General features: G+C 71.5%; 42 protein-coding genes and 2 pseudogenes (2 of these 44 cut by a window edge). 27 read left to right on the top strand and 17 right to left on the bottom strand.

The annotated features are described in order from the left end of the window. The 3 genes from FHX81_RS04360 to FHX81_RS40295 all read left to right on the top strand — a co-directional run. A protein-coding gene (locus tag FHX81_RS04360) for an ABC transporter ATP-binding protein (protein WP_141975317.1) crosses the window boundary here: on the top strand, positions 1–396 show its final stretch. 1,479 nt of this gene lie to the left of the window's left edge; only the last 396 of its 1,875 coding nucleotides appear in the window; its start codon lies beyond the left edge, outside the window; it ends in the stop codon at positions 394–396. Further along, positions 393–2,174, top strand: coding sequence for an ABC transporter ATP-binding protein (locus FHX81_RS04355; RefSeq protein ID WP_141975316.1), 1,782 nt, complete (start codon positions 393–395; stop codon positions 2,172–2,174). The genes FHX81_RS04360 and FHX81_RS04355 overlap by 4 nt, the downstream gene beginning before the upstream one ends. Positions 2,175–2,359: 185 nt before the next feature. Then, positions 2,360–2,521, top strand: coding sequence for a hypothetical protein (locus tag FHX81_RS40295; protein WP_170231924.1), 162 nt, complete (start codon positions 2,360–2,362; stop codon positions 2,519–2,521). Positions 2,522–2,929: 408 nt separating this feature from the next. Here FHX81_RS40295 and FHX81_RS04350 read toward each other — a convergent pair whose 3' ends face one another. Then, positions 2,930–3,784, bottom strand: coding sequence for a toll/interleukin-1 receptor domain-containing protein (locus tag FHX81_RS04350; RefSeq protein ID WP_141975315.1), 855 nt, complete (start codon positions 3,782–3,784; stop codon positions 2,930–2,932). Positions 3,785–4,116: 332 nt separating this feature from the next. On the opposite strand from FHX81_RS04350, the gene FHX81_RS04345 reads away from it, so the two are divergent. The 6 genes from FHX81_RS04345 to FHX81_RS40290 are packed head-to-tail and all read left to right on the top strand — an operon-like array spanning position 4,117 to position 12,271. Continuing rightward, entirely contained in the window at positions 4,117–5,367 is a 1,251-nt protein-coding gene (locus FHX81_RS04345) for an MFS transporter (RefSeq protein WP_141975314.1), read from the top strand. Continuing rightward, positions 5,364–9,062 (top strand): nitrate reductase subunit alpha, encoded by a 3,699-nt coding sequence (locus FHX81_RS04340; protein ID WP_246107623.1) that lies wholly within the window; start codon positions 5,364–5,366, stop codon positions 9,060–9,062. Before FHX81_RS04345 ends, FHX81_RS04340 begins: the two co-directional genes overlap by 4 nt. Beyond that, positions 9,062–10,756 (top strand): nitrate reductase subunit beta, encoded by a 1,695-nt coding sequence (gene narH, locus FHX81_RS04335; RefSeq protein ID WP_141975313.1) that lies wholly within the window; start codon positions 9,062–9,064, stop codon positions 10,754–10,756. Before FHX81_RS04340 ends, narH begins: the two co-directional genes overlap by 1 nt. Then, complete coding sequence (gene narJ / locus FHX81_RS04330) at positions 10,753–11,382, top strand: nitrate reductase molybdenum cofactor assembly chaperone (RefSeq protein WP_141975312.1); 630 nt, start codon at positions 10,753–10,755, stop codon at positions 11,380–11,382. Before narH ends, narJ begins: the two co-directional genes overlap by 4 nt. Next, positions 11,379–12,116, top strand: coding sequence for a respiratory nitrate reductase subunit gamma (narI, locus tag FHX81_RS04325; RefSeq protein ID WP_141975311.1), 738 nt, complete (start codon positions 11,379–11,381; stop codon positions 12,114–12,116). Before narJ ends, narI begins: the two co-directional genes overlap by 4 nt. Beyond that, on the top strand, positions 12,113–12,271 hold the full coding sequence (locus FHX81_RS40290; protein WP_170231923.1) for a hypothetical protein: 159 nt from the start codon (positions 12,113–12,115) through the stop codon (positions 12,269–12,271). The genes narI and FHX81_RS40290 overlap by 4 nt, the downstream gene beginning before the upstream one ends. Positions 12,272–12,310: 39 nt before the next feature. Here the strand turns inward: FHX81_RS40290 and FHX81_RS04315 are convergent, their stop codons facing one another. After that, entirely contained in the window at positions 12,311–13,297 is a 987-nt protein-coding gene (locus FHX81_RS04315) for an Acg family FMN-binding oxidoreductase (RefSeq protein WP_141975309.1), read from the bottom strand. A 314-nt stretch (positions 13,298–13,611) separates the two neighbouring features. Between FHX81_RS04315 and FHX81_RS42795 the strand changes: the two are divergent. Both FHX81_RS42795 and FHX81_RS42790 read left to right on the top strand, forming a co-directional pair. Then, positions 13,612–13,749, top strand: a pseudogene (locus FHX81_RS42795) (universal stress protein); the annotation flags it as partial. Positions 13,750–13,897: 148 nt separating this feature from the next. Further along, positions 13,898–14,260, top strand: coding sequence for a universal stress protein (locus tag FHX81_RS42790; protein ID WP_342787258.1), 363 nt, complete (start codon positions 13,898–13,900; stop codon positions 14,258–14,260). Here FHX81_RS42790 and FHX81_RS04305 read toward each other — a convergent pair. Continuing rightward, the gene (locus FHX81_RS04305; protein ID WP_141975308.1) at positions 14,166–14,633 is read right to left on the bottom strand and encodes a nuclear transport factor 2 family protein; all 468 of its coding nucleotides are present in this window, start codon (positions 14,631–14,633) and stop codon (positions 14,166–14,168) included. The two genes, FHX81_RS42790 and FHX81_RS04305, sit on opposite strands and share 95 nt — an antisense overlap. 14 nt (positions 14,634–14,647) lie before the next feature. After that, the gene (locus FHX81_RS04300; RefSeq protein ID WP_141975307.1) at positions 14,648–15,556 is read right to left on the bottom strand and encodes a pyridoxamine 5'-phosphate oxidase family protein; all 909 of its coding nucleotides are present in this window, start codon (positions 15,554–15,556) and stop codon (positions 14,648–14,650) included. Positions 15,557–15,688: 132 nt separating this feature from the next. Between FHX81_RS04300 and FHX81_RS04295 the strand changes: the two genes are divergently transcribed. The 4 genes from FHX81_RS04295 (at position 15,689) to FHX81_RS04280 (ending at position 19,067) form a co-directional block, all read left to right on the top strand. Further along, positions 15,689–16,309 carry a CGNR zinc finger domain-containing protein gene (locus FHX81_RS04295; RefSeq protein WP_141975306.1) on the top strand — a complete coding sequence of 207 codons (621 nt, stop codon included), beginning with the start codon at positions 15,689–15,691 and terminating at the stop codon, positions 16,307–16,309. A 149-nt stretch (positions 16,310–16,458) separates the two neighbouring features. Next, a complete protein-coding gene (locus FHX81_RS04290) occupies positions 16,459–16,857 on the top strand; it encodes an STAS domain-containing protein (RefSeq protein ID WP_141975305.1) in 399 nt (132 codons plus the stop codon). A gap of 56 nt (positions 16,858–16,913) precedes the next feature. Then, entirely contained in the window at positions 16,914–18,164 is a 1,251-nt protein-coding gene (locus FHX81_RS04285) for an acetyl-CoA hydrolase/transferase family protein (protein ID WP_141975304.1), read from the top strand. A gap of 237 nt (positions 18,165–18,401) precedes the next feature. Then, entirely contained in the window at positions 18,402–19,067 is a 666-nt protein-coding gene (locus FHX81_RS04280; RefSeq protein WP_141975303.1) for a GNAT family N-acetyltransferase, read from the top strand. A gap of 115 nt (positions 19,068–19,182) precedes the next feature. On the opposite strand, the gene FHX81_RS41155 is transcribed toward FHX81_RS04280, so the two are convergent. From FHX81_RS41155 to FHX81_RS04240, 8 genes are all read right to left on the bottom strand, one after another. Then, the gene (locus FHX81_RS41155) at positions 19,183–20,463 is read right to left on the bottom strand and encodes a cellulose binding domain-containing protein (protein WP_211363372.1); all 1,281 of its coding nucleotides are present in this window, start codon (positions 20,461–20,463) and stop codon (positions 19,183–19,185) included. An 85-nt stretch (positions 20,464–20,548) separates the two neighbouring features. Next, complete coding sequence (locus tag FHX81_RS04270; protein WP_141975302.1) at positions 20,549–21,904, bottom strand: glycoside hydrolase family 10 protein; 1,356 nt, start codon at positions 21,902–21,904, stop codon at positions 20,549–20,551. Positions 21,905–22,321: 417 nt separating this feature from the next. Then, entirely contained in the window at positions 22,322–24,361 is a 2,040-nt protein-coding gene (locus tag FHX81_RS04265) for a family 43 glycosylhydrolase (protein WP_425473803.1), read from the bottom strand. Between the two features lie 137 nt (positions 24,362–24,498). Further along, on the bottom strand, positions 24,499–26,025 hold the full coding sequence (locus FHX81_RS04260; RefSeq protein WP_141975300.1) for a non-reducing end alpha-L-arabinofuranosidase family hydrolase: 1,527 nt from the start codon (positions 26,023–26,025) through the stop codon (positions 24,499–24,501). Positions 26,026–26,111: 86 nt separating this feature from the next. Next, a complete protein-coding gene (locus FHX81_RS04255; RefSeq protein ID WP_425473802.1) occupies positions 26,112–27,530 on the bottom strand; it encodes an endo-1,4-beta-xylanase in 1,419 nt (472 codons plus the stop codon). Positions 27,531–27,933: 403 nt separating this feature from the next. Continuing rightward, positions 27,934–28,785, bottom strand: coding sequence for a carbohydrate ABC transporter permease (locus FHX81_RS04250; RefSeq protein WP_141975298.1), 852 nt, complete (start codon positions 28,783–28,785; stop codon positions 27,934–27,936). Continuing rightward, positions 28,782–29,624 carry a carbohydrate ABC transporter permease gene (locus FHX81_RS04245; protein WP_141975297.1) on the bottom strand — a complete coding sequence of 281 codons (843 nt, stop codon included), beginning with the start codon at positions 29,622–29,624 and terminating at the stop codon, positions 28,782–28,784. Before FHX81_RS04245 ends, FHX81_RS04250 begins: the two co-directional genes overlap by 4 nt. Before the next feature lie 7 nt (positions 29,625–29,631). Next, a complete protein-coding gene (locus FHX81_RS04240; protein ID WP_211363371.1) occupies positions 29,632–30,978 on the bottom strand; it encodes an ABC transporter substrate-binding protein in 1,347 nt (448 codons plus the stop codon). Positions 30,979–31,081: 103 nt separating this feature from the next. Between FHX81_RS04240 and FHX81_RS04235 the strand changes: the two genes are divergently transcribed. From FHX81_RS04235 to FHX81_RS04210, 6 genes are all read left to right on the top strand, one after another. Next, positions 31,082–32,146: a LacI family DNA-binding transcriptional regulator gene (locus FHX81_RS04235; protein WP_211363370.1), complete on the top strand. Its 1,065-nt coding sequence runs from the start codon at positions 31,082–31,084 to the stop codon at positions 32,144–32,146. A 260-nt stretch (positions 32,147–32,406) separates the two neighbouring features. Beyond that, the gene (locus tag FHX81_RS04230) at positions 32,407–33,783 is read left to right on the top strand and encodes a glycoside hydrolase family 43 protein (protein ID WP_170231921.1); all 1,377 of its coding nucleotides are present in this window, start codon (positions 32,407–32,409) and stop codon (positions 33,781–33,783) included. Positions 33,784–34,084: 301 nt separating this feature from the next. Next, positions 34,085–35,350 (top strand): extracellular solute-binding protein, encoded by a 1,266-nt coding sequence (locus tag FHX81_RS04225; RefSeq protein WP_141975295.1) that lies wholly within the window; start codon positions 34,085–34,087, stop codon positions 35,348–35,350. Beyond that, positions 35,347–36,306, top strand: a complete 960-nt coding sequence (locus FHX81_RS04220; protein ID WP_246107622.1) for a carbohydrate ABC transporter permease — start codon at positions 35,347–35,349, stop codon at positions 36,304–36,306. The genes FHX81_RS04225 and FHX81_RS04220 overlap by 4 nt, the downstream gene beginning before the upstream one ends. Beyond that, positions 36,303–37,151 (top strand): carbohydrate ABC transporter permease, encoded by an 849-nt coding sequence (locus tag FHX81_RS04215; protein WP_141975294.1) that lies wholly within the window; start codon positions 36,303–36,305, stop codon positions 37,149–37,151. The genes FHX81_RS04220 and FHX81_RS04215 overlap by 4 nt, the downstream gene beginning before the upstream one ends. Positions 37,152–37,175: 24 nt before the next feature. Continuing rightward, positions 37,176–38,720, top strand: coding sequence for a glycoside hydrolase family 43 protein (locus FHX81_RS04210; RefSeq protein ID WP_170231920.1), 1,545 nt, complete (start codon positions 37,176–37,178; stop codon positions 38,718–38,720). 75 nt (positions 38,721–38,795) lie between these two features. Here FHX81_RS04210 and FHX81_RS04205 read toward each other — a convergent pair whose 3' ends face one another. The 5 genes from FHX81_RS04205 to FHX81_RS04185 form a co-directional block, all read right to left on the bottom strand. Continuing rightward, entirely contained in the window at positions 38,796–40,097 is a 1,302-nt protein-coding gene (locus tag FHX81_RS04205) for an RICIN domain-containing protein (RefSeq protein WP_141975293.1), read from the bottom strand. A 38-nt stretch (positions 40,098–40,135) separates the two neighbouring features. Further along, positions 40,136–40,795: a hypothetical protein gene (locus tag FHX81_RS04200; protein WP_141975292.1), complete on the bottom strand. Its 660-nt coding sequence runs from the start codon at positions 40,793–40,795 to the stop codon at positions 40,136–40,138. A gap of 70 nt (positions 40,796–40,865) precedes the next feature. Next, positions 40,866–44,339 (bottom strand): ThuA domain-containing protein, encoded by a 3,474-nt coding sequence (locus FHX81_RS04195; RefSeq protein ID WP_141975291.1) that lies wholly within the window; start codon positions 44,337–44,339, stop codon positions 40,866–40,868. A gap of 353 nt (positions 44,340–44,692) precedes the next feature. Then, a complete protein-coding gene (locus tag FHX81_RS04190) occupies positions 44,693–45,466 on the bottom strand; it encodes a FadR/GntR family transcriptional regulator (RefSeq protein ID WP_246107621.1) in 774 nt (257 codons plus the stop codon). Between the two features lie 220 nt (positions 45,467–45,686). After that, a complete protein-coding gene (locus tag FHX81_RS04185; RefSeq protein ID WP_141975290.1) occupies positions 45,687–48,545 on the bottom strand; it encodes a glycosyl hydrolase family 95 catalytic domain-containing protein in 2,859 nt (952 codons plus the stop codon). A gap of 499 nt (positions 48,546–49,044) precedes the next feature. Between FHX81_RS04185 and FHX81_RS04180 the strand changes: the two genes are divergently transcribed. The 6 genes and pseudogenes from FHX81_RS04180 to FHX81_RS04155 all read left to right on the top strand — a co-directional run. Continuing rightward, complete coding sequence (locus tag FHX81_RS04180) at positions 49,045–51,840, top strand: PQQ-dependent sugar dehydrogenase (protein ID WP_211363369.1); 2,796 nt, start codon at positions 49,045–49,047, stop codon at positions 51,838–51,840. Between the two features lie 38 nt (positions 51,841–51,878). Beyond that, on the top strand, positions 51,879–53,576 hold the full coding sequence (locus FHX81_RS04175; protein WP_141975288.1) for a ThuA domain-containing protein: 1,698 nt from the start codon (positions 51,879–51,881) through the stop codon (positions 53,574–53,576). A gap of 112 nt (positions 53,577–53,688) precedes the next feature. Then, positions 53,689–54,957, top strand: a pseudogene (locus FHX81_RS04170) (RICIN domain-containing protein); the annotation flags it as partial. Between the two features lie 84 nt (positions 54,958–55,041). Next, positions 55,042–56,520 carry a sugar ABC transporter ATP-binding protein gene (locus tag FHX81_RS04165; RefSeq protein ID WP_141975286.1) on the top strand — a complete coding sequence of 493 codons (1,479 nt, stop codon included), beginning with the start codon at positions 55,042–55,044 and terminating at the stop codon, positions 56,518–56,520. 5 nt (positions 56,521–56,525) lie between these two features. Further along, positions 56,526–57,524: an ABC transporter permease gene (locus tag FHX81_RS04160; protein WP_141983724.1), complete on the top strand. Its 999-nt coding sequence runs from the start codon at positions 56,526–56,528 to the stop codon at positions 57,522–57,524. Then, positions 57,521–57,671, top strand: partial view of an ABC transporter permease gene (locus FHX81_RS04155; protein WP_246107620.1) — the 5' portion only. It continues 839 nt past the right edge of the window; only the first 151 of its 990 coding nucleotides appear in the window; it begins with the start codon at positions 57,521–57,523; its stop codon lies beyond the right edge, outside the window. The genes FHX81_RS04160 and FHX81_RS04155 overlap by 4 nt, the downstream gene beginning before the upstream one ends.

Raw genomic sequence — 57,671 nt, 5'->3', positions numbered from 1 at the left:
CGCGGGCTGGACACGCCGTTGGCCCGGCACCTCACCGACGGCGCGGAGCTGTCCGGCGGCCAGTGGCAGCGCGTGGCGTTGGCGCGGGCGTTGTTCGCGCTGCGCCACGGCGCGCGGGTCGTCGTGCTGGACGAGCCGACCGCGAGCCTGGACGTGCGCGCGGAGGCGGGGTTCTTCGCCGGGTTCGCGGCCCTCGCCGAAGGCGCGACCACGGTGCTGATCTCCCACCGGTTCTCGACCGTGCGGCACGCGGACCTCATCGTCGTGCTCGAACACGGCCGGGTCGCCGAGCAGGGCGGCCATGCGGAGCTGCTGGCCCGCGACGGCCGCTACGCCGAGCTGTTCCGGTTGCAGGCCGACCGGTTCGTGGACGTGGTGGAAGGGCGGGTCGGGTGAAGGTCCTGCTGACCGGCGCCGGGGCGATGCTCGCCACGGCGTGGCGGCTGAACCCGCGCAAGACGGCCCTGGCGGTGCTCCTGATGACGGCCGGCGCGGTCGCCGCTCCGCTGCTGGCGACCGCGCTCGGGTGGATGACCCGGGAGGTCGTCGCGGGCGCGACGGGTCGCGCGGTGCTCGCCGGCCTGACCGCGGCCGTGCTGGCGGTGATGGTGCTGGCCTTCGCGCACTTCGCCCACCTGGCCCACTACGAGCTGGCCGAACTCGCCGAGCTGGACTTCGACGAGCGCGTGATCGAGGTGTCGAACGGTTCGGCCGGCATCGAGCACCACGAACGGGCCGAGCACGCCGACACGTGGACCGTGCTGCGGCAGGAGGGCCGGCAGTACCGGGCCGGCCTCGAGGCGCTGCTCAACGGTCTCGGCCTCCTGCTGGCCGTGGTGCTCACCGCGGTCCTGCTGGCCCGGCAGAACCCCTGGCTGCTGGTGCTGCCCGTCGCCGCCCTGCCGCCCCTGCTCGCCGGCCGCGCGGCCGAACGGGTGCTGGACCGGGCCAGGACAACGACCGCCGAGCCGACCCGGACCGCGCTGAACCTGTTCCACCTGGCCACCTCCGCGCGCGTGGCCGGGGAGCTGCGGGTGTCCGGGCTCGGGGACGAACTGCGCGCCCGGCACGACGTGCTGTGGCGGGCGGCGACGCGTGGCCTGTGGCGGGCACACCTGACCGCGACGGCGCTGCGCGCGGTGGGGCAGGTCGTCTTCGCGCTGGCCTACATCGCGGGCGTGCTGCTCGTGGTGCGTGACGCGATCGCCGGGCGGCGCGGTGTCGGCGACGTCGTGCTGGTGATCGTGCTCGCCGCCCAGGTGAACCAGCAGGTCGCCACCGCCGTCACGCTCTTGCAGGACTTGCAGCGGATGGCGGGCGCGTACCGGCGGCTGACCGAGGTCACCGACCTGGTCGGGGCGCGACCGGATCCAGGCCGCCGGTCGCCGCCCGACCGGCTGCACGACGGGATCACGCTCGCCGGCGTGACCTTCACCTACCCGGGCACCGACGTCCCCGTGCTGCGCGAGACCGACCTGCGCCTCCCGGCCGGCGCCACCGTCGCCGTCGTCGGCGAGAACGGCGCGGGCAAGTCGACGCTGGTCAAGCTGCTCTGCGGGTTCTACCGGCCGACCGGGGGCCGCATCCTGGTCGACGGGGTCGACCTGCACGACCTGCCGGTGGACGGGTGGCGCGCCCGGATCGCGGCGGGGTTCCAGGACTTCGTCCGGTACGAGTTCCCGGCCCAGCAGGTGGTCGGCGTGGGCGACCTGACCAGGATCTCGTCGGAGCCGGCCGTCCGCGCGGCACTGGACCGCGCCGACGCCACCGGCGTGGTGGACCACCTGCCCGACGGCCTGCGCACCCACCTCGGCAAGACCTACGCCGACGGCGCGGAGCTGTCCGGCGGCCAGTGGCAGAAGCTGGCGCTCGGCCGGGCCGTGATGCGCGAGTCCCCGTTGCTGGTGGTCCTCGACGAACCGACGTCGGCGCTGGACCCGGAGGCGGAGCACGTGCTGTTCCAGCGCCACGCCGAGCACGCCCGCCGGGTGGCCGCGCGCACCGGCGCCATCACGGTCTTCGTGTCCCACCGGTTCTCCACCGTGCGCACGGCCGACCTGATCGTGGTGGTCCGCGACGGCCGGGTGGTGGAGACCGGCGACCACGCCGCGCTCATGGCCGGTGCGGGGCTCTACGCGGAGCTGTTCGCGCTCCAGGCGAAGGCTTACGGCTGACCGGTGGAAACCCTCGGTCGGCGGGGCCGAGACACGCGACCCGGCCTGGCAGAACCGCGTCCGCGAGTTCGTGGACCGGTCGCCGGCCGAAGACCTGCGCGTGGTGGTCGACCCGCACCACGACTCGTGGCAGTGGGTCACCACCTACCCGACCGCGCGAACGCGCTCGCCCGGTACCGCGCGTCGTGGGCGCGGATCGCCACGGCGTTCCGCTGATCTCGGAGCCGGAGTTCTCCGCCGAGCCCGACCACGGCCGCACCACCCTGACGTTCCACGCCTGGAGCGGCACGCAGGTCACCCACCACATCACCAAGTCCAGCACAGCGGTTGCCGGCAGCACCACTTGACCGCGCACGTCCGCGACGCCTCCTCGCCGGTGGGGCGAGGGGGCGTCGGCGTGTGGAAGGCTGGCCACCGGTCCCCGATCCGGGAGGTGCGGTGAACAAACCGCTGGCGTTCGTCGCTCTGCTGGTGGTCGGGTCCGGCCTGTTCCTCCTGCTGTACGCCACCAGGATGTGGGTGCGCGCACCTGCTGGCGGAAACCAACGCCTGGGACGCCGAGCGGGCGCTCGCGGAGGGCCGCTCCGACGCCGCACGGATGGAGATCGGTTTCGTCAAGGGCGACCTCGCCCTCGCGGCCCGGCTCGGGGAGAACGCGCGGAACGCGGCCGCCGGTGGTCTGGCCCTGGTCGGTGCCGCGGAAGTCCTGCGCCGGAGGGCCGTGCGCAGGCGACGTCCGTCGGTCCTCGAAGCACCTAGGCCGGAGGTAAGACGACGTACATGACGTACGCGGTCAGCGCGGCGACCACCAGCGCGCAGACGGCCGTCTTCAGCCGCGTGGGGCGCGTGATGAGCAGCCCGAAGGCGCCGAAGGCCAGGGGGAAGACCCAGGTGGGCACGAAGAACCGCAGGGCCTTCTCGTCGACGCGGTCGAACGCGAACACGTAGAGGACGACCACTTGGAGCGCGCCGTAGCCCAAGCTGGTCAGGTAGAAGCCCCGCGCTTCCCGGCGGAGGCGGGCGTTGGCGCCCGACTGGCTCTCCGCCACGTACGCCGTCTGCAACGGGGTCAGCGGCGGCTGCCGTTCGGTCGACGCGGCCAGCAGCCGTTGCACTCCGTCCAGGTCGGTCCCGGTGAGCAGGTACGAATCGTCCCCCCGGTGCTCGTGCCACTCGGCGGCCCGGGTGAGCAGCCGGGTGTGGAACCGCAGCCACTCCGCGTCCCGGTCGAGCGTGTCGACCAACGCGTCCACACCGGTCGTGAAGTCGTCGGCGTCGCGCAGGAACAGCCAGTTCAGACCGGCGACCTCCGGCGGCACGTCCCGCGCGGGCACCTCGCGGCGCAGCACCGGGACCACCCGCTTGCCCGCGGCGACCGCCACCTCCAACTCGGCCAGGCACACCTCCGACGTGACCGCGTCCGGTGAGAGGACGAACACGAACGCCTCGGACTCGTCGATGGCACGCGCGATCTCCACCTGCCACGCCGCCGCCGGCGGGATGCGCTCCCAGTCGACCCACGCGCTCCGCCCGCGCTCCACCAGGGCCGCGTGCAGCCGGCGCACGAACTCCAAGTCCTTGCGGGAGTACGAGACGAACGCGTTCGACATGCTGCTCCAGCCCTTCCGGCGAGACGACCTTGATCCGTCGCCGGGCACACCCGGCGCGTTACCGCGCGGCAGGCTCGAAGGTCCCGTTCCGCGCGGGCGCCGATCTCTGCCCGTCGACGCGGTGTCGTTCACGCTCGTGCCGGACTTCGTGCCCGGCCGGTACGCGTCGGTGGCGGTGGACCTGTCGGACGGCCGCCGCCGGCCGCGTCCGGTACGAGGTGTTCGGCCCCGGGGTGCTCGACGGCCGCGCGGGCCGAGGCGTCGACATGCGGGTTCCACCGGCCCAGGTGACGATGGCCCGAGCGCACCGGATCACGGACGAGGACGCAGTCATGGGTCAGCGGGCAGTGCGGTCCACCGGCAACCGGCCACCGGCGACCGGTCGGCGGTGGTTGATGCTCGGCCTGGCCACGGTCGGCTTCGCGCTGAACTTCTGGGCGTGGGCGCTGCTCAGCCCGCTCGGCCCGCGGTTCAAGGACGACCTGGGGCTCAGCGCGTTCCAGCAGGCGTTGCTGGTCGCGGTCCCGGTGGTGGTCGGGTCGATCGGGCGGGTACCGGTCGGCGCGCTGACCGACCGGTTCGGCGGGCGGGTGATGTTCCCGCTGGTTTCGGCGGTGACGATCGTGCCGGTGCTGTTCCTCGGGCTGGTCGGGAACACGTCGCTGGCCGCGCTGCTGGTCGGCGGGTTCTTCCTGGGCGTCGGCGGCACGGCGTTCGCGGTCGGGGTGCCGTTCGTCAACCTGTGGTTCCCGCCCGAGCGGCGGGGCCTCGCGATCGGGATCTTCGGCGCGGGCATGGGCGGCACCGCCATCAGCGCCCTGACCACGGTCGACCTGGTCGAGTGGTCGGGTGTGGCGACGCCGTTCGTGGTGACGGCGGTGGTGCTGGCGGTCTACGCGGTCGTCGCGGCCCTGCTGCTGCGGGACGCGCCGGGGCGGACGGTGCCGACCGGGTCGCTGGGCGGTCGGCTCGCGGCAACCGCCCGGCTGCCGATCACGTGGCAGGCGTCGGCGTTGTACGCGGTGGCGTTCGGCGGGTTCGTCGCGTTCTCCGTGTACCTGCCCGCCTACCTGGGCACCGCCTACGGCCTGGCGCAGGCGGACGCGGCCGACCGGATGGCCGGGTTCGTGCTGCTCGCGGTGGTGATGCGGCCGGTGGGAGGGTGGCTGTCTGACCGGTTGGGGCCGGTGCGGGTGCTCGTCACGTGCCTGGCCGTGGTGGCCGTCGGTGCGGTGGCGCAGGCGTTCACCCCGGCGCTGGTGCCGTGGGGCACGATCGCGTTCCTGGCCATGGCCGCCGCGCTCGGCGCGGGCAGCGGCGCGGTGTTCGCGCTCGTCGCGCTGCTCGCACCGGCGGACAAGGTCGGTTCGGTCACCGGTGTGGTCGGGGCCGCCGGCGGCCTCGGCGGGTTCGTGCCGCCATTGGTGATGGGCGCCCTGTACGGCGCGATGTCGTCCTACGCGCTGGGCCTCGCCGCGCTGGCCGTCGTCGCCCTGGTGTCGCTGCTGTTCACCGCGACCGCGGTGCGACGAGCCACGCGCGTCCACCAACGGGTGAACGGCCGCCGGGAGGTGCAGGCGTGAGCACCGGGACCGAACCGGCCGCGGGCGGCGGTCTGGACGACGGGCTGGTCGACGCGCTGGTGCGCACCCGCCGGTTCTTCACCCGCGCCGACATCTCGCCGGACCTGCGCGCGGTGCACCGGATCGGCGGCCGGCAGGCCGACGAGTTCTACCGGGACCGGTGGAGCCACGACAAGGTGGTGCGCTCGACCCACGGCGTGAACTGCACGGGGTCGTGCTCGTGGAAGGTCTACGTCAAGGACGGGATCATCACCTGGGAGGCGCAGCAGACCGACTACCCGTCGGTCGGGCCGGACCGCCCGGAGTACGAGCCGCGCGGCTGCCCGCGCGGCGCCGCGTTCTCCTGGTACACCTACTCGCCGACCCGCGTGCGGTACCCGTACGTGCGGGGCGTGCTGCTGGAGCTGTACCGGGAAGCCCGAGCGCGCACCGGTGACCCGGTCCTGGCCTGGGCCGACGTCGTGGAGGACCCCGAGCGCGCCCGCCGGTACAAGGCGGCACGCGGCAAGGGCGGCCTGGTGCGCGCGTCGTGGGACGAGGCGACCGAGATGGTCGCCGCCGCGCACGTGCACACGATCAAGGCCTACGGCCCGGACCGGGTCGCCGGGTTCTCGCCGATCCCCGCCATGTCGATGGTGTCGCACGCGTCGGGCGCGCGCTTCGTCTCGCTCCTCGGCGGCTGCATGCTCAGCTTCTACGACTGGTACGCCGACCTGCCGGTGGCGAGCCCGCAGGTGTTCGGCGACCAGACCGACGTCCCCGAATCGGGTGATTGGTGGGACGCGGGCTACCTGATCATGTGGGGCTCGAACCTGCCGGTGACCCGCACCCCCGACGCGCACTGGATGGCCGAAGCGCGCTACCGCGGCCAGAAGGTCGTCGCGGTGTCGCCCGACTACGCCGACAACGTGAAGTTCGCCGACGAGTGGCTGGCCGCCCAACCCGGCACGGACGGCGCGCTGGCCATGGCGATGGGACACGTGATCCTGCGCGAGTTCTTCGTCGAGCGGACCACCCCGTACTTCACCGACTACGTCAAGCGCTACACCGACCTGCCGTTCCTGGTCCGGCTCGACCCGCACGGCGACGCGCACCGGCCGGGCAAGTTCCTCACCGCCGCCGACCTGGCCGACGGGGACGGCGGCGAGCACGCGGCGTTCAAGACGGTCCTGCTCGACTCCGCGACCGGGCGACCGGTGGTGCCGGGCGGCTCGCTCGGCTTCCGGTTCGGCGAGCAGGGCGCGGGCCGGTGGAACCTCGACCTCGGCGACGTCGACCCGCTGCTGTCGGCGCACGGCGGCGAGTCGGTGGAGGTGGAGCTGCCGCGCTTCGACGCGCCGGACGGCACGGCGTCGACCGTGCGCCGGGGCGTGCCCGTGCGGCGGGTGGGCGGGCACCTGGTCACGACGGTGTTCGACCTCCTGCTGGCGCAGTACGGCGTGCGCCGCGACGGCCTGCCCGGCGTCTGGCCCGCCGGGTACGACGACGCCACCCAGCCGTGCACGCCCGCCTGGCAGGAGACGATCACCGGCGTCCCGGCGAGCGCCGCGGCGCGGATCGCGCGGGAGTTCGCGGCCAACGCGGAGGAGTCGCGCGGCCGGTCGATGATCATCATGGGTGCGGGGACCAACCACTGGTTCCACTCCGACACGATCTACCGCGCGTTCCTCGCGCTGACCACGCTCACCGGCTGCCAGGGCGTCAACGGCGGCGGCTGGGCGCACTACGTGGGGCAGGAGAAGTGCCGGCCGATCACCGGCTGGTCCCAGCTCGCGTTCGGCCTGGACTGGGCGCGCCCGCCGCGGCAGATGATCCAGACCGCGTACTGGTACCTGCACACCGACCAGTTCCGCTACGACCGGTTCGGCGCCGACGCGCTCGCCTCCGCCGGGGCGGGTGGCCGGTTCGCGGGCCGGACCACGGCCGACGTGATCGCCCAGTCCGCGCGGATGGGCTGGATGCCGTCCTACCCGACGTTCGACCGCAACCCGCTCGACCTGGCCGACGACGCCGGACGCGCCGGCGTGCCGGCGGGTGAGCACGTCGTCTCGGAGCTGAAGGCCGGGCGGCTGAGGTTCGCCTGCGAGGACCCGGACTCGCCGCGCAACTTCCCGCGCGTGCTGAGCATCTGGCGCGCCAACCTGCTCGGCTCGTCGGGCAAGGGCAACGAGTACTTCCTCAAGCACCTGCTCGGCACCGACCACTCGCTGCGCGCCGAGGAGGCACCGCCGCACGCCCGGCCGCGGGACGTGGTCTGGCACGACGAGGCGCCGGTCGGCAAGCTGGACCTGCTGCTGTCGCTGGACTTCCGGATGACCAGCACCACGATCTTCTCCGACGTGGTGCTGCCCGCCGCCACCTGGTACGAGAAGCACGACCTGAACACCACCGACATGCACCCGTTCGTGCACTCGTTCAACCCGGCCATCGCGCCGCCCTGGCAGACCCGCACGGACTGGGCCGCGTTCCTGACCATCGCACGGGCCTTCAGCACGCTCGCCGAGAAGCACCTGGGCGTGCGCGACGACGTCGTGGCCACACCGCTGCTGCACGACACCCCCGACGAACTGGCCACACCGCACGGGGTGGTGCGGGACTGGAAAGCGGGCGAGTGCGAGCCCGTCCCCGGCGTCACGATGCCCAGGTTCACCGTCGTCACCCGCGACTACACCGCCGTCGCGGCCAAGATGGGGGCGCTCGGCCCGTTGGCCGACTCGCTCGGCGCCACGACCAAGGGCGTCACCTTCCACGTCGAGGACGAGGTGGAGCACCTGCGGCACCGCAACGGCGCCATCCGCGGCGGCCCCGCCGACGGCCGACCGTCGCTGGTGCGGGACGTGCACGCCTGCGAGGCGATCCTCGCGCTGTCCGGCACCACGAACGGGCACCTGGCCACCCAGGGCTTCCGCACCCTCGAACGGCGCACCGGAACACCGCTGGCGGACCTGGCCGCCGAGCACGAGGGCAAGCGGATCACCTTCGCCGACACGCAGGCCGCGCCGGTGCCGGTGATCACCTCGCCCGAGTGGTCGGGGTCGGAGACCGGCGGGCGGCGCTACTCGCCGTTCACGATCAACGTCGAGCGGCTCAAGCCCTGGCACACGCTCACCGGCCGCCAGCACTTCTACCTCGACCACGACTGGATGGCCGAGCTGGGCGAGCAGTTGCCGGTTTTCCGGCCGCCGCTGGACATGCACGCGCTGTTCGACGAACCGCGCGTCGGCGAGCGGGGCGAGCTGGGCATCGCGGTGCGCTACCTGACGCCGCACTCCAAGTGGTCCATCCACTCCGAGTACCAGGACAACCTGTTCATGCTCAGCCTGTCCCGCGGCGGTCAGACGATCTGGGTGTCCAAGGAGGACGCCGAGCGGATCGGCGTGTCCGACAACGACTGGGTCGAGGCGGTCAACCGCAACGGCGTGGTCGTGGCCAGGGCGGTGGTGTCGCACCGGATGCCCGAGGGCACCGTCTACATGCACCACGCGCAGGACCGGTTGATCGACGTGCCGCGCAGCGAGACGTCCGGCCGGCGCGGCGGCATCCACAACTCGCTGACCAGGCTCCTGGTGAAGCCGTCGCACCTGATCGGCGGCTACGCCCAGCTGTCGTTCGCGTTCAACTACCTCGGCCCGACCGGCAACCAGCGCGACGAGGTCACCGTGATCCGGCGCCGCGCCCAGGAGGTGGACTACTGATGCGCGTCATGGCCCAGATGGCGATGGTGATGAACCTGGACAAGTGCATCGGCTGCCACACCTGCTCGGTCACCTGCAAGCAGGCCTGGACCAACCGCTCGGGGGTCGAGTACGTCTGGTTCAACAACGTCGAGACCCGTCCCGGGCAGGGCTACCCGCGTGGCTACGAGGACCAGGAGCGGTGGCGCGGCGGCTGGGCGCTGACCGGGCGCGGACGGCTCAAGCTCAAGGGCGGCGGGCGGCTGCGCAAGCTGCTCACCATCTTCAGCAACCCGAAGATGCCCGCCCTGGACGACTACTACGAGCCCTGGACCTACGACTACGACAACCTCACCGACGCGCCCGCGCAGGAGCACACCCCGGTCGCCCGGCCCCGGTCGTTGATCAGCGGCGAGCCCACCCGGATCACCTGGTCGGCGAACTGGGACGACAACCTGGGCGGCGCGCCCGACCACGGCGACCGCGACCCGTTGCTGAAGGGCATCGCGGACAAGGTGAAGTTCGAGTTCGAGCGGACGTTCATGTTCTACCTGCCGCGCATCTGCGAGCACTGCCTCAACCCGTCGTGCGCCGCGTCGTGCCCGTCCGGTGCGATCTACAAGCGGTCCGAGGACGGGATCGTGCTGGTCGACCAGGACCGCTGCCGGGGTTGGCGCATGTGCGTGTCGGGCTGCCCGTACAAGAAGGTGTACTTCAACCACCGCACCGGCAAGGCCGAGAAGTGCACGTTCTGCTTCCCGCGCGTGGAGGTGGGCATCCCGACCGTGTGCGCGGAGACGTGCGTGGGACGCCTGCGGTACATCGGGCTGGTCCTCTACGACGCCGACGAGGTGCTGCGGGCCGCCACCACACCGGACGACGAGGACCTGTACGAGGCGCAGCGGCAGGTGTTCCTGGACCCGCACGACCCGGCCGTGGTCCGCGCGGCCGACCGCGCCGGCATCCCGGCGGACTGGGTCGAGGCCGCGCAGCGCTCGCCGATCCACGCCCTGGTCAACGAGTTCCGCGTGGCGCTGCCGCTGCACCCGGAGTACCGCACCCTGCCGATGGTCTGGTACATCCCGCCGCTGTCCCCGGTCGTGGACGTCGTCCGCGACACCGGTCACGACGCCGAGGACCACGGCAACCTCTTCGCCGCCGTCGAGGCGCTGCGCATCCCGGTGGAGTACCTCGCGCAGCTGTTCACCGCCGGCGACGTCGAGCCGGTGAACGCCGTGCTGCGGCGCCTGGCCGCGATGCGCAGCTACCTGCGCGACATCAACCTGGGCCGAGAGCCCCAGGAGGCCATCGCGGCGAAGGTCGGCATGACCGGCGAGCAGCTCTACGACATGTACCGGCTGCTCGCCCTGGCGAAGTACGACGAGCGCTACGTCATCCCGCCCGCGCACGCCGAGCAGGCGCACGGGCTGGAGGAGCTGGCCACCGAGTGCAGCCTGGACTACGAGGGCGGCCCGGGCATGGGCGGCTCCGGGCCGTTCGGCGAGGGCTCGGGCGGCACGTCGCCGATCGCGGTGGAGAACTTCCGGATGCTGCGCGACCGCCAGACCGCCGACACCCTGGCCGCCCCGGTCGACAAGGGCAACCGGGTCAACCTGCTCAACTGGGACGGCAAGGGGCACCCGGAGGGGTTGTTCCCGCCGCGCGACCGGCCCGGCGGGGGAGACCCGGCGGGCGAAGTGGAACCGAAGCCGTGAACCCGGCCCAGCGCGCCACCGCGTGGCAGGTCCAGTCCCTGCTCCTGGGCTACCCCGACGAGCAGTCGTACGCCCGGCTGCCGCTGCTGCGCGCCGCGACCCGGACCCTGCCCGCGCCGCTCGCCGTGCCGCTGCGCGCGTTCCTCGACCACATGGCCGCCACCCCGCCCACCGACCTCGCCGCGGACTACGTGGCCACGTTCGACCACCGCAAGCGGTTCAGCCCCTACCTCACCTACTTCGCCTACGGCGACACCCGCAAGCGCGGCATGGCGTTGCTGCGGTTCAAGCACGCCTACCGGGCCGCCGGGCTGGAACCCGACGACGGCGAGCTGCCCGACCACCTCGCCGTGGTGCTGGAGTTCGCCGCCACCGGCGACGCGGCCACCGGCCTGCGGCTGATGGGCGAGCACCGCGCCGGGTTGGAGCTCATCCGCCTCGGGCTGCGCGAGTCGGGCTCACCGTGGGCGCACGTGCTGGAGTCGGTGTCGGCGACCCTGCCGTCCCTGGGACGCCACGAGCACGACGCGATCGCCCGCCTGGCCGCCGAAGGGCCGCCCGAGGAAGAGGTCGGCCTGGCCCCGTTCGCCCCACCGGAGTACATGCCACGAGGAGGGCCGCGATGACCGAGCCGAGCACCCTCGACATCATGCTGTGGGTCGTCGTGCCGTACGTGGCCATCGCGGTGTTCGTCGTCGGGCACTTCTGGCGCTACCGCTACGACAAGTTCGGCTGGACCACCCGGTCCTCCCAGCTGTACGAGAGCCGGTTGCTGCGCCTGGGCAGCCCGCTGTTCCACTTCGGCATCCTCATCGTCGCGCTCGGCCACGTCGGCGGCGTGCTGGTGCCGAAGTCCTGGACCGAGGCGGCCGGGATCGGCGACACCGCCTACCACGTCGTCGCGGTGGTGCTCGGCGTGCTGGCCGGGCTGTGCACGCTGGCGGGCGCGGCGATCCTGGTCTACCGCCGCCGCACGGTCGGCCCGGTGTTCTCCGCGACCACCCGCAACGACAAGGTGATGTACGTGCTGCTGGTCGGCGCGATCGTGCTCGGCCTGGGCACGACGGTGCTGGGCAACCTCACCGACCACCCGCACGACTACCGCGACACGGTGTCACCCTGGTTCCGCTCGATCTTCTACCTCCAGCCGGAGCCGGAGCTCATGGCCGCCGCGCCGCTGGGCTTCCAGCTGCACGCGCTCGTGGCGTGGGCGCTGTTCGCGTTCTGGCCGTTCAGCCGCCTGGTGCACGTGTTCTCGATGCCGCTGGGCTACCTCACCAGGCCCTACATCGTCTACCGCAGCCGTGACCCGAGGCTGGGCAACCGGCCGGTCCGGCGCGGGTGGGAGCGGGTGCGATGACCGATCACCCCGAGGCCGTCGGGCTGCCCGACCGGGCCCTCGAACTGCTCGGCGCGGCCCGCGAGCACCACTCCCGGCGCTGCGCACCGCCGACCGCGGGTGGACGCCGGACGGCGGCCACCTCGCCGCCGGCCCACCGCAGCGGCACGCGCTGACCGCCCTCACCGACGCCGTCGTCCTGCTCACCGTCGCGCTCAGGTAGCGGCGATCGGCGTGAGCAGCAGGTCCTCGACGGCGCGGCGGGGGCCGGCGGGAACCGGTGAGCCGAAGCCGACGCGCAGCACGGTCTGCGGTTCGAGCGCGCCGCCGAGGGCGCGGCGCAGCTCCTCGCGCACGGGGCGCACCTCGATCGCCTGGGACAGGAACGACGCGGACAGCCCGAGGGTGGTGGCGGTGAGCAGCACGCGTTGCAGCGCCTGGCCCGCCTGGAGCTCGGCGAGCGCGCCGTCGTAGAACGAGCACAGCACCACGACCAGCGGGTCCGACTCGTAGTCCTTGCCCGGTGTCCGCTCGGCGGCCTGGAAGTCGCGCAACGCCCACTCGTCCTGGGGTGCCGGTCGCACGCCGGCGGACGTGGGCGGGATGCCGTCCCCGGTCCGCGGGCCGGTCCAGCCGGTCAGCTCGGCCCGGACACCGGGGTGTTCGCACTGGATGCGGTGCGCCCTGGCCACGAAGCCCTGAAGTCGGGCCCGCTCGTCGCGGTCGGTCACCACGTGCAGCCACGACCGCTCCCGTTCGGCCGCCCGCACCAGCGCGTGCCGGTGTCCGACGGGCACCGGCGCGTCCCGGAACGGCTTGCGGTTGGACCGCCGCGCCGGGATCGCCGCGATGAGCTGCCGGGTCTCCTCGTCCAAGTCGCGGAACCCGCCGTGGCGGACGGTGGCGAGCGCGCCGGGCGCCTCCGCGCCGGGCATCAGCGTCACCAGCGGTCGGATGCCGCGTTCGCGCAGCGCCAGCCGCAGGTTGAACAGCGCGGCGCCGCACGACAGCCGCAGTTCCCGGTCCTCCGGGTCGGTGGCGGGCAGCCTGCGAGCCGGGTCGACGTGCAGCTCGATCCGGTCGGGCGCGAGGCGGAACCGCCACGGCTGGGTGTTGTGCACCGACGGGGCGAGTGCCGCGGCGGTGAGCACGTCGGTCACCTCGTCCACCGCCAACCCGAGCACCCCGGTCACGTTCGTCATGTCGTCCCTGCCTTTCCGGTACCTCCACTGTGCGCTCGCGGCGGCCCGGGCCACACGGTCGAAGGTCCCTTCCGGACCGGGTCCTCCGGGGTTCGGCGTGCCCGCGCGACTGGTGGAGGCCAGTCTCCCCGCACAGGGTCCGAAGACCCTCCTACTACGCGCTGGAGGTTCCCCGCACGCCGGCGGCGTGCGGCACAGGTCGTGGGTGGTGCCCGGTCCTGGCCCTAGGTCCCGGTGCGACGACGACCGCCGCCGGCGCGGCGTGGGCTGCCTAGCGTCGGAACCGACAGAGCGGATCCGGAGGGGAACCTGTGATGGGTGCTCCCGTCGTGGTCGGTGTGGACGGTTCGCCCGCGAGCGAGGAGGCGATCGGGTTCGCGTTCGCCGAGGCGTCCGTGCTCGGCGCACCGCTGACCGCGGTCATCGCCTGGACGGACTTCCTGGTCGACAGCGCCTTCCACCTCCGCTTCACGGTCGACTGGGCGCGGGTCGAGGACGAGCAGCTGCGGTTGCCGGCCGAGCGCCTCGCGGGAGAAGTACCTCGACGTGCACGTGAACCGCGTGGTCGCGCACGACCGCCTGGTCGTGGGCAGCCACGGCATGGGCGGCTTCACCGGCATGCCGCTCGGCTCCACCAGCCAGGCCCTCGTCCACCACGCCGAGTGCCCGCTCGCAGTGGTCCGCCCCCGGTGGGGATCAACCGCGGGGAGGGGGTGGCCGGTGTCGGCCGCGGTCGCGGCCGGCATCGACCCGGAGCGGCTGCGCGAGGACCACCGGCGCGTGCTGGACGAGCTGGTGGCCGAGGTCGGTGGTGACGCGCGGCCCGTGCCGGCCGAGGGCGATGCCCGCGACGTGCTGGTGAAGGGGTTCAGGCGAGCGGGATGTCGTGATCGGGGCCGCGTTCTCCGGGGGAGCGGGGGCCGAAGCAGCGGCGGTCGGCTTCCTCGATGCGCACGTCGTTGATGCTCGCCTCGCGGCGGCGCATCAGGCCGTTGCCGGCGAACTCCCACAGCTCGTTGCCGTAGGAGCGGAACCACTGGCCCGCCGCGTCGTGCCACTCGTACTGGAAGCGGACGGCGATGCGGTTCTCGCGGAACCCCCACAGGCTCTTGCGCAGCGCGTAGTCGAGTTCGCGCTCCCACTTGGCGGTGAGGAACCGGACGATCTCCCGCCGACCGGTGAGGAAGACGTCCCGGTTGCGCCACGCCGAGTCCTCGGTGTAGGCGAGGGCGACGCGGTGCGGGTCGCGGGTGTTCCAGGCGTCTTCGGCGGCTTGGACCTTGGCGAGGGCGTCGTCGAGGTCGAACGGCGGGAACGGCGGGCGGGCGTCGGTCACGGTCGGGCGGTCCTTCACTGGGTGGTGAGCGGCGGGTTGTACGGGGACGGGGACACGGCGTCGGCGCGCAGCGGCAGCAGTCGGCCGGCGACCACGTGCCGCGGGGTGAAGTGGACGCGACGTCCCGTGCGGTCGTCGTCGCCGAGGGCTCCCGGACCGGTCCACTCGACCTCGGCCCGGCCCGACAGGTGCAGGGTGCGGCCGGTGGTGAAGTCGAGGAACAGCAGGGCGGTTTCGGGATCGGCGTGGATGTTGCCCAGGGTGGTGAACATGTTGTTGCCCGAGTAGTCGGGCCACCACAGCCCTCCTCCCTCGACGCGCACGAACCCCGGTGCGCCACCTCGGTGCGACGCGTCGTTGCCGCGGGTCGGGTGGGTGGTGCCGACGAGGACCGTGTCGGCGCGGCGGATCAGGTCGACGTCGTCGGGTGTGGGCTGTTCCCCGCGCCGGACCGGTGCGGCGCCCGGGTTCGCGGAGGTGGCGTGGAGGAGTCGTCCCTGGATGTACTGGGGGCAGTTGCCGAACGCCTGCTCCACGTCGACGCGCAGCCCGTCGACCCCGGCGTCGACCAGGGTGCCGTTGAGGCGCAGGCGCCTGCGGAGGGCGAACTCGACCGCGATCAGCCCCACCGGCTGGTCGGCCGGCAGGCCGCGGAGCGGATCGCCCGCGGCCGGTGACGTCCGCGCGGTGAGCGCGGTGGGCGGGTCGACGTGCAGGAACCCCGGCGGGCCGGTGAGCGGGGAGAGCCACAGGACGCCGTCGTCGTCGCGTGCGGTGATCGCGGCGAAGGTGCGCTCGGCGAGGAACCGCGCCACCCCCGCGCTCAACTGGGCCGGGGCGACCATGGCCGACAGCCGTGCGGCGTCGTCGGAGACACCCGCCCGTCGCTGCACGGCCAGCTCTCCTTCGTGGAAACCGGACATGCCGTCAACACCCCCTCGGTTCTTACGGTTGAGACCGTCAACAACCGTTAGAACGACTCTGGCACGCGCTCCGGACCATTGTCAACGGATGGAGACGGCCCTAACCGTTAGAAGTGCGCTAGCCTCGACGGCATGGACACGGACGCGCCGCTGCTGGGCGAGCCGCTGCCGGTCGAGTTGATGAACACCGTCTGGGCCGACCGGGACGGCGTGCACGACGCGCTGCGCGACCGCGACGGCGTCCGGGCGTGGCTGCGCCGCGTCTGCGCCAGGACGGACCTGCTCTCCCCGGGCGACCTCGACCGGCTCACCACGCCCGACCTGGACCGGCTCGCGCACCGGCTGACCGGCCTGCGCGACGCGCTGCGCAGGCTGGCCGCCGAGGCCACCGGGGATCCCCGCCCGGCAGCCGCGTCCGACGTGCGCGAACTCGACGCGGCCGTGGCCGTGCTCAACGAGGCCGCCGGCGACACGCCCCGCTGGTCGGTGCTGACGTGGACACCCGGCGGTGCGCCTTCCCGGCACACCCGCACCAGCGGCCAAGCCGCCTCGGCCGCCGTCTCGGCCATCGCCGAGGACGCCGTCACGCTGTTCAGCCAGGACGCCCGCGACCAGCTTCGCGCGTGCTTCGGACCCGGCTGCGTCCTGTACTTCCTCAAGGACCACCCCCGCCGCGAGTGGTGCTCGGCGGGTTGCGGCAACCGCGCGCGCTCCGCCCGCCACTACCGACGCCACCGGGGCACGACGGCGTGAACCCCGCACCGCGGTCCGGCCCGTGACCCCGATGCCCCAGCGCACTGCGCCAACCGGGCGCTCGTGCTCCGCCGCACACCGTCGTGGCCGGTCAGGGAGTTACGCTGCCCTGTGCGGGATCGCCGGGTCCTGGCGGGAGGCGCGGTGTGATGGACAGTCGAGCGGAGCCGAGCGCGCCGATCGAGGTCGAGACGACCTGGCGCGACCGCGTCGCGGTCGTCTCCGTGCACGGCGAGGTCGACATGGACACCTGCGACGAGCTGCGGTCGTGGGTGGTCGACGCGGTGGACGCCCGACCGGAGGCGTTGGTGCTCGACCTGAGCGGCGTGGTGGTCTTCGGCTCCATCGGCCTGTCCCTGCTGATCGAAGCCCGTCACCGCGCGCAGCGGTGCGCCGCCGGGTTCGCCGTGGCCACCGACCAGCGCGCCGTGCTGGCCCCGCTGACCGAAACCGGCGTCCTGGACCTGCTGGACGTGCACCCCACCGTCACCGAAGCCATCGCGACCGCCCTGGCCGCCGCGACGTCGCTCCGGGTAGGCCACTCCTAGGGCGGTGCCTGCCGCTCTGCCGGACCACACCGCCGACAAATGGGTAACCCCGGTCCATGCGCCTGCTGTCCGAGTCCCGACTGGCCACCGTGCTGCCCGCCGCCACCACCTGCCCGCGGGTGGTGGTCAGCGGGAACCACGCCACACCCCGTCACGCGCTGACCGTGCTGGACGAGGTGCTGCCCGAGTACCGCCTGTTCGCGCTGAACGCGCAGCCGGGCCTGCCCGATCGCGACGGCGTGGTGCTGGAGACGCCGTTCGTCGGACCGGGCATGCGCGGCAAGCGCGCGCTGCGGTACTTCCCGTCCCGGCTGTCGCTGGTGCCGAACCTGCTCCGGCAGTCGCTGCCGCCGGACATCGTGCTGGTGCACACCTCCACCCCGGTGGACGGCTGCGTGTCGCTGGGCACGGAGGTGAACATCCTGCCCGCGGCGATCGAGGCGGTCCGGGCCCGCGGCGGCCTGGTGATCGCCCAGCTCAACCTGCGGATGCCCCACACCTACGGCGACGGGGTGCTGCCGTGCGACGAGGTGGACTACGCCATCGAGGTCGACGAGCCGCTGACCTCACCGACGCCCCGCGAGATCGGCGAGGTGTCCCGCGCCATCGCCGAACGGGTGGCGGCGCTCGTGCCCGAGGCCGCGACCCTGCAGATGGGCATCGGTGCGGTCCCCGACGCGGTGCTCGCCGCGCTGACCGGGCGCAAGGGCCTCACGGTGTGGTCGGAGATGTTCAGCGACGGCGTCCCGGCCCTGGAACGGGCGGGCGCGCTCGACCCCGACGCCCCGGTGACCGCGTCGTTCGTCTTCGGCAGCCAGGAGCTGTACCGCTGGGTCGACCGCAACCCGCGGGTCCGGCTGCTGCGCACGGAGAAGACCAACGACCCGGGGCTGATCGCCCGCCGGCCGCGCCTGGTCTCGATCAACAGCGCGTTGCAGGTCGACCTGTACGCGCAGGCCAACGCCAGCCGGGTGCACGGGGTCATCTACTCCGGGTTCGGCGGCCAGACCGACTTCGTGGTCGGGGCCCTGCACTCGCCGGGCGGGCGGGCGATCGTCGCGCTGCCGTCCTGGCACCCCAAGGCCGACGTGTCCACCGTGGTGCCCCGCCTGACCGGTCCGGTGACCTCGTTCCAGCACAGCTACCTGGTCAGCGAACAGGGCACCGCCACCATCTGGGGTCACGACGCGGGCGAGCAGGCCCAGCAGATCATCGACCACGTCGCCCACCCCCGCGTCCGCGACGAACTCACCGACGCAGGCCTCGACCTCGGTTTCCCGCTGCGCCGGTCCCCGTCGGAGAGCTGACGCGGAGCAGGCGTCGAGATCGGTGGACATGCCCTCGGGCGGCGCCTGGATCGTGACCAGGCCGCCACCCCGTGTGGTGAAGAAGTGCGCTCGATCGAGTACGGCCGTTCGACCGCGGTGCGCATTCCGGCGGTGTCGGGCGACGATCGGACCACGCGCCGAGTGGTGCGATCCCCTGACCGCGAACGACCGGGCGTTCGCGGCGCGCCCCGTCCCGACGAGGAGTTCACCCACACGATGAGCGAGCGAGGTACCGGGTCCGATCGGCCGACCGTGCGCCGACGTGAGTGGCGGACCCTGTCGCCTGCCGATCTGCGGCAGATCGAGGCGATCTGGGAGGAGTCGTTCCCGGCCGCCGAACGCGGCGAGCACGACAGCGTTTCGCGCCGCGACAGCACGTGGTTGTGGACGGCCGACTCGCCCGACGGGCGGCTGACCGGCTTCGCCACCGCGCTGGCGCTGACCGGCTCGGGGGCGGCCTACCTGGAGTACCTGGCCGTGCTGCCCTCCGAGCGCGGTTCGGGGACGGGCGCCGCCCTGCTCGCCGCGATCGTGGACGACCTGCGGGCCGAGTCCCCGGTGCGGGGCATCGTGCTGGAGGTGGAGGACCCGATCCGGACGCCGGGGTGTGATCCGATGCCGGCCCGGCGGGTGGCCTTCTACGAGCGGTGGGGCGCGCGGCGGGTCGCGTCGCTCCCCGAGTACTCCATGCCCGACCTCGCGAACCCGGGTGGGCTCGTGCCGATGGTGGTGCTGTGGCGGGGACTCCGCGACAACCCCGTGCTGGACCGGGACGGGGTGGTGCGCGTGCTCATCGACCTGTACCACGGCTACTACGCGCACGCCGCGTCGGAGGGGCACCTCCAGGAGGTGCTCGACCGCATGAAGCTCGTCGTCCCGTAGCCACCGCGGCGTCGCGCCGACGGTGTGGGGTCGACGGTCGAACCGGAGTCGGCCCCACAGCCGAGCGACGCACCTCGTGACGGTGGAACGAGGTGTGAACCCGCTGAGCGCTGGTTCAGAAGTTCTTCGTTGCCACGAACCAGGGTGCCTTGGCGGCGAGCCCGGACGGGCTGAGGATGTAGGCGCGTGCCGTCGGGTTGGCGTTGAGGACCATGTCGAGGAACTGCACGACCGTCGTCATGCCGTCGGTCATCTGGTTGCCGCCGATGAAGCCGCTGTGGCCCGCCTGCGGCTGCCTGGCCAGCACCGCGGGCACGGTGGCCAGGTCGTAGTTGGCCTGGTTGTTGGCGTAGGCGATGTCGGAGGAGCCACCGTCCATGAACATCGCGGGCGTGTGCAGCTTGCCCAGTTCGGAGCGCGGGTAGCCGAACGCGCCGTCGGCGAAGAACCCGCTGTTCAACGAGACCACGCCGGAGACCCGGCGGTCCTGCGCGGCGACGAGTGCCTCCAGGCCGCCGCACGAGTGGCCCGCGGTGGCCACCTTGGTCAGGTCGAGGCGCTGACGCAGCGGCGCGCCCGCCCGGCCCTGTTCCCGCTCGGCCCAGCTGATCGCGTCGGTCAGGAGGGAGGGGATGGGCGACCCGCTGGGGACGCCGTTGGGCGAGCCGTCGACCGAACCGGTGTTCACCACGACGAAACCCTTCGACGCCACGAACGTCAGCGCCCGCGTGACCTCGCTGTTGTTGGTGTGGGCGCACGCGCCGTTCCCGAACGCCAGCACCGGGAGCGCGCGCCCGACCGCCTGCGGGTCGGACGGGCGGAACACGGTGAAGCGGTTGTCGCCGTACGCGCCCTCACGGGTGACGGCGAAGTTGTTCTCGATCATCGGACGACTCGGCTGGGGGGTCGTCGTCGTGGTCGTTGTGGTTGTCGTGGTGGTGGTAGACGTGGTGGTGGTCGTCGTCGTAGTGGTCGAGCCGGTGCACGTGGTGCCGTTCAGGCTGAACGCCTGCGGGGTAGTTGGGCGGGCGCTGGACGTGGCGTTGAAGCCGAACGAGACCGATGCCCCGGTGGCGATGGAACCGTTCCACGCCGCGTTGACCGCGGTGACCTGCGCGCCCGACTGGGTGTGCGACCCGTTCCACGACTGCGTGATCCGCTCGTCGCCCGAGAACGCCCACGAGAGCCGCCACCCGCTCACCGGGTCGCCGAGGTTCGTCACGACCGCCGTGGCCCCGAACCCGCCCGGCCACTGCGACGCGATCGCGTAGTCCACCCGGCACCCGGCCGCGGCGGTCGCGGGCTGCGACCCGATCAGCGCGCCGCCGGTCGCGACGAGCGCCGCCGCCGTCACCAGCGCGGCCGGTCGCGACGCACGGAATTCACTCCTGCGCATGGGTTTCCCCTCCACTGTTGGGCTGTCGTCGTCGGAACGCGGCGGGAGGGCCCGGGGCGGTCGGGCCCTCCCACCGCGCCTCGCGTCAGCCGACCCGGCAGGAGATGCTGGGCCAGCTCCAGTTGCCGCCGTGCTGGATGGTGAAGCCGAACGTGTTGCCGTTGCCGTTGGGCCGGGCGGTCATCACGTTGGCCGTTTCCCACGTCGCGCTGGTGTTCCACGTGGCGATGATCCGCTGCGGCGAGCTGACGGTCACCGTGACGATCCAGTTGTTCGTGCCCGACACCGTGACCTGGCCGTTGAAGCGGTCACTCCACTTCTGCCCCTCGGAGTACGTCGCCGTGCAGCCGCCGTTGCCGGGGTTCGACGTGGTGGTGGTCGTCGGGCCGGTGGTGTCGGTGGTCGTCGGAACCGTGGTCGAAGCGTTGTTCAGCACGGAGAGCACCGAGTTGTAGGCGGCTTTCTTGTTGCCGGAGCCGTCGAAGAGCAGGGGGGTGCCGGAGGCGCGCCAGGAGTCGGTGTCGCGGATGCCCCAGACGGTGATGCCGGTGCAGCGGGTGACGGCGAGGCAGGCTTGGACGACGCCTTGGTACTGCTGGGCCTGTGTGGAGCCGGAGCCTTCGATGTCGAGTTCGGTGATCTGGACGTCGACGCCGAGGTTGGCGAAGTTCTGCAGGGTGGTGTGGTAGTTGCTGGGGACGGGGTTGCCGCTGTTGAAGTGGGCTTGGAAGCCGACGCAGTCGATGGGGACGCCGCGGGACTTGAAGTCCTGGACCATGCGGTAGACGCCCTGGGTCTTGGCGTGGGACCAGTTGTCGGTGTTGTAGTCGTTGTAGCAGAGCTTGGCGTTGGGGTCGGCGGCGCGGGCGGCGCGGAAGGCGGCTTCGATCCAGTCGTTGCCGGTGCGTTGGAGGTTGGAGTCGCGGCGTCCGCCGCTGCTGCCGTCGGCGTAGGCCTCGTTGACGACGTCCCAGGCGTAGATCTTGCCGCGGTAGTAGGTGGCGACCTGGGTGACGTGGTTGAGCATGGCGTTGCGCAGCGCGGTGCCGGACATGTTCTGCATCCAGCCGGGTTGCTGGGAGTGCCAGGCCAGGGCGTGGCCGCGGACGCGCTTGCCCTGGTTGCGGGCCTGGTTGACGATCCGGTCGGCGTTGCCGTAGCTGAACTGGCCCTGGTTCGGCTCGGTCGCGTCCATCTTCATCTCGTTCTCGGCCGTGACCATGTCGAACTCACGGTTGAGAATCCCGACGTAGGTGGAGTCGCCCAGCTTGTTCGCGGCCACGGCCGTGCCGAAGTACCGCCCGCTCTGCTGCGCCGCGGCGGCGAGCGTGGAGGCGGCGCCGCTGGCGGGCGACGCCACCAGGAGCGCGGCGCCCGCGGCGGCGGCTACCAACGTCGACACGAGTGCGACTCGTGAGACTGACTTCGCTGTCAGCGTCATGTTTGGCGCTTTCTGGGGAGCACCCGCACTGCGGCGGGTGGATCGGGTGGGGGAGCGGAGCCGGTCGAAGCCGGCTCGAAACGTTAAGCAGTATTAGTCGAAACAGTTATGGCAATCAAGGCCGCTCCTCCGCCCGGTCGTGCGCCGGGTTTACATGCATGAACGCGGGAAGGGTATCCCAGGTGATCTTGACCAGGGTCGGAAACCGCAGCTCAGCCGTATGGTTAACCGGTTGTGTCTCACAGTGGTACGAGCCCTAACATCGTTAGTCGAAACGCGGTGTGTTTCGCAAAAATTCGAAAGAACATTCGCAAATTTCGATGTGCTGAGGCTGGTCGATCGGACCCCACGTCGGAGCAAATGGGTGAACCCCCTGCGGCTGGTTGCCGCAGGGGGTCGTGGCACCGCCCTTCCGGGTCAGGGCGTGGTGAGGTCGAACTTGCTCACCTTGACCGAGCCGCCCAGCGCCTGGGTGGCGTGGTTGAAGATGCCGAAGCGGTAGCCCATGAAGAACTGCCAGGCGTTGTTGAGGGTGAAGTTGGGGCCGAGCGTGGTGAAGGTGGTGCCGTCGGTGCTGTAGGAGAAGCGGGCGACGCGGTTGGAGCCGGGTTGGATGTCGGCGTTGATCCGCAGCCAGATCCGGCCGCCGCTGACCGCGGCGCTCGCGGCCTCGGTGCCGGTGCTGGTGGTGCGCCAGCTGCTGTCCATGGCAAGGCCGTTGGTCATGACGACGCGGGTCTGGCCGTTGTCGCGTTTGACGCCGATCCAGGCCGAGGACTGGCGCAGCATGGCCAGGCCGGAGCGGTCGCCGTCACGCATGGTGCTGTAGTCCAGCTCGATGGTGGCGGTCGAAGTCGGTCCTTGGATGCGGTGGGTGAGCGTGTTGCGGGCGGCGTACAGGTCGTTGGTGACCGTGGCCGTCTGCAACGTCAGCCCGTTGTTCACCGAGTACTTGGACGTGTCGGGGTCGTGGTTCCACTCCCACTGCGGCCCCAGGGTGGTGCCGGCGAAGGTGTCGGTCCCGGTGAGGGGTTTCACCGGCCTGGTCGGCAGCGGTGACGGGTAGTTCACGCCCCACCGGCCGTTGACCGTCTGGAGGGTGGGCCAGCCGTCGGCGGTCCAGGTGATCGGGGCGAGCGCGGGGACGCGGCCGCCGGGGTAGGCGTCGACGAACGACATGTAGTACCAGGAGCCGTTCTGGGTCTGGACCAGGCCGCCCTGGTGGGGCACACCACCGCCGGGGATCGGGCCGGGGAGGTCGAGCAGCACCTGCCGCAGCGTGTAGGGGCCGAACGGGTTGCTGGCCTTGAGCACGTACTGGCCGTTGGCGGGCCGGGTCAGCCAGATGTAGTAGCTGCCGTTGCGCTTGTAGAACCGTGCGCCCTCGAGGGTGCCGATGTTGGACGGGGTCTGGAACACCTGCTGGGAGCGGACCTGGCTGCGGCCGTCGGCGGAGAGTTGGGCGACGCTGATGGTGCCGTTGCCGTAGGCGACGTACATGGTGTCGTTGTCGTCGATGAGCATGCCCGCGTCGTAGTAGCACTGGTCGAGCTGGGCGTGCCGGTTCCACGGTCCTTCGACGCCGGCCGCGGTGTAGATGTAGGTGTCGTTGAAGTCGATGCAGCCGGCCCAGTAGTAGGTGCGGTTGCTCGGCCGGTACTGCAACGTCGACGCCCAGATGCCGTTGACGTAGGCGCGTTGACCGTTGGTCAGGTCGTACTTGGTGCCGAAGTCCAGCGACGGCACGGAGTGGCCGGCGAACTCCCAGTTGACCAGGTCGTAGGAGCGCAGGATCGGCGCGCCGGGGGAGTAGTGCATGGTGGAGGCGGTCATGTAGTAGGCGTCACCGACCCGGATGACCTCGACGTCGGCGAAGTCCTGCCACACCACCGGGTTGGTGTACTGCCCGCCCGGCTGCTGCGGCGTCGTGGTGGTCGTCGGCGTCGAGCCCATCTTCACCAGCTGCCACTGCTGGTTCGCGCCGCCCCAGTCGCTGTACTGGACGATGTTGCCCCCGTCCGCCGTCGACGCGTTCTGCACCTCGACGGCCTTGTTGCTGTTGCGGTTGATCAGGCGGACGTGGCCGCCGTCGGAGTCGGCGAGGCGGAACTGCTGGTTCGTGCCGTTGCCGTCGGCCCACTGGACGATGGACGCACCGTCGGCGGTGGAGAAGTTGTAGACGTCGAGCACCTTGCCGCTGTGGCGTGACTTGAGCCGGTAGTAGCCGTTGCCGGAGTCGACGAACTGCCACTGCTGCTGGTTGCCGTCGTTGCGCGTCCACTGGGTGATGCGCGCGCCGTCGTTCGTGGCGAGGTTGTAGACGTCGAGCGCCTTGCCGCTGTTGCGGTTGACCAGCACGTACCAGGCGTTGGTGTCCACGGTGGCCGCCGAGCTGGTCGCCGAGCCGAACACCACCATCACACCGCCGAGCACGACCGCGGCCGTCACCGCGGCCACTCGCGACCACCGGCTTCGCCGGCGCGCGAGGCGTCGTGGTAGTTCATCGGGGACGGACATGACAACTCCTTACCCGCCGCTTCGGGCGGCGTGCGGCCCGACGCCCCGCACGGGTGTGCGGGGCGTCGGGGGGTCGGTCAGCGTCGCAGTGTCAGCACGCCCGGTCGGTAGGGCAGCAGGCCGTAGTCGCCGCCGGAGTTGGGGCTGCGGCCTTGGTAGAGGAGTTGGAGGTTGCAGGGGTCGATGGTCTTGGTCTGGTCGGCGTTGGCGCGGACCAGGTCGCCGTGGCTGATGTCGTTGGTCCAGGTGGCGCCGCTGTTGGCCTTGCCCGCGAACGGGTTGCTCTCGGTGGCGGCCTGCGGGGTCCAGGAACCGCTGAGGCTGCTGGAGGTGAACGAGCGGAAGTAGCGGCCGTTGGAGCCGATGGCCTCGACGATCATCAGGTACTGGTTCTGGCCCTGGACCTTGTACACCTCGACCGCTTCGAACAGGTTGTTGGTCGTGTCGCTCATGATCGTGGTGTAGGAGGAGCCGAAGCTGCCGGGGAAGTTCCCGATCGGCATGACCTGGCGGTAGATCTTGCCGTTGTCACCGGCGAAGAACAGGTACATGTTCTGGCTGTCGCCGATGATGGTCTGGTCGATCGGGCCGGTGCCGGAGCCGGTGATGCTGGCCGTGGACAGGGTCTGCTGCGCCGACCACCCGTTGGGGTTGGTGGGGTCGGTCGAGGTCCGGTAGCTGAACGCCGTGCCGCCCCACTGGTAGGCGAGCACCCAGATGTTCTTCGGGGCGAAGTAAAACAGCGTGGGCGCGACGGTGCTGATGTTCATGGCCTGCTGCGGCGCCGAGGCCATCTCGGACCAGTTGCCGAAGAGCCCGAAGTTCATCGATCCCCAGCGCGTGCCGGTGTCGTGCGTGGTCGCGTAGACCAGGTGCTTGCCGTTGTACGGGACGTAGGTGAAGTCCTTGAGCGACACCCAGCCCGACCTCGGGTTCGCCAGCGACCCCGTCGAGGTCCAGCGGTAGGTCGACGGGAGCGAGCACGTGCCACCGGGCTGGGTGGTCGTCGTGGTCGTCGGACCGGACCCGACGCGGACGAACTGCCACTGCTGGTTCGCACCGCCCCAGTCGCTGTACTGGACGATGTTGCCACCGTCCGCCGTGGACGCGCCCTGCACCTCCAGCGCCTTGTTGCTGTTGCGGTTGATCAGCCGCACGTAGCCGCTGTCGGAGTCGGCCAACCGGAACTGCTGGTTGGTGCTGTTGTTGTCGGTCCACTGCACGATCGAGCCGCCGTCGGCCGTCGAGAAGTTGTAGACGTCCAGCACCTTGCCGGAGTGGCGCGACTTCACGCGGTAGTAGCCGCCGCCGGAGTCGACGAACTGCCACTGCTGCTGGTTGCCGTCGTTGCGCGTCCACTGGGTGATGCGCGCGCCGTCGTTCGTGGCGAGGTTGTAGACGTCGAGCGCCTTGCCGCTGTTGCGGTTCACCAGCACGTACCACGCGGTGGTGTCCACGGTCGCGGCCGACGCGGTCGTCGTGCCGAGCGCCGTCAGCAAACCGCCGACCAGCACGGTGACGACCGCGGCGGCGAGGCCTGCGAGCCTGCGGCGCCTGCCGGTGCGCGGGGTGGTGGTGGGCGGGTGTTGGCCTGACCCGGCCATGGGCGTGCTCCTCTTCTTCGGGGTGGGGGATGACGTACGGGCGCACGGCGGGCGGTCGCCCACCGTGCGCCGGGAGCCGTGCCGGATCAACCGACGCGGAGGAGTTGCCACTGCTGGTTGGCGCCGCCCCAGTCGCTGTACTGGACGACGTTGGCGCCGTCGGCGGTGGACGCGCCCTGGACTTCCAGCGCCTTGCCGCTGTTCCGGTTGATCAGGCGGATGTACCCGCTCGCGTCGACCACGCGGAACTGCTGGTTGCTGCCGTTGCCGTCGGCCCACTGGACGATGGCCGCGCCGTCGGCGGTGGAGAAGTTGTAGACGTCGAGCACCTTGCCCGACAACCGCGACTTCACGCGGTAGTAGCCGCCGCCGGAGTCGACGAACTGCCACTGCTGCTGGTTGCCGTTGTTGCGGGACCACTGGGTGATGCGCGCGCCGTCGTTCGTGGCGAGGTTGTAGACGTCGAGCGCCTTGCCGCTGTTGCGGTTCACCAGCACGTACCACGCGGTCGTGTCGATGACCCCGGGTTGGCCGCCGCCGCCCTCGTTCAGGGCGTTGAGCACGGCGGTGTAAGCGGCCTTCTTGTTGCCGGAGGCGTCGAAGAGCAGCGGGTTCTGGCCGGTGCGCCAGGAGTCGCTGTCCCGGATGCCCCACACCGTGATGCCCGTGCAGCGGGCGACGGCCAGGCACGCGCGGGTGACGTCGGCGTACGCGTTGGCCTGGTTGGAGCCGGAGATGTCCAGCTCGGTGATCTGCACGTCCACGCCGAGGTCGGCGAAGCGCTGGAGGTTGGCCCGGTAGTCCGACGGCGCGGAGTTGGTCAGGTGGGACTGGAAGCCGACGCAGTCGATCGGGACGCCGCGGGCCTTGAAGTCGCGCACCATGTTGTAGATGCCGGTGGACTTCGCGTTGATGCTGTCGGTGTTGTAGTCGTTGTAGCAGAGCTTCGCGCCGGGGTCGGCGGCCCGTGCGGTGCGGAACGCGACCTCGATCCAGTCGTTGCCGGTGCGCTGGAGGTTCGAGTCGCGGCGACCGCCGCTGCCGCCGTCGGCGAACGCCTCGTTCACCACGTCCCAAGAGTGGATCTTGCCCCGGTAGTAGGACGCCACCCTGGTGATGTGGTTGACCAGCGCCGAGCGCAGGGCCGAGCCCTCCATGCGCTGCATCCAGCCGGGCTGCTGCGAGTGCCAGGCCAGGGTGTGGCCGCGCACCTTCATGCCGCGGCCGAGGGCGTGGTTGACGATCCGGTCGCCGTTGGTGAACGTGAACTGGCCCTGGTTGGGCTCGGTCGCGTCCATCTTCATCTCGTTCTCGGCGGTGACGCTGTCGAACTCGCGGTTCAGGATCGTGGTGTAGGTGCTGTCGCCGAGCTTCCCGGCCGCGACGGCCGCGCCGAAGTAGCGGCCCTTCTCCGCCGCCGACGCCGCGAGCGTCGTGCCGGCCAGCGCCTGGCCGTTGACCAGCACCGTCATCGCGGTGGCCACGAGTCCCGCGACGAGCAGCAACGCCGTTGTTCTCGGCCGACGCCGGAGCGTCGGCCGAATGGCCGCTCGTGTCGAAAGGTTCATCACGTGTCCTCACGGATCAGAACACCGCGCGTCTTGGTTTCCGCGGTGGCAGGGGGCACCGGTCGACATCCGCCGCCCGACTCCGGTCCCGGCGATTGTTAGCGCTAACAATCTGTGGGACACACTGCCCGTGCGAAATCGAATCGCGGTGGGGCGCGTAGTCGTCACTGCGGGTGCGGCCGTGCCCTTCCGACTGTGAACGATGACACACGCTGGGTCAAGACGTAACGCAAATGTTTCGCGCGTCCGGCTGCGGAGTGCTGAAATGGCTGGTCCAGCTAAAGTTAACGCAAACATTTTTAGCCGTAGCGGAGGCGTTGACCGCGGATTGTCGCGCCGGCTAACGTGCGGAGCGGTGGCCGCGCGTCGGTGCACGGCGGACGGTCGACGTCACGTCCGCGGACAACCGGCGGTGCAGCAGCGCGAACACCACCAGCAGGGGCGTGACGAGCAGGATCGACCCCGCGCACAGCAGCGGCACGTCGGTGCCCCAGCGTCCCTGGAACGCGCCGAGCGCGCCCGCCGCCGTGCGTCGCGCCGGGTCGTCGACCAGCACGATCGCCAGCAGGAAGTGGTTCCACGTCCAGATCAGCAGCAGCACCGCCAGGGACGACAGCGCGGGCCGGGCCAGGGGCAGGTGCACCCGCCGGAACACCTGCCACGGCCCCGCGCCGTCCGAGCGCGCGCTGTCCGACAGCTCCGGCGGCACGCCCGCGAAGTGCGCCCGCGACCAGAGCACCGCGAACGGCAGGTGCACCGCGACCAGCGCCGCCACCAGCCCGCCGCGCGTGTCGAGCAGGCCCAGGTCCCTGACCTGGTGGTACAGCGGCGTGACGATGGCCTCCAGCGGCAGCACCAGTCCCACCGCGTACAGCCCGGAGACCACGCGGTGCCCGGGGAACCGCAGGTGCCCGAGCGCGTAGCCGGCGGGTGCGGCCAGGGCCAGGGTCAGCGGCACCACGCCGAGCACCACCAGCGCGCTCGACGCCAGCGACCCGCCCACCCGGCCGTCCCGGAACGCCGTCGCGAAGTTGGACCAGTGCGGGTCGCGCGGCCAGGTGAACCCCGGCGGGTACGTCCCCGGCGGGTGCAGCGCGGTCAGGAAGAGGTCGGCGAACGGCACGATCGTGACGGTGACCAGCACGAGCACCACCAGCCTGCCCGCGATCCGCTCGAACCGCCCGGTGGTCACCGCGACCGCCGCAGCACGGGCGCCACCACCGCGAGGACCAGCACCACGAGCACGACGGCCAGCGCCGACGCCCGCCCCACCTCGCGCTGCGCGAAGGCCAGGGAGAACACCTCCAGGCCCGGCACGGACGTGGCGCCGCCGGGTCCGCCCCGCGTCGTGGCGTACACGACGTCGAAGCTCGCCAGGGCCGCGATCGCCGTGACCGCCAGGCACACGCCCAGTTCGCGTCGCACGCCCGGCAGGGTGACCGCGCGGAACTCCCGCCAGGGGCCCGCGCCGTCCAGCCGCGCCGCCTCGTACAGCGCCGGGTCGATGCGCTCCGCGCCGGCCAGCACGAGCGTGGTGCACAGGCCGAGCAGCGCCCAAGCCCCGATCAACCCCACCGCGGCCAACGCCGTGGACGACTCGCCCAGCCACGCCCGGGTCAGGGCACCGAGCCCCACCGCGTCGAGCAGCCGGTTCACCGCGCCGGTGGACGACAGCAGCAGGCTCCACGCGATCCCGGCCGCCACCAGCGGTACCGCCTGCGGCAGGAGCAGCACGAGGCGCACCGGCCCGCTCGGCGCGGCACGGCGGACCAGGGCGGCGGCCAGCAGGCCCAGCGGCACCGGCACCCCGGTGAAGAGCACGACCAGCACCAGCGCGTGACCGATCGCGCCGTGCAGGTCGGGGTCGCGGAACACCGCGAGGTAGTTGTCCCAGCCGACCCAGGTGGCCGGGCCGACCCCGTCCCAGCGGTACAGCGAGTACCGGACCGTCGAGGCCAGCGGCGCGAGCACGAACAGCGCGTAGACCGCCAGCGCGGGCAGCACGAACGCCCAGCCGACCCGCCGCGGCACGGCTGCCTCACCGGCCGATCTGGTCGGTGTAGTCGGCCTGCACCCGCCGCAGCAGGTCCTCCGGCTCCACCTCGCCCGCCGCCAGCTCTTGGAGACCCGGTGTCCAGCTCTCGGCCAGGATGGCGCCGGTGGCGTTGGCGATGAAGTCCATGCCCGTGCCGTCGGCGACGACCCTGGTGGCGGCGGCCAGCGTGGCGGCCGTGGCCGAGCCTGGGTCGACGGGAGGCAGGTGGGCGTCGACGGGACCGAGGGGGAGGGCACCGCCCACCCGCACGGTGGTCTCCCGCGCCACCCGGTCGGTGACCGCCCAGTCGAGGAAGAACGCCGCGCAGTCCGGGTGCGCCGCGCCCGCCGGGATGCCGAAGGTCGGGGGACCGGCCATCGCCGCCCTCGGCCCGCCGGTCCGCACGGGCGGCACGAGGAAGAAGCCGACCCGGCCCGGCATCCTCCGGTCGAGCGTCGCGGACTCCCAATCGCCGTTCACCATGAACAGCGCCTGGCCGGAGGTGAACCGGTCGATCATCCGGGCGTAGTCGGTGGCGTTGAGGTCGGCGTCGAAGTACCCGGCGCGCAGCCAGCGCCGGAGGTGCCGGGCGGCCTCGGTGTTGACCGGGGTGTCGATCCTCGCCCCGGGCCGCTGGTAGGTCCAGGCATCGACGGCGGTCGGCGAGCCGTGGGCGGCCATGAGGCTCTGGAGCGGGAACGCCAGCCCGGCCACCGCGCCCGCGTTGAACCCCGCCAGCGGCGTGATGCCCGCGTCCTTGGCCCGTGCCAGGGCGTCGTCCCACTCCGCCAACGTCGACGGCTCGCGGAACCCGATCCGGGCGGCGAGGTCCTTGTTGTAGAACACACCGGTCACGCTCGTGGAGAAACCCATCGCGAACAGCGGGCCCTCGCCGCGCGGTCGCCCTCCCGGACCGACGCGCAGCGGCCGCAGCTGCGCGGCCGGCCAGTCGTCCCAGCCGAACCACGCCGCGTAGCCGTCCAGGTCGCGCAGCAGGCCGTCGGCCGCCAGGTCGGACACCTGCGGCAGGCGCGCCAGGTCCGGCGGGTTGTCGGCCAGCAGGCGCGGCGCGTTCTGCGTCAGCACCGCGAACTGCTCCTCCCGCACGTCCCACGTCACGTGCGGGTGCTGCCGGGTGAACTCCTCGGTGAGCGCCTTCGCCAGGGGGAAACCGGTTTCGAGACGGGCCCGCAGGACGACCGGCGAGCTGCCGCAACCCGGATCGGAGACCGCGGTCGCCGCCGGGCCGGAAGCGGCCGGGCGGACGTCGCCGGGCGGCGCGCACCCGGCCAGGACCGCGGCCGCCAGCGCGGTCGCGGTGAGCGCGCGGACTCGTCGAGCACGGGACAACGTGATCTCCCTCGGGCGAGCTAAAACGTGTTAGCCTCCCGGAGTTTCGGGACGGCGCGCCCGGGTGTCAAGCACGCGCGGTCCTATGAGGACGGAGGACGGGGTGGGACGGCGACGCATCACGCTGGCCGACGTGGCGAAGGCGGCCGGTGTCTCGACCACCACCGTGTCGCTCGTGCTGTCCGGCCGCGGCCGGGACCTGCGCATCTCCGAAGAGGTGGAGCGCAGGGTGCGGTCGACCGCGCAGGAGTTGGGGTACCGGCGCAACACCCTGTCGGTCGGCCTGCGGACGGGGCGCACCCGCACGATCGGGTTCGTGTCCGACACCGTGGCGAGTTCGCTGCTGGCCGGGAACATGATCCGGGGCGCGATGGAGGCCGCCCACCGCCGCGGGTTCATGCTGTTCGCCGGGGAGAGCGGCGGTGATCCCGATGTGGAGCGCGCCCTGGTCGAAGCCATGCACGACCGCCAGGTCGACGGCATCGTCTTCGCGGCGATGTACACCCGCCGGGTCGTCCTGCCCGACGGCCTGGACGACGGCCCGGCCGTCCTCCTCAACGCCCTGCCGGTGGGGCGCTCGACCTTGCCGTCCGTGCTCCCCGACGAGGTGGAAGCCGGTCGCGCCGCCGCGCGGGTGCTCGTCGACGCGGGCCACCGCGACGGCCTGCACGTGGTCGGCGCCGGTCCCCGCCTCGGCGACGTCCCGCCGAACAGCATCGCCGCCCGCGAACGGCTCATCGGCATGCACGAGGTGTTCGCCGGCGCGGGTGTCCAGCCGGTGAGCGCGCACCAGTGCCCGAAGTGGATGCCGGAGGACGGTTACGACACCACTCGGGAGATCCTGCGCCACCACCGCCCGCAGGCCTTGCTCTGCCTGAACGACCGACTCGCCCTCGGCGCCTACCAGGCGCTCGCGGAGGCGGCGTTGTCCGTGCCGGATGACGTCTCCGTGGTCTCCTTCGACGACCACCCGATCGCCTCCTGGGTCCGACCGCGCCTCACCACCGTCGCCCTTCCGCACCACGAACTGGGCGCGAAGGCGGTCGAGGTCCTCTTCGCGGCCTCGGAGCGGCCCGCGCGGGCCAAGGCCGGTCCGGTCGTGCACCGCGTGCCGATGTCCGTCCGGGTCGGTGGGTCGGTCAGGTCGTCGCGCGCACCGTCCGGGTGAGCCGACCGCCGAGCTTCTGTTCACGCTCACAAGACGATGCGACGGTGACGCGGCGTTCAAGGGGCTGAACGGAGCAATTCGTCGGTTCGGGTCGTCGGTTGCGGGCTATTTCCCGCAATGAGGACCGGTCGAATCAGCGGTGAGCTAAAGTTAGCGCTCACAACTTTAGCTTTGACCGGGGACCGCGAGTCGTAGTTGCATGAGGCGGACGTCAAGACGGTTCCGCTCAGGCGTGCTGCCCGATCTCCCCGGAGGTTCCGTTGAAGGCCCGTTCGTCAGTCCTCCCGCGCCGGGCAGCCGCGCTGCTCACCGCGATCCTCTGCGCCCTCGCGCTCGCACCGGCGGTGGCCAGGGCCGACAACCCCATCGTGCAGCACATCTACACCGCCGACCCGGCGCCGCTGGTCCACAACGGACGGGTGTACCTCTACACCGGGCACGACGAGGACGGCTCGACCTGGTTCACGATGAAGGAGTGGCGGGTCTGGTCCTCCGACGACATGGTGAACTGGACCGATCACGGCTCGCCGATGAACGTGGGCACGTTCTCCTGGGCGAGCAAGGACGCGTGGGCCGGGCAGGCGATCCACCGCAACGGCAAGTTCTACTGGTACGTGCCCGTGGTCAACCGGGCCACCGGCCGCATGGCGATCGGCGTGGCCGTGGCGGACAGCCCCACCGGCCCGTTCCGCGACGCGATCGGCCGCCCCCTGCTGGAGAACGGTGAGATCGACCCCACCGTCTTCATCGACGACGACGGCCAGGCCTACCTGTACTGGGGCAACCCGAACCTCTGGTACGTGCGGCTCAACGCCGACATGACGTCGTTCTCGGGCAGCCCCACCCGCATCCCGCTCACCACGGCGGGCTTCGGCACCCGGACCGGCGACGCCAACCGGCCGACGCTCTACGAGGAAGGGCCGTGGGTCTACAAGCGCAACGGCCTGTACTACAACGTGTTCGCGGCGAAGTGCTGCTCGGAGTTCATCGCCTACTCGACCGCGCCGACCCCGACCGGACCCTGGACCTACCGCGGCACCGTCATGCCCACCCAGGGCAGCGCCTTCACCAACCACGCGGGGATCGTGGACTTCAAGGGCGGCTCCTACTTCTTCTACCACAACGGGGCACTGCCCGGAGGCGGCGGTTTCACCCGGTCCGTGGCGGTGGAGCGGTTCAGCTACAACGCCGACGGCACCATCCCGACGATCAACATGACGACGGGCGGCGCACCGCAGGCGGGCGCGCTCAACCCCTACGTGCGCCAGGAGGCCGAGACCATCGCCTGGGGCTCCGGCATCGAGACCGAACCGTCCAGTGAGGGCGGCATGAACATCGGCTGGCTCGAGAACGGTGACCACGTCAAGGTCAAGGGCGTCGCGTTCGGTTCGGGTGCCCGGTCCTTCAGCGCACGGGTGGCGTCGGCCGGTGCCGGCGGCACGGTCGAGGTCCGGCTGGACAGCCCGAGCGGCGCGGTCGTGGGTCGCTGCGGGGTGTCCGCCACCGGTGGCTGGCAGAGCTGGACCACGGTCTCGTGCCCGATCAGCGGCACGTCGGGCACCCGGGACCTGTACTTGAGGTTCACCGGCGGCAGCGGCTACCTGTTCAACGTCAACTGGTGGCAGTTCACCGCGTAGCCGAGCGCGGGATCCGGCTTTGTTCGGTCGGCAACTTTCGAAAGTTCGCGCTCACAGAGTGGGGTGATGAACCGACGACCGACGTGCTTCTCCAGGGACGAACCCCCGTAGTGCAACCGTTCTTGACGAAGGTTGTGACACAGCTTACTGTCGTGAGCGCTAACAATCGGAGTTTGGATCGAAACTTTCGGCTCGGCGGTTCGTCGGGCGCGCTACCCGGGTTCCCGCACTCGCCGACACGCACCGGCCGGCCGTTCGGCGGCGGAAGCCTCCTGTCCTCGCACAACCTTGGAGAAGCGTCGTGTCACTTCGCCTGCCCCTGCTCTGCGCCACCGCGGTCCTGGCCTTGCTCGCTGCCTGCACACCCGGCACGGGAGGCGGTGGGGAAGGGGACGGCAAGTCGTTCGAGTTCTGGTCGTTCTCCGCCATCAACCAGAAGCTGACCGTGGACGCCTACCAGGCGAAGCACCCGGACATCCAGATCAAGCTGACCGAGGTCGGCACCTCCACCGAGACGGCCCAGTCGCTGACCACGGCGCTGGCCGGCGGGAAGGTGCCGGACCTGGTGCTGATCCAGGGCGACAACCTGCCGCAGTTCGTCGAGCAGCCGCAGAACTTCGTGGACCTGCGGACGCTGGGCGCCGACGACATCAAGGGCGACTACCTGGACTGGGTGTGGGAGCAGAGCGTCGCCAAGGGCGGCGAGGTGCTCGGCGTCCCCACCGACGTGGGCGGCATGGCCGTGGCGTACCGGACCGACCTGTTCGCCGCCGCCGGGCTGCCGACGGACCGCGAGGCGGTCAGCGCGTTGTGGCCGACGTGGGACGCGTTCATCGAGACAGGTAAGCGCTACAAGGCGGCCACCGGCAAGGCGTTCACCGACAACGCGGCGACCAGCGTGTTCTACCAGGCGGTCAACCAGGTGTCGGAGAAGTACTACAGCGCCGACCGCAAGCTGGTCTACAGCACCAACCCGCAGGTGAAGGCGGCGTTCGACCTCGGCATCAAGGCGGCCACCGCCGGGATCACCGCCGGGCAGTCCTCGTTCGAGAGCGCGTGGAGCGCCGGCATGGCCCAGGGGACGTACGCCGCCGTGTCCGCGCCTTCGTGGATGCTCAACTCCATCCGCAGCACCGCACCCGACACCAAGGGCAAGTGGGACATCGCGAAGATCCCCGGCGCCTCCGGCAACTGGGGCGGCAGCTACCTGGCCATCCCCAAGCGCGCGAAGAACCCCCAGGCCGCCTGGAACTACATCAAGGAGATGCAGTCGCCGCAGGGCCAGCTGGAGCACTTCTCCCGGGTCGGGGCGCTGCCCTCCACGCCGTCGGTCTACCAGGACGCCAAGCTCACCGACGCCAAGGACCCGTTCTTCTCCGACGCGCCGACCGGCACGATCTACACCGACTCGCTCCTGGGGCTCAAGCCGTTCTACATCGGTCCGGACAGCGCCGCGATCGGCCAGGAGTTCCTCAACGCGATCACCAACGTCGAGCAGAGCGGCGGTGACCCTGCCACGGCCTGGGACGACGCCGTGCGCAACATCAAAACCGCCATCGGCGAGTGAGCACCGTGACCGCCACGCTCACCCCGGCACCGTCAGCCGCTCTCCCGCCCCCGGCCGAACCGAAGGCCCGGGGGTTGGGGGAGCGCCTGGCCCCGTACGCGTACGTCGCCCCGTTCTTCGTCATCTTCGGGGTGTTCGGCCTGTTCCCGTTCGCCTTCACGTTCTACGTAGCACTGTTCGACTGGAACCCGATCGGGGACCAGGTGTTCATCGGGGCGGACAACTTCACCCGGATGTTCGCCGATCCCCGGTTCTGGAACGCCGCCGGCAACACCGTGAGCATCTGGGCGCTGTCGACCGTCCCGCAACTGCTGCTGGCGCTGGTGCTGGCGCACGTGCTCAACCACGCCCGGCTGCGGTTCGCGCTGTTCTTCCGGATGTCGGTCCTCGTCCCGTACATCACCTCGGTGGCGGCCACGGCGATCGTGTTCGCGCAGCTGTTCGACCGCGACTACGGGCTGCTCAACTGGTTGCTGGGGCTGGTCGGGATCGAGCCGATCGACTTCGTCCAGTCGACCTGGGGCAGCCACCTGCTCATCGCGACGATGGTGACGTGGCGGTGGTTCGGTTACACCACGCTGCTCTACCTGGCGTCCTTGCAGGCGGTGCCGCGGTCGGTGTTCGAGGCCGCGGCCATCGACGGCGCGGGACCGTGGCAGCGCTTCCGGCACATCACCGTCCCCTCGCTGCGACCGGTGATCATCTTCACCGTGGTGACGTCCACCATCGGCGGCCTCCAGATCTTCACCGAACCGCTGCTGATCGCCTCCGGCGCGCCGTTGACGTGCGGCGCGGTGCGGCAGTGCCAGACGTTGACGCTGTTCCTGTACGAACAGGGCTTCGGGCAGTTCGAGTTCGGCTACGGCTCGGCGATCGGCGTGGCGCTGTTCGCCATGGTCGTGGTGATCGCCGCGATCAACTACGTGCTGTCCACCCGGATCAAGGCGGACCGATGACGAGCACCGCGCCGCGAGGCCGCCAACCCGGACGAGTCCGCTGGTGGACCTACCTGCTGCTGTGCGCGGCGACCGCCGCGTGCCTGTTCCCGTTGTACTGGATGTTCATCGTCGCCACCACCGACACCGCGACCGCGACCAAGATGCCGCCGGAGATCGTGCCCGGCGGCAACTTCTTCCACCTCGTCGGCCTGGTCCTGGAGACGGTGCCGTTCGTGCAGTCGTTGCTGAACAGCCTCGTGGTGGCGACCGCGATCGGCGTCGGTCAGGCGGTGCTGTGCGCGCTGGCCGGGTTCGCCTTCGCCAAGCTGCGCTTCCGCGGCCGCAACGCCCTGTTCGTGATCGTCGTGCTGACCATGACCGTGCCCACGCAGCTCTCGGTGATCCCGCAGTACATGATCATGTCCGAGCTGGGCTGGGTCGACACCCTGCAGGCGCTGATCGTGCCCGGCCTGGCCAGCGCGTTCGGCATCTTCTGGATGCGGCAGCACATCTCGGCCACGATCAGCGACGAGTTGATGCAGGCCGCCCGGATCGACGGCGCGAGCACCGGGCAGGTGTTCTGGCGCATCGCGTTCCCGATCGTGCGGCCGGCCGCGTTCGTGCTGGGCCTGTTCGGGTTCGTCACCGCGTGGAACGACTTCCTGTGGCCGTTCATCGTGCTCAAGTCACCCGAGCGCTACACCGCGCAGATCGCCATCAAAGCGCTGCAGAACAGCTACGACGTCGACCTCGGCCTGGCCATGTCCGGCTCGTTCCTGGCCACGATCCCGCTCGTCGTGCTGTTCGTCCTGGTGGGCCGCCGCATGGTCGCCGGGATCCTCGAAGGCGCTTTCAAGGGCTGAGGCCCTCGCACAACAAGGGAAACGATGACTCCACCGAAGCCCGCGGTGTCGCACTACGACAACCCCGTGCTCCCCGGCTTCCACCCGGACCCGAGCGTGTGCCGGGTGGGCGAGGACTACTACCTGGTGTGCTCCAGCTTCGAGTACTTCCCGGGCGTGCCGCTCTTCCACAGCCGCGACCTGGTGCACTGGCGGCAGATCGGCAACGTCCTGGACCGCCCGTCGCAGCTCCCGCTGCCGGCCGACGCGATGGCGTCCGACGGCATCTACGCCCCGACGATCCGGCACCACGACGGCCGCTTCTGGATGATCACCACGAACGTGTCGCACGGCGGCAACTTCATCGTCACCGCCGAACGGCCCGAGGGTCCGTGGTCGGACCCCGTGTGGATCGACCTGCCCGGTATCGACCCCGACCTGGCGTGGGACGAGGACGGGAACTGCTGGTGCGCGTTCGCCGGGGCCCACGGGCCCAGCTTCTCCGGCGTGCAGGTCGCCCGCATCGACCCCGAGGCCGGGAAGGTGCTGGAAGGGCCGGTGCCGGCGTGGGAGGGCACCGGGTTGCAGTGGCCGGAGGCACCGCACCTGTACCGCATCGGCGAGTGGTGGTACCTGATGATCGCCGAGGGCGGCACCGAACGCGGCCACACCGTGGCCATGGCGCGTGCCCGCTCGCCGCGCGGCCCCTGGGAACCGGCTCCGGCCAACCCGATCCTGTCGCACCGCAGCACGGACCAGCCGATCCAGAGCACCGGTCACGCCGACCTGGTCACCACCCCGGACGGCGAGTGGTGGATGGTGCTGCTCGCGACGCGTCCGGTCGGGTACAGCCCCAAGTTCCACGTGCTCGGCCGGGAAACGTTCCTCACACCCGTGCGGTGGGAGGACGGCTGGCCCCGCGTGGGTCCGGTCAACCTGCGGGAACGAGCGCCGGCCGGCGCCCGGCCGGGGGAGGCGTCGCCGGAGCGGGACGACTTCGACGCCGTGGACCTCGACCCCCGGTGGATCTCGCCGCGGTCGCGCGCGGACGGCTCGTGGTCGCTGACCGAACGGCCGGGGTGGCTCGCCCTGCACGCCACCGGGTCGACGCTGGACCGACCGGGCTGCACGTTCCTCGGCCGACGCCAGCAGCACGTCGAGAGCCGGACCGCCGTGCTGCTGGACCACGGTCCCGGCCGGGCCGGGTTGTCGGTGCGCCTGGACGAGGGGCACCACTACGACCTGGAGGTGGCCGACGGGCGGGCGGACGTCATCGCCCGCATCGGCCCGCTGCGCCAGAGCGTCGCCACCCGCGCCGTGCCTCCCGGCCCGGTGACGCTCGCGATCACCACCCGTTCGGCCCGCAAGTGGTCGCGGGAGGCGCCGGGCCTGCACGTCGCCGCGCCGGACTACCTCGCGTTCCACGTCGGCGACGACCCCGAGCCGCTGGTCGAGCTGGACGGCAGGTACCTGTCCACGGAGGTCGCCACCGGCTTCACGGGCCGGGTGATCGGCATGTACGCCACCGAGGGCACGGCCTGGTTCGACTGGTTCGAGCACGGCCCGCTCGACGACCCGGAGCAGCCCTGACCCGTGCCGTCGGCGTCCCGGCCACGAGGGGTGACCGGGACGCCGATCGGCGGCGGCCCCTGCCGGCCGCCGGCTCTAGGCGCGGGTCCAGCGCTGGTTGCCGCCCGCGTGGCAGGTCCACACGACCACCGCGGTGCCGTTGGCGGTACCGGCGCCGGTGACGTCGAGGCACAGCCCGCTCTGGGCGTTGCTGATCGTGCCGTTGCCGTTGAGGTTCCACTGCTGGTTCGCGCCGCCCTGGCAGTCCCAGATCCGCACCCGCGTGCCGGCGGCCGCGTTGGCCGGCACGTCGAGGCACTTGCCCAGCACCTGGAGGGCCTTGCCGTTCTGGCTGAAGAGCTGGTTGGCGCCGGTGTTGCAGTCCCAGACGATCATCGGCGTGCCGTTGGCCGAGTTGGCCCCGTTGACGTCCAGGCACCGGCCGCTGGCCTCGCCCCGCAGCCGGAACGTGGTCGGCACCGGTGCCTGCTCACCGGTGAAGAACTTCCACACCTCCGACTTCACCCAGCTCCGGGCACCGCTCTCGCACCCCGCGCACCCGTCCACCGGCCCCTGCTGGTGCCCGCCGTCGAACGGGGCCCAGACCACCGGGTACCCGGAACGGCACCCCGCGTAGGCGGTGCTGATGTGCGTGGCGCTGCCCGCCGCCGGCTCGGGCGGGTTCTGCGCGGTGCAGCCGTTGTTCCGGACGAACCGGTCCCGCAACGCCCGCCCGGAGGTGATGTTGTCCGAGATGCCGTGGATGCCCATGTAGGCGATCGGCTGGGTGCCGCCGCTGCACCCGCTCAGCTCCCGCGGCGCGCCGATGACCGCCACCGCGCGGAACGACGTCGCCCGCGCGCACGCCAGCGCGTAGCTCATCGCCCCGCCGTAGCTGAAGCCCAGGGCGAAGCGCTGCGCCGGGTCGACGCACAGGTCGTCCTCGATCCGCCGCATCATGTCGTCGACGAACGTGACGTCCTCGCCGCCCGAGTTGGCCCAGCCGTTGCCGATGCCCTGGGGCGCGACGAAGATCGCGGTGTTGTTCGCCAGCCGCCGGAGCCCGTAGTGGGCGTAGACGTCGCCGTCGGTCCCGCCCGAGGCGACGTCGTTCATGGTGCCGCCCCACCAGTGGAACCCGAAGACCAGCCGGTGCTGGTAGGTGTTGTCGTAGTTGTCGGGGACGCTCAGGATGAAGCTGCGGCTCTTGCCGCCGCTCTGGATGGTGTGCGTGCCGCTGCGCAGGGTCGGCGCCTTGCCGCAGCCGGCGGTCGCGGTGGTGACGGTGTCCGGTGGTGGCGCGGGTTCGGCGCGGGCGACGTCGGTGCCGGCCAGGAGCAGCACGGCGGCCGCGCCGATCGACGTCCAGACCCGGTGCAGGCGGTTGTCCTTTGACACGGGTGTGCTTCCGTTCTGTGTGGTGGTGAGGGTGTGGGTCACCCGCTGCCCTCCGGGGCCGAGTCGGCGGGGATCGCCCCGGCGTCCGGTCCGGCGGGCAGGTAGACGTGCACGTGCCCCTTCCCGGCGTCGATGCTGATCACGTCCAGTTGGAGCGCGGCGACCGACCAGGTGCGCAGCGCCAGCGTGCGCTGCGCGCCGGCCAGCCCGAGCAGCTCGTCCGCCAGCGGCGGGGACGCGGTGACGGCGGCGGCGAAACCGTCGACGGCGGCGGCGAGCTGCTCGACGGCGGTCCGCAGCCCGGTGCGAGCCACGTTCACCCCGTTGCCGGCGGACGGCGTCTCCGCGTACCGCTGGACCTCCGCGGACACCACCTCGCGCCAACCGCGCACGTCGTCGACCGTGGGCGTGGTCCGCGCCGCCATCGCCTCCAGCACCGGTGTCAGGCGTTCCCGGCCGCCCCTGGCGAGCTCGATCAACGCACCCACCTGCTCGACGTCACGCCGCGCCTCGTCCTGCTGCAGCTCGGCGATCCGGCGCTGCGTCGCGTCCGGCCCCGACGTCCACGAGCCGGTCACGAACGCGACCGCGAACCCGAGCGCGAACGTCGTCACCAACGCGGTGACCGACGCCCAACGCGGACGCGGCGCGACGGGCTTGCCCGACCGCGCGCGCCCGACCTGCGTGCTCCTGCCCATGACGCTCCTCTTCGGCAAGCGGTGGGGCGGTCCGCGGCCCCGGCACGCGCCGGGGCCGCGGACCACTCGGTCAGGGCAGCGTCCACCGCTGGTTCGCGCCGCCGTTGCAGGTCCAGAGGATCAGCTGAGTGCCGTCGGCCGAGCTGCCGCCGGTGGCGTCCAGGCACTTGCCGTTGTTGCGCAGCGAGCCGTCCGACTGCGGCGACCAGTTCTGCGCCGCCGAGCCGTTGCAGCTCCACAGCTGCACCAGCGCGCCGTCGGCGGTGCTGCCGCCGTTGACGGTCAGGCACTTGCCGAGGGCCTGGAGCGCCTGCCCGGTGCGCGTCCACGTCTGGTTGGCGCCGCCGTTGCACGTCCACAGCTGGACCTTCGCCCCGTCGGCGGTGCTGCTGCCGTTGACGTCGACGCACTTGCCGCCGACGCCGACGATGCGGCCGGTGCCACCCCCGGTGCCCGGAGTGCCGACCCCGGCTCCGGTGAACGTCATCGAGTCGACGTCGAAGGAGTTGGCCGAGCCGGTCTTGAACACCAGGAACAGCTCGGTGGTGCCACCCGGGTTGGTGACGTTCACCGCGGGCGTGCTCGCGTAGTTGTCCCAGCCGCCCGTGCTCGGGACCGGGACCGTGGCGATCAGCGCCCCCGTCGGCGAACCGGCGCGCAGTTCGACCGACCCGCCGCCGCTGGGCGACGACAGCCGGAGCGACACCTGGCTGATGCCGGTGAAGTGGTACGGCGTGAACGAGATCCAGTCGTTGTTGCCGATGTCGCCGACCCGCCCGCCGGACTCCGCCCCGGACTGGGACACGACCCGCACGCCGGAGGAGCCGGTGAAGTACTCGAGCTGCTTGCGCTTGGGTTGCAGCAGGACCTTGCGGCTGCCTTCCAGGGCGGGCACGCCGGACGCCCCGTTGTCGGTGTACCGGCTCGCCGCCACCCAGAACGAGTTCAGGTTGGCGTGCGCGCTGTCGGTCTCGGCCTTCAGCGTGCCCGAGCAGCCGGGGATCGGGGCCAGGTCGTGCCCGTGCTGGTCGTGACCCAGCGCCGGGGTGGTGGTCACCCGGGAGCAGTCGACCGTGCCGTCCTCGGGGTCGGTGACCGCGACGGTGTACGGGATCGAGTCACCCCAGCCGAACATGCCGCCGTCCGGGATGCTCAGGTTGACCGTCGGTGCGGTGTTGCCCGAGGTCACGATCACGCTCGCCACGCCGGACTTGCCACCCACGTCGGTGACGGTGAGCTTGGCGTTGAACTGCCCCCGCGCCGTGTAGGTGTGCGTGGGGTTGGCCTCGGTGGACGTGCCGCCGTCGCCGAACTCCCATCGGTAGGTCACCGGCCCGCCCTCGGGGTCGCCGGAGCCGGCGCTGGAGAACCGCACCGACAGGGGCGAGGAGCCCGAGGTGGGCGTGCCCGTCGCGGTCGCGATCGGACTGCGGTCACCGCTGCGGTAGTCGATGCGGTACAGCCCGGAGTCCGGGTTGTCCCGGCCGTACCCCGAACCCCACTCCAGCAGGTACATGGAGCCGTCCGGGCCGAACTTCATGTCCAGCGGTGACTTGAAGCTCAGGTTCGGCAGGAAGTCGTTGATCTTCAACAGCTTCCCGTCCTGACCGACCCGGAACTCCCACATCCGGTTGCGCGACCACTCGCCGAAGAACGGCGTCTGGTCGAAGTAGGTCGGGAACTTGGTGGGCGACGGGTTGTTCGCGTCGTACTGGTAGACCGGGAACGCGCCGGGCGCCTCGCCGCCGGACGGGCTGCCCATCTCCGGGAACTTGTTGCCGTTCGCGCCGTTGCCGTACCACACCTCGGCCTTGCGCGCGGCGGGCAACTCGGTCAGGCCGGTGTTGTTCGGCGAGTTGTTCACCGGCCGGTCGCAGTTGAACTTCGAGCCCGACTGGCCGGTGGCGAAGTTGTAGTCGTTGAACGGGATGTTGTCGCCGATGCAGTAGGGCCAGCCGTAGAAGCCGGGCGACGTGATGACGTTCCACTCCACGATCCCGCCGGGCCCGCGGTTGGCGTTGTCGTTGGCCGCGTCCGGGCCGTAGTCGGCCGCGTAGACCACGCCCGTGGTCGGGTGCACGGAGAACCGGAACGGGTTGCGGAAGCCCATCGCGTAGATCTCGGGCCTGGTCCGGGCGGTGCCCGGCGCGAACATGTTGCCCGCCGGGATGGTGTAGGTGCCGTTGGCCTCCGGGTGGATGCGCAGGATCTTGCCGCGCAGGTCGTTGGTGTTGGCGGCGGTGGCCTGGACGTCGTTGCTCGCCCAACCCGGGCGCTCGTCGATCGGCGCGTAGCCGTCGGAGCGGTGCGGCTGGACGTCGTCACCGGTGCCGATGTAGAGGTTGCCGTTCGGGCCGAACGCGATGTACCCGCCCGTGTGGCCGGGTTCCGGCGCCTGCCGCGACGACGGCACCTTCATCAGCACCCGTTCGCTGGACAGGTCCAGCGCGTCACCGTTGACGGTGAACCGGGAGACCCGGGCGATGTCCTCGCCGCCGCCCGCCGGGGAGTACATCAGGTAGATCCACTTCGTGGTGGCGAAGTTCGGGTCGAGGGCGAGCCCGGTCAGGCCGTCCTCACCGCCGGTGTAGACGCTGAGGGTGGCCGCGGTGACCGTGGTGCGGGTGTCGGGCTTGTAGACCTTCACCTTGCCGCCGTACTCGGCGTAGAACACGCGGCCGTCCTTCGCGACGTCCAACTCCGCCGGACCCACGGTGTTGTCGTCCAGCGCCACCTTCTCGAAGCTGCTCCACACCGTGGGCCCGCAGTCGGCCTGCACCTTGCCGCCCGCCGACTCGACACCGCCCTTGACGTGCTCGCGGAACAACGGCTCGGAGTAGCTGGACGCCTGGTGGCCCATGGCGGTGGCCCACAGCCGGCCGCCCTCGAAGTTGCGGCACCACGAGATCGGGTGGTCGTAGCCCATCCGGCTCGAACCGGGGTCGTACGTCGTCTCGTCCGCGGTCACCAGCACGTGCGCGTTGCCCCGGACCGAGCGGGTGAAGTTGTACCACTCCTCGGTGCGCGTCCAGCGGTCCGGCAGCGCGGTGCCGGACGGGTGCTTGCGGTCGGCGACCTTGGCGGTGCCGGTCACGGTGGCCGAGTGCTGGGTCATGGTCGCGCCGAGCATCTGGTCCCACCACGGGAACTGCTGCTCCACGTTCATGTCCGTGGCGTTGTGGATGGCGACGAAACCGCCACCGCCGCGCATGTACTTCTGCGCCGCGGCGCGCTGGGCGTCGTTGTCCCACACCATGCCGGAGGTCTGGAGCATGACGACCACGTCGAACGTGGCGAGCGCGGCGTCGTTGAAGATCGACGAGTCCTCGCTCTTGGTCAGCTCCCACTCGTTCTGGGCGGCCAACTGCTCGAACATCGTGATCCCGGCCGGGATCGAGTCGTGCCGGTAAGCCCCGGAGGCGGTCTTGCTGAACAGCAGGACGTGGAACCCTTCCGGGTGCGCGGGCGCCGGCGCGGCGGCCAGACCCATCACCACCAGCGCGCAACCTAAGATCGACAGCAGGCGCGCGAATCTGTGTCGCATTTGCCACTCCTTCGGGGCTTGCAGGCGACTGGCTGGATTACGCGGCGGCGGCGGCGTGCGTGGGGGAGTGCGGAGACGTCCGGTGGTGTCACCGGACCGGTGTGCGCGTCCTGCGCGGGCCGGGTTGCCCGGGGAGGCCGGTGCGGCGGGAAGCGCCGGCACTGGCCCTGCGGCTGTGTCATACACCCGTTCGTGGAGCCGCTGCGATTTGTAGCACACATCCGCCGAACGAGTCCAGATCACGGCATCGTGCCGGCGCTCCCGACTGTCACCGACAGGGGGGTGCGGGCACCGTCGTGGTGCGGGGCGGCCACCGACGGGGACGCGGGTCCCCGGGGCCGGGCGCCGGCGGGTCAGCCGAAGAGGCGGCGCTGGATCTCGCGGCGGTAGTCGAGCAGCGTGTTGTCGATGTGGACGCCGGCGGCGGCCGCGGCGGCGTCGGCGTCCCCGTCGCGGATCGCGTGGTAGATCGCCAGGTGCTCCTCGACCGCCTCGGACGCGTGCCCGCCGATGGTGCCGTGCAACGCGATGGTGCTGGACTGGTGCTGCAGGCGGCGGGCTTCGCGCACGGAGGCGACGAGGAACTGGTTGTGGGACGCCTCGGCGACGGCGAGGTGGAAGTCCTCGTCGCCGCGGGCGAACAGGGCGGGCTGACCGGTCAGGTGGCCCTGGCGGCAGGTCTCGGCGGCGGCGCCGATGGCGCGCAGCTCGGCGGGGGTGGCGTGGGTCGCGGCCAGTCGGCTGGCCGCGGTCTCCTGGACGCGGCGGAACTCGAAGAGCATGTAGACGTGGTCGAGGTTGGTCGGCAGGAAGAACCCGCCCCACCGGGACGACCCGAGCATGCCCTCGTCGTCGGCCACGTAGAGGCCGCGCCCCTTGTGCGCCCGCACCCGCCCGATCGCGGAGAGGATCTTGACGGCTTCCCGCACGACCGTGCGGCTGGTGCCCATCCGCGCGGCCAGCTCGTTCTCGGTCGGCATCCGGTCGCCGGGGCGCAGCTCGAACTCGGCGATCAGCTGGAGGATCTGCTCCGCGACGAGCTCGTAGCCCGGTCGGTACGGACCGGGCGCCGGGGTGGTGTCCGACCGCCCGTCCGGGCTGTCCGGCACGAGTGCGCCATCCGTCAACGCCGCTCCTTAGTGACGGGTCGCCTGAAGAGCACGACGGCTCTCCGCTGCCCGCCCAGCCTACCGCTGCCGACGCGGACGGTGTCGAGCGCACGGCGAGGTGGCCGGCCCGCACGTCAGGGGCGTGTGGGCCGGCCACGCGGGAATGAGTCATACTCATCCGGTTCCCGTTGTGGCTGAGTCGAGTCGGCGTGCCTCCTCTCGGCCGGTGCCTCTCCCGTCAGGCGCGCTGGAGCAGGAAGCGCTGGTTGGCGCTGCCGGTGACGGTCCACTGGGAGATGCGGGCGCCGTCGGCCGTCGAGGCCGACCACACGTCCATCGCCAGGCCGCTCTGCTGGTTGACCAGGCTCACCACCCCGCCGCCGTGGTCGACCAGCCGCCACAGCTGGTTCGGCGTCCCGGCGTCACGCTGCTGGGTGATGTCCGCGCCGGTGGCGGTGCCCGAGACCTGGAGCACCAGGCCGCTGTGCCGGGCCCGGACGCGGTAGTGGTCGCCGGTCGGCAGGAAGTCGAACCGCTGGTTGAGGCCGGTCGTGGCGGGCCACTGGACCAGGAGCGCGCCGGCCGCGGTCGAGGCGGCGTTGACGTCGGCCCGCTTGCCGCTGTGCTGCGCGACGAGGTGGTAGTCCACGCCGGGCTCGACCAGCGGCGGCCGACCCTGGGAGGTCACGCGGTAGGTGTGGCGGGCCTGCCCGGTGAACCTGATCAGGTCCGGTTCCACCCGCTCCGGCTGGACCAGGGCACCGCTGGTCACGTCACGCAGCTCGTAGGTCCCGGCGAACACCCGGTTGCGGACCCGGACCTCGCCGTCGCGGTCCGGGGTGACGGTGAGCTCCGTGGCCCAGCCGCCGCTCCACGCGGCGCCCACCGTGTACCCGCCGCGGCCACGCAGGCCGTCGACCTCGCCGGTGGGCCACGCCGGCGGCAGCGCGGGCAGCAGGTGCAGCTCGCCGTTGTGGCTGTGCAGCAGCATCTCCGCGATGCCGGAGGTCGCGCCGAAGTTGCCGTCGATCTGGAACGGCGGGTGCAGGTCGAACATGTTCGGCGCGAGCCGCTCGGGCGTCACCAGCGAGCGGATCAGGTCGTGCGCCCGGCCGCCCTCCTCCAACCTGGCCCAGAAGTTGATCTTCCAGGCCAGGGACCACCCGGTGCCGGCGTCGCCGCGCAGCTGCAGGGTCCGCCGGGCCGCCTCGAACAGCTGCGGCGTGCCGCGCTTGGTGATCTCGTTGCCGGGGTGCAGGCCGTACAGGTGCGACACGTGCCGGTGGTTCGGCTCGGTCTCGACCCAGTCGTAGAGCCACTCCATGATGTTCCCGCGGGAGCCGACCCGCGTCGGCGCGAGCCGCTGCGCCGTCGCGCGGACGCGGCTGCGGAAGTCGGCGTCGACGCCGAGCACCTCCGAGGCGCGGGCGCAGCCCTCGAACAGGTCGCGCAGGATCTGCATGTCCATCGTGGGGCCCGCGCAGACGCTGGCGTTCGCGTGGTGCGGCAGCTCGGGGGAGTTCGACGGGTTGGTGACCAGCCACTTCAGCGTCGGCTCCTCCACCAGGGTGTCGAGGAAGAACTGGGCCGAGCCCTTCAGCGCGGGGTAGTAGGTGCGCAGGAAGTCCACGTCCCCGGTGAACAGGTAGTGGTCCCAGATCATGGTGGCGAGCCACGCACCGCCGGTCTGCCACATGCCCCACAGCGCGCCGTCCACGACCGAGGAGCCCCGCCACCCGTCGGTGTTGTGGTGGGTGACCCAGCCGCCGGCACCGTACTGGGCCCGCGCGGTGCGGGCGCCCGTCGTGGTGAGGTCGGTGATCATGCGGAACACCGGTTCGTAGCACTCGGCGAGGTTCGTCGAGTCGGTCGGCCAGTAGTTCATCGGCAGGTTCGCGTTGAGGGTGTACTTCGAGTCCCACGCCGGGGTGAGCTGGTCGTTCCAGATGCCCTGGAGGTTGGCCGGCTGGGTGCCCGGCCGGGACGACGAGATCAGCAGGTACCGGCCGTACTGGAAGAGCAGGGCCGAGAACTGCGGGTCGACGGTCGTGCCGTGGCGGGCGATCCGGACGTCGGTCGGCTGGTCCGCCGCCGCGGTGCGGCCCAGGTCGATCGTGGTCCGCGCGAACAGGTTCCGGTAGTCGGCCACGTGCCGGGTGCGCAGCACGTCGTACGGGGTGCCCTGCGCGCCGTTGAGCCGCCCGCGGGCGATGGCCTGGTAGTCGCCGCTCACGTTGCGGTAGTCGACGTAGCTGGTGCCGATCGAGATCAGCAGCGTCACGCTGGTGGCGTTGGCCACCCGGAGCGTGCCCCCGGAGCTGCTGGTCGTGCCGCCCTCGGCGATCGCCTTGGCCAGGACCAGGAACCGGACCGACCCCGCGATGCCGCGGTGGTCGCCGGACCGGCCGTCCAACCCGATGGTCGTGCCGTCCGGGCTCGACGCCGTGGCCCGCTGCGGCGTGCTGAACGACGCGGTGAACGAGATGGAGCCCGGCGTCTCGGCCGTCAGGCGCACGGCGATCACCTGGTCGGGCGCACTGGCGATCACCTCGCGCCGGTGCCGCACGTTGTTCGCCACGTACGTCACCGCCGTCGTGGCGGTGGTCAGGTCGAGCCACCGCTGGTAGCCCGACAGCCCGTTCGCCGCCGGGAACACGAGCCTGAGGTCGCCGACGGTCTGGTAGGCGAGCTGGGCGGCCGGACTGCCCAGCATCGCCCGGTCGATGAGGGCCTGCGCCTCCGTCCACCGGTTCGCGAACACCAGCCGCCTGATCTCGGCCAGGGCGCTCGCGCCCTGCGTGTTGGTGTAGTCGTGCGGCCCGCCCGCCCAGACCGTGTCCTCGTTGAGCTGCAACCGCTCGGTGTCGACGTTGCCGAAGACCATCGCGCCGAGGCGGCCGTTGCCGACCGGCAGCGCGCGGAGCCACTCCGAGCCGGCCTGCTGGTCGTACCACAGCGCCAGGTCGTCGACCGCGCGCACCTCCGGCGGCGCGGTCGACCCGGCACGGGCCACCGCCGTCCAACCACCCTGCGCGAGCAGGGCACCGGCGCCCGCCGCGCCGAGCTGCATCAGTCGCCTACGTGGCAGTTCCGTCATGCTGGACCCTCCAAAGCGGACGGTGGCGCGATCGGGAGCGGGGAACCGGACTGTCCTCAGTGGCCGTTCGGCCACGAGCCGGGTCACGGCGTCCGCCCGCTCGACCGAAGCCCTCGGGGCAACGTAGCCACCGCCGAACGGTGTCGTCAACGGTCGTCGCCCGAATGCTGTTAGCGATAACAGCGAAAGCCCGTACCGGACGATGTTGTCGAATGGCGTTCGACTGATAGTGGTTTTAGCACGCCAAATGCCCGGTTGAGCGAGACTGAATCACAAGTTAGCGCTAACAAGTTTAGCAAAGGACGCCGTTGACGCTCTCGGTCGTCGGTGGCTACGGTGCGGGAAGGTTCCGGTGGAATCCGCCCAGTGCGGCAGCCCGGCCGACACCCGTCAACGAAGACGAGGGGATTTCCCGATGCGAAGAACACGCTGGGCTGTGTCTGCTGAGGACAGTGCGGCGCGCGGGCGCGGGCCGGCCCTGGGGCACCGGGTCAGAGCGGTGGCGAGTGCCGCCCTCCTCGTTGCCGCCGGCGTGGTGGCGACGGTGCTCGGCTCCTCGTCGCCCGCCGCCGCGCACGCGGTCAACCCCGCCGACTTCCAGCAGGTCGAGCTGGCCCGGGGGGTCGGCGAGGTGGGTGAGCCGATGACGCTCGCCGTGCTACCGGACCGCTCGGTGCTGCACACCGCCCGCAACGGGACGCTGCGCCGCACCACCGCGGCCGGTGTCACGAGCGTGATCGGCACCGTGCCGGTCTACACGCACGACGAAGAAGGACTCCAGGGCATCGGAGTGGACCCCGGCTTCGCCACCAACCGGTTCATCTACCTGTTCTACGCGCCGCCGCTGAACACACCGGGCGGCGACGCGCCGGCCACCGGGTCGGACTTCTCCGCGTGGAAGGGCGTCAACCGGCTCGCCCGGTTCACCCTGAACGCCGACTACACGCTCAACATGGGCAGCCAGGTCACCGTGCTGGAGGTGGCGACCGACCGGGGCATGTGCTGCCACGTCGGCGGTGACATCGACTTCGACGCGGCGGGCAACCTGTACCTGTCCACCGGTGACGACTCCAACCCGTTCGACTCCGGCGGCTACACCCCGATCGACGAGCGGACCAACCGCAACCCCACCTACGACGCGCAGCGCAGCGCCGGCAACACCAACGACCTGCGCGGCAAGGTGCTGCGGATCAAGGTGAACGCCGACGGGTCGTACTCGATCCCGGCCGGCAACCTGTTCGCACCCGGCACGCCGAACACCCGGCCGGAGATCTACGCCATGGGCCTGCGCAACCCGTTCCGCTTCAACGTGGACAAGGCGACCGGCGCCATCTACCTGGGCGAGTACGGGCCGGACGCGGGCACGAGCAGCACCACGCGCGGTCCCGCCGGCCTGGTGGAGTTCAACCGGATCACCGCGGCGGGCAACTTCGGGTGGCCGTACTGCGTCGGCTCGAACACCACGGCCGAGGCCTACGTCGACTACACGTTCCCGTCCGGCCCGTCCGGGAGCCGGTTCAACTGCGCCGCCCCGGTCAACAACTCGCCGCGCAACACCGGCCTGGGCACCCTGCCCGCCGCGAAGCCGGCGTGGATCAAGTACGACAACTGCTCGTTCGCCGCGTTCGGCTGCGGCTCGGAGTCGCCCATGGCCGCCCCGGTCTACCGGTACGACGCGGCCAACCCGTCGTCGGTCAAGTTCCCGGCCGCGTTGGACGGGCACGTGTTCGCCACCGAGTTCGGCCGGCGCTGGATCAAGACCATCGACGTCAACGCCGACGGGTCGGCCGGCCAGGTCAACGACTTCCCGTGGCGCGGCACGCAGGTCATGGACGCCACCTTCGGCCCGGACGGCGCGCTGTACGTGCTGGACTACGGCACCGGCTGGGGCAGCGGCGACGCCAGCTCCGCGCTCTACCGGATCGAGTACAACCCGGCCGGGAACAAGGCGCCGACCGCCCGCGCCGCCGCCGACCGCACCTCGGGCGCCGCGCCGCTGACGGTGAACTTCTCGTCGGCCGGTTCCTCGGACCCCGAGGGCAGCGCGTTGAGCTACTCGTGGAACTTCGGTGACGGCACGACGTCCACGGCCGCCAACCCGAGCCACACCTACACCGCCAACGGCCAGTACCAGGTCACCCTCACGGTGACCGACAGCGGCGGCCGCTCCGGCGCCGCCACGGTGTCGATCTCGGTCGGCAACACCGCGCCGGTGGTCCGGATCGACTCGCCGGCCAACGGTGCCCTGTTCAGCTTCGGCGACGCCGTGCCGTACACCATCACCGCGTCGGACGCGGAGGACGGCACGATCGACTGCACCAGGGTGAAGCTGAGCTACGTGCTCGGCCACGACAGCCACGGGCACCCGATCACCACGCAGACCGGCTGTTCGGGCACCCTGCAGATCCCGGTGGACGGCGAGCACGACACGGCGGCGAACCTGTTCGCGGTGTTCGACGCCGAGTACACCGACTCGGGCGCGAACGGCCAGCCGCCGGTGACCACGCACACGCAGCACGTGCTGCAACTGCGGCACCGCCAGGCCGAGCACTACTCGACCCAGTCCGGCACCGGCCTGTACGACAAGGCCGCCGCCGAGGGCGGTCGAACCGTCGGCGACATCCAGAACGGCGACTGGATCGCGTTCCAGCCGTACGCGCTGGGCGGGACCACCCGGTTCACCGCACGGGTGTCGTCGGCCGGCTCGGGCGGCACGCTGTCGGTGCGCACCGGCTCGCCCACCGGACCGGTGCTCGGCACGGTGACCGTGCCGGTGACCGGCGGCTGGGAGACGTTCACCGACGTGTCCACGTCCCTGTCCAACGTGCCGACCGGGACCGTGACGCTGTACCTCACGTTCGCCGGCGGCACGGGCACGCTCTTCGACGTGGACTCCTACACGTTCGGCTCGTCCACGGGCACCGGGTCCGGGCCGATCGTCGGTTCCTCGGGCAAGTGCGTGGACGTCAACGGCGGCAGCTCGGCCGACGGCGCGAAGGTGCAGCTGTGGACGTGCAACAGCGGCGCGAACCAGCGTTGGACGCTGAGCGGGTCGACCCTGCGGGCGCTGGACAAGTGCCTGGACGCGTCCGGCACGGCCGACGGTGCCCAGGTCCGGCTGTGGACGTGCAACGGCGGCGCCGGCCAGAACTGGACGGCGGGCGCGAACGGGTCGCTGGTGAACCCGCAGTCGGGCAAGTGCCTGGACGCCAACGGCGGCAGCACGGCGGACGGCACGCAGTTGATCGTCTGGAGCTGCCACGGCGGCGCCAACCAGCGCTGGACCCTGCCGTGATGAACCCTGCCCCGCTCACCGCGTTAGGAGGGTCCAAGATGAGGCGTTCGTCGACGCGACGCGTGCTCGGTGCGGCCGTTGCCGCCCTGACCGTCGCCGCGCTCACCTCCAGCCCGCCGGCCGTCGCGGCCGACGCGCCGTACGACGTGCTGGTGTTCTCCAAGACCGCGGGCTTCCGCCACGACTCGATCCCGGCCGGCACCCAACTGATCCGGGACCTGGGCGCGGCCAACAGCTTCACGGTCACCACGACCGAGGACTCGGCCCACTTCACCGCCACCAACCTGGCCAAGTACGAGGCGGTGGTGTTCCTCAACACCACCGGGGACGTGCTCAACGCGACCCAGCAGACGGTGTTCGAGTCCTACGTCCGGGGTGGCGGCGGGTACGTCGGCATCCACTCGGCGTCGGACACCGAGTACGACTGGCCGTTCTACGGCGAGCTGGTCGGCACGTACTTCACCTCGCACCCGGCCATCCAGCAGGCGACGGTCCGGGTGGAGAACCGGGCGCACCCGGCCACCGCGCACCTGACCCCGGCCTTGACCCGGACCGACGAGTGGTACAACTTCCGCGGCAGCGTCCGGTCCTCGGCCCGGGTGCTGGCCACGCTGGACGAGTCGACCTACAGCGGCGGCTCGATGGGCGCGGACCACCCGCACACCTGGTGCAAGACCGTGCAGGGGGGCCGTTCCTTCTACACCGGCAGCGGCCACACGCAGGCGAGCTACGCCGAGCCCGGGTTCCGCGCGATGGTCCTCGGCGGCATCCGGTACGCGGCGAACCGCGCCAAGGCCGACTGCCGGCCCGAGACCGGCTACACGTCGCTCTACAACGGCTCCACCACCGGCTGGTCGCAGGCCGGGCCGGGCGGCTTCACCAACAGCGACGGCACCCTGACCTCGTTCGACGGTCAGGGGCTGCTCTGGCACAGCGCCCGGGAGTTCCGCTCGTACTCGCTCAAGCTCGACTGGCGGATGCCCGGTGACGACAACTCCGGCGTGTTCGTGGGCTTCCCGCCGAGCTCCGACCCGAACTCGGCGATGAGCAACGGCTACGAGGTGCAGATCGACGCGACCGACACCGCGGACCGGACCACCGGCGCGATCTACGGGGTCAAGGGCGCCGACCAGGCCGCCCGGGACGCCGCGCTGAACCCGCCCGGCGAGTGGAACACCTTCGAGCTGCTGGTCGAGGGCGAGCGCCTCCAGGTGTTCCTCAACGGCGTGCGGGTGAACGACTTCACCAACACCGACCCGGCGCGGTCCCTGGTGTCCGGGCACGTCGGCATCCAGAACCACGGCACCGGCGACGACGTGTCGTTCCGCAACATCCGCATCAAGGAGTTGGGCGGCACGACACCGCGCACCGGGCCGATCCTCGCCGCCTCGGGCAAGTGCGTGGACGTCAGCGGCGGCAGTTCGGCCGACGGCGCGCGCGTCCAGCTGTGGAGCTGCAACGGCGGGGCGAACCAGCGGTGGACGGTGAACGGGTCGACCCTGCGCGCGCTGGACAAGTGCCTCGACGCCGCCGGTACCGGCAACGGCGCGGTCGTCCGGCTGTGGACGTGCAACGGCGGCGCCGGCCAGAACTGGACGGCGGGCGCGAACGGGTCGCTGGTGAACCCGCAGTCGGGCAAGTGCCTGGACGCCAACGGCGGCAGCTCGGCCGACGGCACGCAGTTGATCATCTGGAGCTGCCACGGCGGCACCAACCAGCGGTGGACCCTGCCTTGAACCGAAGGAGTGCTCGATGAAGACCAGCGGTGAGGCACTCGCCTCCCCCCAGGCACGACGCCGACGACCGGTGACGGCCGCCGTGGCGGCGGTGCTCCTCGCGGCCGGCGCGATGACCGCGGTCAACGCCGTGCCGGCGTCGGCGGCCACGGTCGACCCGACCGCCTGGTACGTCCTGGTGAACCGCACCAGCGGCAAGGCGCTCGACCTGGCCGGCTCGGCGACCAACGACGGCGCGCGGATCACCCAGTGGACCCGCCACGACGGGGTCAACCAGCAGTGGCAGTTCGTCGACTCGGGCAGCGGCTACTACCGGATCCGGTCCCGGCACTCCGGCAAGGTCCTGGACGTGCCGAACTCGTCGACCGCCGACGGCGCCGCCATCCAGCAGTGGGCCGACCACGGGGGCACCAACCAGCAGTTCCGGCTGGCCGACTCCGACGGCGGCCACGTGCGGTTCATCGCCCGCCACAGCAACAAGGCGGTCGAGGTGCAGGGCGCGTCCACGGCGGACAACGCCGCCGTGGTCCAGTACTCCGACCACGGCGGGAACAACCAGCAGTGGCTGCTGGCCAAGGTGTCGGGCGGCGGTGACACCGGCTCCGGGTGCGGCAAGGCACCGACGTTGCGCAGCGGCACGCATTCCATCCAGAGCGGCGGCAAGACCCGCCAGTTCATCCTGCGGGTCCCGGACGGCTACGACAACACCCGCCCGTACCGGTTGATCTTCGCGTACCACTGGCGCGGCGGCACGATGAACGACGTGTCGTCCGGTGGGACGAGCGGCACGGCGTGGTCGTACTACGGGATGCAGGAGCAGTCGAACAACAGCGCGATCCTGGTGGCCCCGCAGGGCCTGGGCAACGGCTGGGCGAACTCCGGCGGCGAGGACGTCACGTTCACCGACGACATGATCCGCCGGATCGAGAGCGACCTGTGCGTCGACCCGAAGCTGCGGTTCGCGATGGGCTTCAGCTACGGCGGCGGCATGAGCTACGCGCTCGCCTGCGCACGGGCGACCGTGTTCCGGGCGGTGGTCGTCTACGCCGGGGCCCAGCTGAGCGGGTGCAGCGGCGGCAGCCAGCCGATCGCGTACTTCGGCATGCACGGCCTCACCGACAACGTCCTCAACATCTCGATGGGCCGCCAGTTGCGGGACCGGTTCGTGGCGAACAACGGGTGCACGCCCCAGACCCCGCGCGAGCCCGCCCAGGGCAGCATGACCCACGTGACCACCACGTACTCGTGCCGGGCGGGGTACCCGGTGCAGTGGGCCGCGTTCGACAACGGGCACATGCCCGGCCCGGTCGACGGCACCTACGCCGAGAGCGGCATCCGGACGTGGACCAAGGGTGAGGCGTGGAGGTTCCTCTCCCAGTTCTGATGTCGTCCGACTCACCTGCTCGGGTTCCCGGCCGGGGACCCGAGCAGGTGACGTGGTGTCCACGGTGGAAGGTGTGACGGTGTGAACGTGCGGCTGGAGGGCATCACCAAGAGCTTCCTCGGCGTCGCGGTGCTGCGCGGGGTCGACCTCGAGCTGCGGCCCGGCGAGGTGCACGCGCTGGTCGGGGAGAACGGGGCGGGCAAGTCGACGTTGCTGAAGGTGCTGGCGGGTGTCCACCGGCCGGACTCCGGGCGGATCGTGCTCGACGACGAGGAGGTCTCGTTCGGCTCACCGCGCGACGCCCACGCGGCGGGCATCGCGATCATCCACCAGGAGCTCGCCCTGCTCGACCACCGGTCGGTCGCCGAGAACGTGTTCCTGGGCCGGGAACCCGTGCGCCGGGGCCGGGTCGACGGTCGCGCGATGGAGACCGAGACCCGACGGCTGCTGGACTGGCTCGGGGTGCGGACGATCGACCCGGCGAGCCCCGTCTCGCGGCTCTCCGTCGCCCAGCGGCAGGTGGTGGAGATCGTCAAGGCGCTGTCCGCCGACGCCCGGGTGCTCGCCATGGACGAGCCGACCGCCGCGCTGGCCGACCACGAGGTCGAACTGCTGTACGCGCTGGTGCGGCGGCTGTGCGAGCGCGGGATGGCCGTGCTCTACGTCTCGCACCGGATGCGCGAGGTGTTCGACCTCAGCCGGCGCATCACCGTGCTCAAGGACGGCGCGTTCGTGGCGACCACGGCGACCGCCGACATCGACTCCGACCGGCTCGTGCGGTTGATGGTGGGCCGTCCGCTCGACGCCCTCTACCCGGAACGCGGCCACGACCCCGGCGACGTGCGGTTGGCGTTGCGCGGTGCGGGCAACGGCCGGGTGCGGGACCTCACGTTCGAGGTCCGGGCCGGCGAGATCGTCGGCCTGGCCGGGTTGCAGGGTTCCGGGAGGTCCGCGACGGCGCGGGCGATCTGGGGCGTGGAGCCGTTCACCGCGGGCTCCCTCGAAGTGGACGGGACGCCGGTCCACGTCGACGGGCCGCGCACCGCCGTCCGGGTCGGCATCGGCTACGTCACCGAGGACCGCAAGGGCGAAGGGCTGGCGCTGCGGCAGTCGGTGCGGGACAACGTGCTGCTCGCGCGCCGGGCGGCGCTGCGGGGCGCGGCGGCGCGGCGGTCCGACGACCTCGCCGCGCTGCTGGACGCCGTCACCGTCACCGCGCGGGGACCGCACCAGGAGGTGCGCTACCTGTCGGGCGGCAACCAACAGAAGGTGGTGCTCGGCAAGTGGCTCGCGGTCGAGCCGCGCGTGCTGGTCGTGGACGAGCCGACGCGCGGGGTCGACGTGGGCGCGAAGCAGACCGTCCACCGGTTGCTGCGCGACCTCGCGGGCCGCGGGATGGCCATCCTGGTGATCTCGTCGGAGCTGCCCGAGCTGATCGGCCTGAGCGACCGGGTCGTCGTGCTGCACCAGGGCTCGGTCGCGGGCGAGCTGCCGGCCGGCGCCTCGGAGGAGGCCGTGATGCGGCTGGCGACCGGGCACGGGCTCGGTGACGCCGCGTGAACCTCGTGCCGGAGCGGACCTTCAGCGGCGGGACCGCGCCGCGGTCCCGCAAGATCGCGCTCACGCCGACGGCGACCGTGTACCTCGCGCTGGTCGTGCTGCTCGTCGTGGGCAGCGTCCTGGTGGCTCTGAAGGGCGGTGTGCTCCTCGACCAGGGCGGCATCCTCACGATCCTCACCCGCGCCACCGCGCTGGGGCTGATCGCGGTCGGGCAGACGCTGGTGATCGTCACCGGGTCGCTCGACCTGTCGGTCGCCTACCTGGTCGGGCTGTGCTCGCTGGTCGCGGCCGAGACCATGGCGGGCAGCGGTGCGATGGTCGTGCCCGGCGTGCTGCTCGCCGTGGCGCTCGCGGCGGTGGTCGGCCTCGTCAACGGGCTGGTGATCACCGTGCTGAAGGCCAACGCGTTCATCGCCACCCTCGGGGTCGCGCTGGTGCTGCGCGGCTACCTGGAGCACAACTACACCGGGCCGGCCGGCAGCGTGCCGCGCTCGTTCCAACACCTCGGGTACGACCGGATCGGGCCGGTCCCGGTGGCCGCGCTGCTCGTGCTGCTCGTCGCGGCGGGCGCGTGGTGGTACCTGAGGCGGACCCGCGGCGGCTACCACATGTACGCCGTGGGCGGTGACGTCGAGGTCGCGCGGCTGTCGGGGGTGCGGACCGGCCGGACGATCGTGACCGCGCACGTGCTGTGCTCGGTCGCGGCGGGTCTCGCCGGGGTGTTCCTGGCCGCCCGGCTCGGGTCGGGCGCGCCTTACGTCGGCACCGACGCCGGGTACGACCTGGAGTCCATCGCGGCCGTGGTGCTCGGCGGCACGGCGTTGGCCGGTGGTCGGGGCGGTGTCGTCGGCACGGTCGGCGGCGTGCTGCTCCTGGCGACCCTGGACACCGTGTTCGACGACCTCGCGGTCGATCCGTTCTTCAAAGACGTGGTGCGCGGTGTCGTGCTCGTCGTCGCGGTGGCGCTGTACGCCCGCCGCCGATCGTCGCGGAGGTCGGCGTGACGTGGCGGCCCCGCCTGGCCGACGGTACCGCGCCGGTGCTGGTCGTGCTCGGCGCCCTGCTGGTGGCACTGGCCTTCACCGGTCCTGCCTACGCCGAACCCGCGGGCTACCTGGCGCTGCTCAAGCGGGCCGCGCCGCTGGTGGTCC

Source organism: Saccharothrix saharensis (assembly GCF_006716745.1).
GTDB classification, from domain to species: domain Bacteria; phylum Actinomycetota; class Actinomycetes; order Mycobacteriales; family Pseudonocardiaceae; genus Actinosynnema; species Actinosynnema saharense.
The sequence above is the reverse complement of the archived record's forward strand: the minus strand, read 5'-3'. Positions and strand labels throughout refer to the sequence as shown.

Excerpts from the sequence above, each read along its gene's own strand:
- FHX81_RS04350 (WP_141975315.1), bottom strand. The coding sequence starts at position 3,784 with ATGTCGAACGCGTTCGTCTCGTACTCCCGCAAGGACTTGGAGTTCGTG.
- FHX81_RS04185 (WP_141975290.1), bottom strand. The coding sequence starts at position 48,545 with ATGACGGAACTGCCACGTAGGCGACTGATGCAGCTCGGCGCGGCGGGC.
- FHX81_RS04300 (WP_141975307.1), bottom strand. The coding sequence starts at position 15,556 with ATGTCCGGTTTCCACGAAGGAGAGCTGGCCGTGCAGCGACGGGCGGGT.
- FHX81_RS04315 (WP_141975309.1), bottom strand. The coding sequence starts at position 13,297 with ATGACGAACGTGACCGGGGTGCTCGGGTTGGCGGTGGACGAGGTGACC.
- FHX81_RS40290 (WP_170231923.1), top strand. The coding sequence starts at position 12,113 with ATGACCGATCACCCCGAGGCCGTCGGGCTGCCCGACCGGGCCCTCGAA.
- FHX81_RS04280 (WP_141975303.1), top strand. The coding sequence starts at position 18,402 with ATGAGCGAGCGAGGTACCGGGTCCGATCGGCCGACCGTGCGCCGACGT.
- FHX81_RS04195 (WP_141975291.1), bottom strand. The coding sequence starts at position 44,339 with ATGCGACACAGATTCGCGCGCCTGCTGTCGATCTTAGGTTGCGCGCTG.
- FHX81_RS04210 (WP_170231920.1), top strand. The coding sequence starts at position 37,176 with ATGACTCCACCGAAGCCCGCGGTGTCGCACTACGACAACCCCGTGCTC.
- FHX81_RS04285 (WP_141975304.1), top strand. The coding sequence starts at position 16,914 with ATGCGCCTGCTGTCCGAGTCCCGACTGGCCACCGTGCTGCCCGCCGCC.
- FHX81_RS42790 (WP_342787258.1), top strand. The coding sequence starts at position 13,898 with ATGGGCGGCTTCACCGGCATGCCGCTCGGCTCCACCAGCCAGGCCCTC.
- FHX81_RS04200 (WP_141975292.1), bottom strand. The coding sequence starts at position 40,795 with ATGGGCAGGAGCACGCAGGTCGGGCGCGCGCGGTCGGGCAAGCCCGTC.
- FHX81_RS04270 (WP_141975302.1), bottom strand. The coding sequence starts at position 21,904 with ATGACGCTGACAGCGAAGTCAGTCTCACGAGTCGCACTCGTGTCGACG.
- FHX81_RS04295 (WP_141975306.1), top strand. The coding sequence starts at position 15,689 with ATGGACACGGACGCGCCGCTGCTGGGCGAGCCGCTGCCGGTCGAGTTG.
- FHX81_RS04260 (WP_141975300.1), bottom strand. The coding sequence starts at position 26,025 with ATGGCCGGGTCAGGCCAACACCCGCCCACCACCACCCCGCGCACCGGC.
- FHX81_RS41155 (WP_211363372.1), bottom strand. The coding sequence starts at position 20,463 with ATGCGCAGGAGTGAATTCCGTGCGTCGCGACCGGCCGCGCTGGTGACG.
- FHX81_RS04345 (WP_141975314.1), top strand. The coding sequence starts at position 4,117 with ATGGGTCAGCGGGCAGTGCGGTCCACCGGCAACCGGCCACCGGCGACC.
- narI (WP_141975311.1), top strand. The coding sequence starts at position 11,379 with ATGACCGAGCCGAGCACCCTCGACATCATGCTGTGGGTCGTCGTGCCG.
- narH (WP_141975313.1), top strand. The coding sequence starts at position 9,062 with ATGCGCGTCATGGCCCAGATGGCGATGGTGATGAACCTGGACAAGTGC.
- FHX81_RS04290 (WP_141975305.1), top strand. The coding sequence starts at position 16,459 with ATGGACAGTCGAGCGGAGCCGAGCGCGCCGATCGAGGTCGAGACGACC.
- FHX81_RS04215 (WP_141975294.1), top strand. The coding sequence starts at position 36,303 with ATGACGAGCACCGCGCCGCGAGGCCGCCAACCCGGACGAGTCCGCTGG.
- FHX81_RS04175 (WP_141975288.1), top strand. The coding sequence starts at position 51,879 with ATGAGGCGTTCGTCGACGCGACGCGTGCTCGGTGCGGCCGTTGCCGCC.